The 56,136-nt window shown below is 67.8% G+C and carries 52 protein-coding genes (1 of these 52 only partly in view); 27 read left to right on the forward strand and 25 right to left on the reverse strand.

Annotated features, from left to right (window positions below; genetic code table 11):
• Positions 1-71: 71 nt before the first annotated feature.
• The 11 genes from gspF to gspG form a co-directional block, all read right to left on the reverse strand.
• Positions 72-1,304, reverse strand: coding sequence for a type II secretion system inner membrane protein GspF (gene gspF / locus GTO19_RS06520; protein WP_291019386.1), 1,233 nt, complete (start codon positions 1,302-1,304; stop codon positions 72-74).
• A 10-nt stretch (positions 1,305-1,314) separates the two neighbouring features.
• Positions 1,315-2,757: a type II secretion system ATPase GspE gene (gene gspE / locus GTO19_RS06525; protein WP_291019389.1), complete on the reverse strand. Its 1,443-nt coding sequence runs from the start codon at positions 2,755-2,757 to the stop codon at positions 1,315-1,317.
• A gap of 10 nt (positions 2,758-2,767) precedes the next feature.
• Positions 2,768-5,035, reverse strand: a complete 2,268-nt coding sequence (gene gspD / locus GTO19_RS06530; protein ID WP_291019392.1) for a type II secretion system secretin GspD — start codon at positions 5,033-5,035, stop codon at positions 2,768-2,770.
• 23 nt (positions 5,036-5,058) lie between these two features.
• The gene (gspN, locus tag GTO19_RS06535) at positions 5,059-5,853 is read right to left on the reverse strand and encodes a type II secretion system protein N (protein ID WP_291019395.1); all 795 of its coding nucleotides are present in this window, start codon (positions 5,851-5,853) and stop codon (positions 5,059-5,061) included.
• 2 nt (positions 5,854-5,855) lie between these two features.
• Positions 5,856-6,386: a type II secretion system protein GspM gene (gspM, locus tag GTO19_RS06540; protein ID WP_291019397.1), complete on the reverse strand. Its 531-nt coding sequence runs from the start codon at positions 6,384-6,386 to the stop codon at positions 5,856-5,858.
• A 2-nt stretch (positions 6,387-6,388) separates the two neighbouring features.
• On the reverse strand, positions 6,389-7,672 hold the full coding sequence (gspL, locus tag GTO19_RS06545) for a type II secretion system protein GspL (protein WP_291019399.1): 1,284 nt from the start codon (positions 7,670-7,672) through the stop codon (positions 6,389-6,391).
• Positions 7,673-7,807: 135 nt separating this feature from the next.
• Positions 7,808-8,806 carry a type II secretion system minor pseudopilin GspK gene (gene gspK, locus GTO19_RS06550; protein ID WP_291019401.1) on the reverse strand — a complete coding sequence of 333 codons (999 nt, stop codon included), beginning with the start codon at positions 8,804-8,806 and terminating at the stop codon, positions 7,808-7,810.
• Positions 8,803-9,525, reverse strand: a complete 723-nt coding sequence (locus GTO19_RS06555) for a type II secretion system protein J (protein ID WP_291019403.1) — start codon at positions 9,523-9,525, stop codon at positions 8,803-8,805. Before GTO19_RS06555 ends, gspK begins: the two co-directional genes overlap by 4 nt.
• A 2-nt stretch (positions 9,526-9,527) precedes the next feature.
• Complete coding sequence (gspI, locus tag GTO19_RS06560; RefSeq protein ID WP_291019406.1) at positions 9,528-9,896, reverse strand: type II secretion system minor pseudopilin GspI; 369 nt, start codon at positions 9,894-9,896, stop codon at positions 9,528-9,530.
• On the reverse strand, positions 9,893-10,357 hold the full coding sequence (locus GTO19_RS06565) for a prepilin-type N-terminal cleavage/methylation domain-containing protein (RefSeq protein WP_291019409.1): 465 nt from the start codon (positions 10,355-10,357) through the stop codon (positions 9,893-9,895). Before GTO19_RS06565 ends, gspI begins: the two co-directional genes overlap by 4 nt.
• Positions 10,358-10,389: 32 nt before the next feature.
• Positions 10,390-10,842 carry a type II secretion system major pseudopilin GspG gene (gene gspG / locus GTO19_RS06570; RefSeq protein WP_291019412.1) on the reverse strand — a complete coding sequence of 151 codons (453 nt, stop codon included), beginning with the start codon at positions 10,840-10,842 and terminating at the stop codon, positions 10,390-10,392.
• A 62-nt stretch (positions 10,843-10,904) separates the two neighbouring features.
• Here gspG and GTO19_RS06575 point away from each other — a divergent pair, with 62 nt between their 5' ends.
• From GTO19_RS06575 to GTO19_RS06585, 3 genes are all read left to right on the forward strand, one after another.
• On the forward strand, positions 10,905-11,420 hold the full coding sequence (locus tag GTO19_RS06575) for a type II secretion system protein N (protein ID WP_291019415.1): 516 nt from the start codon (positions 10,905-10,907) through the stop codon (positions 11,418-11,420).
• Positions 11,421-11,439: 19 nt separating this feature from the next.
• Complete coding sequence (locus tag GTO19_RS06580; RefSeq protein WP_291019418.1) at positions 11,440-13,362, forward strand: DUF294 nucleotidyltransferase-like domain-containing protein; 1,923 nt, start codon at positions 11,440-11,442, stop codon at positions 13,360-13,362.
• A 128-nt stretch (positions 13,363-13,490) separates the two neighbouring features.
• Positions 13,491-14,075: a 3'-5' exonuclease gene (locus GTO19_RS06585; RefSeq protein ID WP_291019421.1), complete on the forward strand. Its 585-nt coding sequence runs from the start codon at positions 13,491-13,493 to the stop codon at positions 14,073-14,075.
• A 26-nt stretch (positions 14,076-14,101) separates the two neighbouring features.
• On the opposite strand, the gene GTO19_RS06590 is transcribed toward GTO19_RS06585, so the two are convergent.
• Both GTO19_RS06590 and ilvA read right to left on the reverse strand, forming a co-directional pair.
• The gene (locus GTO19_RS06590) at positions 14,102-15,208 is read right to left on the reverse strand and encodes a nicotinate-nucleotide--dimethylbenzimidazole phosphoribosyltransferase (RefSeq protein ID WP_291019424.1); all 1,107 of its coding nucleotides are present in this window, start codon (positions 15,206-15,208) and stop codon (positions 14,102-14,104) included.
• A gap of 7 nt (positions 15,209-15,215) precedes the next feature.
• Positions 15,216-16,781: a threonine ammonia-lyase, biosynthetic gene (gene ilvA, locus GTO19_RS06595; RefSeq protein WP_291019426.1), complete on the reverse strand. Its 1,566-nt coding sequence runs from the start codon at positions 16,779-16,781 to the stop codon at positions 15,216-15,218.
• Positions 16,782-16,990: 209 nt separating this feature from the next.
• On the opposite strand from ilvA, the gene GTO19_RS06600 reads away from it, so the two are divergent.
• Positions 16,991-17,440: an OsmC family protein gene (locus GTO19_RS06600; RefSeq protein WP_291019428.1), complete on the forward strand. Its 450-nt coding sequence runs from the start codon at positions 16,991-16,993 to the stop codon at positions 17,438-17,440.
• Positions 17,441-17,447: 7 nt separating this feature from the next.
• Here the strand turns inward: GTO19_RS06600 and coq7 are convergent, their stop codons facing one another.
• The gene (gene coq7 / locus GTO19_RS06605; protein WP_291019429.1) at positions 17,448-18,110 is read right to left on the reverse strand and encodes a 2-polyprenyl-3-methyl-6-methoxy-1,4-benzoquinone monooxygenase; all 663 of its coding nucleotides are present in this window, start codon (positions 18,108-18,110) and stop codon (positions 17,448-17,450) included.
• A gap of 231 nt (positions 18,111-18,341) precedes the next feature.
• Here coq7 and GTO19_RS06610 point away from each other — a divergent pair, with 231 nt between their 5' ends.
• On the forward strand, positions 18,342-19,373 hold the full coding sequence (locus tag GTO19_RS06610) for a porin (RefSeq protein ID WP_291019430.1): 1,032 nt from the start codon (positions 18,342-18,344) through the stop codon (positions 19,371-19,373).
• A 282-nt stretch (positions 19,374-19,655) separates the two neighbouring features.
• Positions 19,656-20,714 carry a porin gene (locus GTO19_RS06615; RefSeq protein WP_291019432.1) on the forward strand — a complete coding sequence of 353 codons (1,059 nt, stop codon included), beginning with the start codon at positions 19,656-19,658 and terminating at the stop codon, positions 20,712-20,714.
• Positions 20,715-20,803: 89 nt separating this feature from the next.
• On the opposite strand, the gene GTO19_RS06620 is transcribed toward GTO19_RS06615, so the two are convergent.
• Positions 20,804-21,106, reverse strand: coding sequence for a DUF655 domain-containing protein (locus GTO19_RS06620; protein ID WP_291019434.1), 303 nt, complete (start codon positions 21,104-21,106; stop codon positions 20,804-20,806).
• Positions 21,107-21,392: 286 nt separating this feature from the next.
• On the opposite strand from GTO19_RS06620, the gene GTO19_RS06625 reads away from it, so the two are divergent.
• The 7 genes from GTO19_RS06625 (at position 21,393) to GTO19_RS06655 (ending at position 29,882) form a co-directional block, all read left to right on the forward strand.
• A complete protein-coding gene (locus tag GTO19_RS06625; protein WP_291019511.1) occupies positions 21,393-22,964 on the forward strand; it encodes an ABC transporter substrate-binding protein in 1,572 nt (523 codons plus the stop codon).
• Between the two features lie 63 nt (positions 22,965-23,027).
• The gene (locus GTO19_RS06630; protein ID WP_291019437.1) at positions 23,028-24,008 is read left to right on the forward strand and encodes an ABC transporter permease; all 981 of its coding nucleotides are present in this window, start codon (positions 23,028-23,030) and stop codon (positions 24,006-24,008) included.
• Between the two features lies 1 nt (position 24,009).
• Positions 24,010-25,296 (forward strand): M20 aminoacylase family protein, encoded by a 1,287-nt coding sequence (locus GTO19_RS06635; RefSeq protein WP_291019440.1) that lies wholly within the window; start codon positions 24,010-24,012, stop codon positions 25,294-25,296.
• Positions 25,293-26,867 carry an ABC transporter substrate-binding protein gene (locus GTO19_RS06640; RefSeq protein ID WP_291019443.1) on the forward strand — a complete coding sequence of 525 codons (1,575 nt, stop codon included), beginning with the start codon at positions 25,293-25,295 and terminating at the stop codon, positions 26,865-26,867. The genes GTO19_RS06635 and GTO19_RS06640 overlap by 4 nt, the downstream gene beginning before the upstream one ends.
• 119 nt (positions 26,868-26,986) lie before the next feature.
• Positions 26,987-27,898 carry an ABC transporter permease gene (locus GTO19_RS06645; protein WP_291019444.1) on the forward strand — a complete coding sequence of 304 codons (912 nt, stop codon included), beginning with the start codon at positions 26,987-26,989 and terminating at the stop codon, positions 27,896-27,898.
• 2 nt (positions 27,899-27,900) lie between these two features.
• Positions 27,901-28,869, forward strand: a complete 969-nt coding sequence (locus GTO19_RS06650) for an ABC transporter ATP-binding protein (protein WP_291019446.1) — start codon at positions 27,901-27,903, stop codon at positions 28,867-28,869.
• Positions 28,866-29,882 carry an ABC transporter ATP-binding protein gene (locus GTO19_RS06655; RefSeq protein ID WP_291019448.1) on the forward strand — a complete coding sequence of 339 codons (1,017 nt, stop codon included), beginning with the start codon at positions 28,866-28,868 and terminating at the stop codon, positions 29,880-29,882. Before GTO19_RS06650 ends, GTO19_RS06655 begins: the two co-directional genes overlap by 4 nt.
• A gap of 7 nt (positions 29,883-29,889) precedes the next feature.
• On the opposite strand, the gene GTO19_RS06660 is transcribed toward GTO19_RS06655, so the two are convergent.
• Positions 29,890-30,738 carry a MurR/RpiR family transcriptional regulator gene (locus tag GTO19_RS06660; RefSeq protein ID WP_291019450.1) on the reverse strand — a complete coding sequence of 283 codons (849 nt, stop codon included), beginning with the start codon at positions 30,736-30,738 and terminating at the stop codon, positions 29,890-29,892.
• 63 nt (positions 30,739-30,801) lie between these two features.
• On the opposite strand from GTO19_RS06660, the gene tal reads away from it, so the two are divergent.
• A complete protein-coding gene (gene tal, locus GTO19_RS06665; protein ID WP_291019453.1) occupies positions 30,802-31,743 on the forward strand; it encodes a transaldolase in 942 nt (313 codons plus the stop codon).
• Between the two features lie 191 nt (positions 31,744-31,934).
• On the opposite strand, the gene groL is transcribed toward tal, so the two are convergent.
• The 5 genes from groL to metK form a co-directional block, all read right to left on the reverse strand.
• Positions 31,935-33,581 carry a chaperonin GroEL gene (gene groL, locus GTO19_RS06670; RefSeq protein ID WP_291019455.1) on the reverse strand — a complete coding sequence of 549 codons (1,647 nt, stop codon included), beginning with the start codon at positions 33,579-33,581 and terminating at the stop codon, positions 31,935-31,937.
• Positions 33,582-33,614: 33 nt separating this feature from the next.
• On the reverse strand, positions 33,615-33,905 hold the full coding sequence (gene groES, locus GTO19_RS06675) for a co-chaperone GroES (RefSeq protein ID WP_291019457.1): 291 nt from the start codon (positions 33,903-33,905) through the stop codon (positions 33,615-33,617).
• Positions 33,906-34,058: 153 nt separating this feature from the next.
• On the reverse strand, positions 34,059-34,820 hold the full coding sequence (locus tag GTO19_RS06680) for an SDR family oxidoreductase (protein ID WP_291019459.1): 762 nt from the start codon (positions 34,818-34,820) through the stop codon (positions 34,059-34,061).
• A gap of 43 nt (positions 34,821-34,863) precedes the next feature.
• Positions 34,864-36,888: a PAS domain-containing protein gene (locus GTO19_RS06685; protein WP_291019462.1), complete on the reverse strand. Its 2,025-nt coding sequence runs from the start codon at positions 36,886-36,888 to the stop codon at positions 34,864-34,866.
• A 178-nt stretch (positions 36,889-37,066) separates the two neighbouring features.
• The gene (gene metK, locus GTO19_RS06690; RefSeq protein ID WP_291019465.1) at positions 37,067-38,251 is read right to left on the reverse strand and encodes a methionine adenosyltransferase; all 1,185 of its coding nucleotides are present in this window, start codon (positions 38,249-38,251) and stop codon (positions 37,067-37,069) included.
• A 149-nt stretch (positions 38,252-38,400) separates the two neighbouring features.
• Between metK and GTO19_RS06695 the strand changes: the two genes are divergently transcribed.
• Positions 38,401-39,231, forward strand: a complete 831-nt coding sequence (locus tag GTO19_RS06695; RefSeq protein ID WP_291019468.1) for a lysophospholipid acyltransferase family protein — start codon at positions 38,401-38,403, stop codon at positions 39,229-39,231.
• Positions 39,231-40,154 carry a lipid A biosynthesis acyltransferase gene (locus tag GTO19_RS06700; protein ID WP_291019471.1) on the forward strand — a complete coding sequence of 308 codons (924 nt, stop codon included), beginning with the start codon at positions 39,231-39,233 and terminating at the stop codon, positions 40,152-40,154. Before GTO19_RS06695 ends, GTO19_RS06700 begins: the two co-directional genes overlap by 1 nt.
• 22 nt (positions 40,155-40,176) lie before the next feature.
• Here the strand turns inward: GTO19_RS06700 and yihA are convergent, their stop codons facing one another.
• Complete coding sequence (gene yihA / locus GTO19_RS06705) at positions 40,177-40,899, reverse strand: ribosome biogenesis GTP-binding protein YihA/YsxC (protein WP_291019475.1); 723 nt, start codon at positions 40,897-40,899, stop codon at positions 40,177-40,179.
• Between the two features lie 100 nt (positions 40,900-40,999).
• Between yihA and GTO19_RS06710 the strand changes: the two genes are divergently transcribed.
• The 5 genes from GTO19_RS06710 (at position 41,000) to GTO19_RS06730 (ending at position 47,098) form a co-directional block, all read left to right on the forward strand.
• Positions 41,000-41,614 carry a c-type cytochrome gene (locus GTO19_RS06710; protein WP_291019478.1) on the forward strand — a complete coding sequence of 205 codons (615 nt, stop codon included), beginning with the start codon at positions 41,000-41,002 and terminating at the stop codon, positions 41,612-41,614.
• 180 nt (positions 41,615-41,794) lie between these two features.
• Positions 41,795-43,963 (forward strand): cytochrome c biogenesis protein ResB, encoded by a 2,169-nt coding sequence (locus tag GTO19_RS06715; protein WP_291019481.1) that lies wholly within the window; start codon positions 41,795-41,797, stop codon positions 43,961-43,963.
• A 4-nt stretch (positions 43,964-43,967) separates the two neighbouring features.
• Positions 43,968-45,335 carry a c-type cytochrome biogenesis protein CcsB gene (gene ccsB, locus GTO19_RS06720; protein ID WP_291019482.1) on the forward strand — a complete coding sequence of 456 codons (1,368 nt, stop codon included), beginning with the start codon at positions 43,968-43,970 and terminating at the stop codon, positions 45,333-45,335.
• Between the two features lie 94 nt (positions 45,336-45,429).
• The gene (gene msrP, locus GTO19_RS06725; protein WP_291019483.1) at positions 45,430-46,416 is read left to right on the forward strand and encodes a protein-methionine-sulfoxide reductase catalytic subunit MsrP; all 987 of its coding nucleotides are present in this window, start codon (positions 45,430-45,432) and stop codon (positions 46,414-46,416) included.
• Positions 46,417-46,456: 40 nt separating this feature from the next.
• The gene (locus tag GTO19_RS06730) at positions 46,457-47,098 is read left to right on the forward strand and encodes a sulfite oxidase heme-binding subunit YedZ (RefSeq protein WP_291019484.1); all 642 of its coding nucleotides are present in this window, start codon (positions 46,457-46,459) and stop codon (positions 47,096-47,098) included.
• On the opposite strand, the gene lysA is transcribed toward GTO19_RS06730, so the two are convergent.
• Positions 47,068-48,333: a diaminopimelate decarboxylase gene (gene lysA / locus GTO19_RS06735; RefSeq protein ID WP_291019485.1), complete on the reverse strand. Its 1,266-nt coding sequence runs from the start codon at positions 48,331-48,333 to the stop codon at positions 47,068-47,070. The genes GTO19_RS06730 and lysA overlap by 31 nt on opposite strands.
• Positions 48,296-48,619, reverse strand: coding sequence for a lipoprotein (locus tag GTO19_RS22385; RefSeq protein ID WP_363302958.1), 324 nt, complete (start codon positions 48,617-48,619; stop codon positions 48,296-48,298). Before GTO19_RS22385 ends, lysA begins: the two co-directional genes overlap by 38 nt.
• On the opposite strand from GTO19_RS22385, the gene cyaY reads away from it, so the two are divergent.
• Positions 48,501-48,830 carry an iron donor protein CyaY gene (gene cyaY / locus GTO19_RS06740; protein ID WP_291019513.1) on the forward strand — a complete coding sequence of 110 codons (330 nt, stop codon included), beginning with the start codon at positions 48,501-48,503 and terminating at the stop codon, positions 48,828-48,830. The genes GTO19_RS22385 and cyaY overlap by 119 nt on opposite strands.
• On the opposite strand, the gene GTO19_RS06745 is transcribed toward cyaY, so the two are convergent.
• Entirely contained in the window at positions 48,820-51,267 is a 2,448-nt protein-coding gene (locus GTO19_RS06745; RefSeq protein ID WP_291019486.1) for a penicillin-binding protein 1A, read from the reverse strand. The two genes, cyaY and GTO19_RS06745, sit on opposite strands and share 11 nt — an antisense overlap.
• 239 nt (positions 51,268-51,506) lie before the next feature.
• Here GTO19_RS06745 and GTO19_RS06750 point away from each other — a divergent pair, with 239 nt between their 5' ends.
• The 5 genes in view from GTO19_RS06750 to pilQ are tightly spaced (at most 29 nt apart) and all read left to right on the forward strand, a layout consistent with a single transcriptional unit that may run on beyond the window.
• On the forward strand, positions 51,507-52,586 hold the full coding sequence (locus GTO19_RS06750) for a pilus assembly protein PilM (RefSeq protein ID WP_291019489.1): 1,080 nt from the start codon (positions 51,507-51,509) through the stop codon (positions 52,584-52,586).
• The gene (locus GTO19_RS06755; RefSeq protein ID WP_291019491.1) at positions 52,583-53,200 is read left to right on the forward strand and encodes a PilN domain-containing protein; all 618 of its coding nucleotides are present in this window, start codon (positions 52,583-52,585) and stop codon (positions 53,198-53,200) included. The genes GTO19_RS06750 and GTO19_RS06755 overlap by 4 nt, the downstream gene beginning before the upstream one ends.
• Before the next feature lie 14 nt (positions 53,201-53,214).
• Positions 53,215-53,886, forward strand: coding sequence for a type 4a pilus biogenesis protein PilO (locus GTO19_RS06760; RefSeq protein ID WP_291019492.1), 672 nt, complete (start codon positions 53,215-53,217; stop codon positions 53,884-53,886).
• 29 nt (positions 53,887-53,915) lie between these two features.
• Complete coding sequence (locus GTO19_RS06765; protein WP_291019494.1) at positions 53,916-54,425, forward strand: pilus assembly protein PilP; 510 nt, start codon at positions 53,916-53,918, stop codon at positions 54,423-54,425.
• Positions 54,422-56,136: the 5' portion of a type IV pilus secretin PilQ gene (gene pilQ, locus GTO19_RS06770; protein ID WP_291019497.1), read on the forward strand. Its footprint extends 415 nt past the window's final position; the window shows 1,715 of its 2,130 coding nt (coding positions 1-1,715); the start codon lies at positions 54,422-54,424; its stop codon lies beyond the right edge, outside the window. The genes GTO19_RS06765 and pilQ overlap by 4 nt, the downstream gene beginning before the upstream one ends.

Below are 56,136 nucleotides of genomic sequence, written 5' to 3' on the forward strand. Positions count from 1 at the left end.
CCCCAAGGGCGGTCTGCACCCCCTCGGGGGGCAGCGAATACACGAAGTGATGAGCGTGGGGGCCCATAGGTTCAGGTCACCAATTGATTGAGCTGAATGATCGGGAGCAGCACCGCCAGCACGATGAGCATGACGATCAGGCCCATGCCGACGATGAGCAGGGGCTCCAGCACCGTGGCCAGGGACATGGCGCGGCGCTGCACCTCGGCGCCCAGTTGGTCGGCCGCGCGCTGCAGCATCTGCGGCAACTGGCCGGTCTGCTCGCCCAGGCGGGCGAACATGCTCAGCAGCGGCGGAAAGCGCTTCTTGGCCGCCAGGGCCGAGGCCAGCGGCGCGCCCTCGCGCACGCGCACCAGGGCGTCGAGCGCGTCTTCGCGCAGGGCGCGGTTGTTCAGGGTTTCGGCGGCCGTCTGCAGCGCGCGCAGGATGGGCACGCCCGAGCCCGCGAGCATGGCCAGCGTGCCGGCGAAGCGCGTGGCGTTGAAGCCGCGCGCCAGACGGCCCAGCACGGGCAGGCGCAGCACGGCGGCGTCCATGCGCAGGCGCATGGCTTCCTGCCGGCGCGCGAACACCAGGCCGATGATGGCCAGCACGAGCACGGCCAGCACATACCAGCCCCATTCGCGCACGAAGGCGCTGATGCCCATCATGATCACCGTGAGCGTGGGCAAGGCGCGTTCGCTGCCCTCGAACACGCCCGCCACCTGCGGCACCACGTAGCTCACCAGGAACACCACGATGACGATGGCCACGAGCGTGACGATGGCCGGGTACAGGGCCGCGGCGATGAGTTTGTTGCGCAGGGCCTCGCGCCCTTCCAGGTCGTCGGCCAGGCGCTCGAGCACGGTGCCGAGCTGGCCGCTTTGCTCCCCGGCGGCCACCACGGCGCTGTAGCTGGTGGAGAACTCGCGCGGGAACTGCGACAGCGCGCGGGCGAAGGCCGAGCCGGCATTGACCTCGCTGCGCAAGGTGGCGACGAGGTTGCGCAGCTTGTCGTTCTCGGCCTCGTCGGCCAGGGCGCTGAGGGCGCGCTCCAGCGGCATGCCGGCGGCCACCAGACCGGCGAGCTGGCGGGTCCACACGCCCAGGGCGGTGTTGCTGAACACGCGCCCGCCCCAGAGCGTGACGTTGAGGCCTTTGCCGCCGCCACCACTTTGCGCGGCCTGCGCCGCGGGCTCCACTGCCAGCGGCACCAGCGAGCGGGCGCGCAGCATGCCGCGCGCGGCGCGCGCGGTGTCGGCGTCGATCACGCCCTTGTGCGTGTCGCCGTTGGCGTCGACGGCTTCGAAGGTGTAGGCGGGCATGCGCGAACCGCTATTCGCGGGTAACCGACATCACTTCTTCGACCGAAGTCACGCCCGTTTCGATCAGGCGCTGGCCGTCCTCGCGCATGGTGCGCATGCCGGCCTTCTCGGCGGCGGCGAACAGGCGGCTTTCGGCGGCGCGCTGGTGCACCAGCGCGCGGATCTGGTCGTCGGCCACCATGAGTTCGTAGATGCCGGTGCGGCCCTTGTAGCCGCTGTGGCTGCAGTGCTCGCAGCCCACGGGGTGCCAGCGGCCCTGCGCGTCCTGGCGACGGCAGTGCACGCAGAGCTTGCGCACCAGGCGCTGCGCCAGCACGCCCAGCAGCGAGCTGCTGAGCAGGAAGGGCTCCACGCCCATGTCGATGAGGCGGGTGACGGCGCTGGGCGCGTCGTTGGTGTGCAGCGTGGACAGCACCAGGTGGCCGGTGAGCGAGGCCTGGATGGCGATCTGCGCGGTCTCGAGGTCGCGGATCTCGCCGATCATGATGACGTCCGGGTCCTGCCGCAGGATGGCGCGCAGGGCCTTGGCGAAGGTGAGCTCGATCTTGGGGTTGACCTGCGTCTGGCCGATGCCGGGCAGCTCGTACTCGATCGGGTCCTCGACCGTCATGATGTTCTGGCGCCCGGCGTCCAGGCGCTGCAGGCCGGCGTAGAGCGTGGTCGTCTTGCCCGAGCCGGTGGGGCCGGTGACGAGGATGATCCCGTGCGGCTGCGTGATGAGGCGCAGGAAGCGCGCCAGCACGTCGCCCTGCATGCCCACGGACTCCAGGTCGAGCTTGCTCTCGCTCTTGTCCAGCAAGCGGAGCACGGCGCGCTCGCCGTGCGCGCTGGGCAGGGTGGAGACGCGCACGTCCACCGCGCGCGTGCCGATGCGCAGGCTGATGCGGCCATCCTGCGGCAGGCGCTTTTCGGAGATGTCGAGCTCCGCCATGATCTTCAGGCGCGAGATCAGCGCCGCGTGCAGGGCGCGGTTGGGCTGCACCACCTCGCGCAGCGTGCCGTCCACGCGGAAGCGCACGCTGGAGTGGCGCTCGAAGGGCTCGATGTGGATGTCGCTGGCGCCGTCGCGCGCGGCCTGCGTGAGCAGGGCGTTGAGCATGCGGATGATGGGCGCGTCGTCGGCCGTCTCCAGCAGGTCCTCGATCGCCGGCAGCTCCTGCATCATGCGGCTCAGGTCCGCGTCGCTCTGCACCTCGCTCACCACGGCGGCGGCGCTGCCCTCGCCCTGCGAGTAGGCCGAGCTGATGCGCTGGCGCAGCAACTCGCCGTCTTCCCATTGCAGATCGAGCAGCGGGTGCGTGCGAAGGATTTCAGACAGCGCGGACAGGCGTTTGGCCTGGGCCTGGGCGTCGGGCGCGGGTGTGCGGCTGCCCACCAGGGTGAGCCGGCCCGCGTCTTCCTCGAGCAGCCAGTGGTGCTCGCGCGCGAAGGCGTAGGGCAGCGGGTACTTCATGGGCGCGGCCTCACTGGGTGGGCGCGGGCGCGGGCGCCGGTGCCGGCGCGGCGGCCGGCGGCGTGGCCGGTGGTGTGGCCGGCGGCGTGGCCGGTGGTGTGGCGGCAGGCACGGTGTTCGGCGAACCCTCGGGCGCGCCGAGCGGCGTGGGGCGCGGCGCCTGGCGCACGTAGGGCAGGGCCTGGGGGCCCAGCACCGGGGTCTCGTTGATCTTCAATACGCTGCTGGGCGTGGGCTGCAGTTCGCGCTGGATCGCGCGCATCTGCTCGTAGCGGTCGAGCGCGAGGTTGGCGGTGTCGCGCTCGTCGCGCAGCACCACAGGGCGCAGGAAGACCATCAGGTTGGTCTTGCGGCGGCTGCGCGTCTCGCTGCGGAACAGGCCGCCGAGCACGGGCACGTCGCCCAGGCCGGGCACCTTGTCCTGGTTCTGGGCGTACTCGTCCTGCAGCAGGCCGCCGAGCACCACGATGGCGCCGTCGTTGACGAGCACGGTGCTTTCGATGCTGCGCAGGTTGGTGATGAGGCCGGTGCTGGAATTGACCGAGGCCGGCGCCACGCTGCTCACCTCCTGGTAGATGGTCAGCTTGATGGTGCCGTTCTCGCTGATCTGCGGCTTCACGCGCAGGGTGATGCCCACGTCCTTGCGCTCGATGGTCTGGAACGGGTTGACCGAGCCGTTGTTGCCGCCGCCGGTGTTGGTGAACTGGCCGGTCACGAAGGGCACGTTCTGGCCGATGACGATCTTGGCCTCTTCGTTGTCCAGGGTGAGCAGGTTGGGGGTGGACAGGATGTTGCCGGCCCCGTTTTCCTGCAGGAAGCGCGCAAGGAAGCCCAGCACGTAGACGCCGTTGGTGCGGCGCGCGAGGCCGATGTTGAGGCCGGCGGCCGGCGCTGTCTCACCCTGGGCCAGGCTGAAGATGTTGCGCCCGCCTTCGCCGAAGTTGGTGCCGAGCAGGCCGATGACGCGGTCGCCCGAGCTGCCGGAAGCGCCTTGCCACTGGATGCCGAACTCGGCGGCCTTGTCGTCGTTGACCTCGGCGATGAGGCTTTCCACGTAGACCTGGGCGCGGCGCGAGTCGAGCTGGTCGATGACGGCGCGCAATTGGCGGTAGAGCGGTTCGGGCGCGGTGATGATGAGCGAGTTGGTCGCCGGGTCGGCCTGGATCATGCCGCCCGTGGAGGGCTGGGCGCTGGCCGCCACCGGGGTGCTGGCGGCGCTGCCCATGCCGCCACCTGTGCTGTTGCCGGTGAGGTTGATGGCCGAGGTGCTGGCGCGCGAGAGGGAGCCACCGTTGGCCGTGCCCCCCCCGCCACCGCCCAGCGAGCCCGTGCCACCCGACTCACCCGCGGCGATAGCCGCGCGCAGCGTGGTGGCCAGCGAGGCGGCGTCCGCGTTCTTCAGGTAGACCACGTGGATGTTGCCGCTGGCCACGGCGGCCGAGGGCTGGTCGAGCCGCACCACCAGCGACTTCACCAGGGCCAGGCGCGCCGGGTTGGCCGCGCGCAGCACCAGGGCGTTGCTGCGCGGCTCGGCCACGATGGTGGTGCGGAAGGAGGCGTCGCCCGCGCCGGCACCGCCGGCCGCGCCGCCCGTGGCGCTGGGGTCGATCAGGCGCTGGATCAGCGGCACGATGTCGGCCGCCACGGCGTGCTGCAGGGGAATGATCTCGATGTCGCTGGCGCCGGGCACGTCGAGCGCGGCGACGATGCGGCCGATGCGCTGCAGGTTTTCGGCGTAGTCGGTGATGACCAGCGAGTTGTTGCCCGGGTTGACGTTGATGGTGTTGTTGGGCGGGATCAGCGGACGCAGCACCGGCACCAGGTTGTTCGCGTTCTCGTGGTTGAGGCGGAAGATCTGGGTGACCACGGTGTTGGACGCGGGCAGCGCCGACACGGCGCCCGCGCTCACCACGTTGCCCTGCAGCTTGGCGTCGGCCTCGGGCACGATCTTGTAGAGGCCGCCGGTGTCCACCAGCGCGAAGCCCTGCAGCCGCAGCGCGGCGGCGAACTGATTCAGCGCGGCGGCCGGCGCCACGGGGCGGTCGGTGGAGAGGTTGATGGTGCCGCGCACGCGCGGGTCGACCACGACGCTGCGCCCGGTGATGGTGGCCATGGTGCGCGCCACGGCCTCGATCTCGGCGCCCACGAAGTTGAGCGTGACGGGCTCGGACGGCCGGTTCTGCGCGGTGGCCGTGGGCGCGCCGGTCAGGCTCAGCGCCAGCGCGCAGGCCAGCGCGAGTGCGCTGCGGCGGCCGGCCAGGGGGGAGAAGGCAAACATGATGGCGATCCTACGTCGAAGCCTCACCCGATGGTGATGACCGAACGGTCGCCTTGGCGGCGACCCACGATGTTGAGCAGGTTGGCGAGGGCCTCTTCATTGCCCGGCGCGGCCCGGGCGTCGCCGGCGAAGCGCAGGCGCCCGCCGATCCATTGCCCGTTGCCCTGCAGCAGCAGGGCCCCGCTGAGGGTCTGCACGTCCAGGCGGGCGGTGTCGCCATCGGCCTCGGCGCGCAGCGAGGCGCGGTAGCTGCCCAGGGGGCGGATGCTGGACATGCGCGAGGCGACGTCGAGCGCGTCGATGTCCAGCCCGCCCTGCAGGCGCGCGCGACCGCTGGACAGCGCCACGCGTAAGCCGTCGCTGCGCAAGGCGAGCGTGCCCTGCAGGCGCAAGGTGTTCCAGGGCGTGCCGAGCCCGGCGAGCAGTTCGGCCGGCCAGCGGCTGTCGAAGCTGGCGATGTCGAGGGCGGTTTCGCTCAGGCCGGGGCGCAGGTGCAGGTTCAGCGGCTGCGGGGTGCAGCACGGGGCCTGCAAGGCCAGGGCCAGGGCGGGGCCGCCGTCGTGCCAGGCCGGGCGCAGGCGCCAGCGCAGGCCCTGGGGCAGGGCGCTGCGGGTGCGGCTGCCCTCGCCGCCGGTGAGCAGCAGGTCGGCCTGGCCGGTCCAGACGCTGCCGCGCGCGTTGACGAGTTGCACCTGCCCGCCGCTGGCCTGGCCGAGCGCGGCGGCTAGCCAGCGGGCCGGCGCGAACAGGATGAGGGCCAGCAGCAGGCCCAGCACGGCAGCGACGAAGGCCAGGCGGCGCACGGTGGTGATGGACATGCTCAGTTGCCCGCGAGCGGTGGCCCGCTCAAGACCAGCGTGCCGCTCCAGGTGGTGCCCGGGCCGTCGCGGTTGAGTTGCGATTCGAGCGGCAGCAGCCGCGCGTTCACGCGCACCTGCTGCAGCCAGCCGGCCAGGGCCACGGCTTCGGTCTGGCGCAGCGTGAGGGTGGCGCGGTCGGCCAGCACGGCGATCTGACCGGTGCCGCCGAGTGCGCCCGTGGCGGCTTCCAGCGCACGCAAGGCCTCGTCGCGTCCCGGTGGTTGGCCGGTCGAGCCGGCGCGCAGGCCCTCGGTGGTCTGCGCGAGTTGCTGCATGCGCGCCAGTTGCGCGTCCAGCGCGGCGTGGCGGGCGGGGGCGCCGCGCAAGGTCTGCCAGGCCGGGGCGATGGCGAGCCACCACAGCAGGGCCAGGCCCACGATCAGCGCGGCGATCAGCACCAGGCGGCGTTCGCGCTCGGCCAGGGCGCCGTACCAGGCGGCCATGCCGGCGCGGGCGCGCTGCAATGAGGAGGGGGCGCGGTCGGCGGCCATGGTCAGGGTTGCGGTGCCTGCAGCACCAGTTCGTTGCCGTCGAATTGCGCGCGCCAACCGCCGCCCTGAAGGGCTTGCTGCAGGGCGCGCACCTGTTCTTCACCGGCGCGCCAGCCGGACAGGCGCAGCGCGCCGTTCTCGTAGGCGATGCGGGTGGGGGAGAGCGGCTCGCTGCCGGACGCGCGGTCCACCGCGGCCAGCAGGGTTTCCAGGTCGCCGGCGGCGAGCTGGCCGCTGGCCTGCTGCAGCTGCGCCACCTCGCGCTGCATCTGCGCGGGCGCGTCGAGCACCAGCTGCACCTGGGGGAAGGTGGTGGTGAGTGTGGTGCGCACCGCGTCCTGCTTGGCCTGCAGGCTCTGGCGTTCCTGCCAGGCCACCAGGTTCAGGCCGATGAGTTGCGCCACGAGCAGGGCCACCAGGCCCCAGCGCGCCGCGCGCCACTGCGGCCCGCTGCGGAACTGGCGCCAGGCGCGCCGCCAGCGTTGGCCGCGCCGCGCGCCCGAGGACAGGCTGAGGTCGAACTGGGCAAGGTTCCAGTCGGTCTGGCCGGCGCGCAGCAGCCACTGGGCCGGCGGCACGGGGTCGAAGGGGCGCTGCATGACGCGCTCGGCGAGTTCGCTCACCAGCGGGTCGGCCAGCCAGACGTCCAGGGCGTCGGTGGCGCGCAGCTCGTTGGCGTTGGTGCCGGGCAGCAGGGCGTCCAGCGGCAGGGCCTGGTCTTCGCGCAGGGGTACGCAGCTCACGCCCAGCAGGCTGGCGCTGGCCAGCCAGACCTGGTCGCCGTCGATGTGGGCCCAGTGCAACTGGCCCGGCGAGTCCATGGCGAAGCTGCGCGTGGCCCCCGCGGCGCCGGGCACCCGGGCCGCCACCAGGGGCCACATGAGCGGGGCGATGCGCGCGACCGGGCGGCCGGCGGATTCGAGCGCGCGCAGCCAGTCGCGCAGGCGGTCCTTGTCGGTGCTGGCGACCCACACGGTCTGGCCGGGGCGCCCGCCCGGTTCCAGTGCGTGGTGCAGGGTGCCCACGTCGCTGAGCACCTGGTCTTCGAGCATGCCGTCGAGCGCCGCGCGCAGGCGCGGGCCGCTCACGCGCGGCAGGCTGAGGCGGTGCCAGGAGAGGGCGCGCGGCGGCAGGGCCAGCACCAGCTCTTCGTCGCGCGGCAGCAGCGAAATGGCGGATTCGCCGTCCTCGGCCGGGTACTGGCCGTCTGTGCTGCGCACCCAGCGCATGAGCGTGGCTGCGGCCGAGGGCGTGGCCTGGTGGTCGATGGGCGTGACGATGAGCACGGACGGGGATTTCAGCAGATGGGACCGGCCATTCTAGAGAGGGTGCATGGCAAAACCACGCTTCAAGTACTCCAGGGCGTTGTGCTGTGGCTTCAATGGGGGCGGCGGCCGTGCCTGGCGGCGCTTGCAGAGGCCTCAGCGGCGCGTGAAGCGCTCGCGCCAGACGATGCGCACGTCCAGGGCCTGGCGCACCACCAGCGAGCGCTCTTCGATGATGGTGTCGTCCAGCCGCAGGCGGCCGCGCACCTCGAAGTAGGCGCTGCGCACACCGTGGTACTGGTCGCTCAGGGTGACGGGGCCTTCGGGCAGCAGGCGCTGGGCTTCGGCGATGGCGCGAAACGGCTTGCGCTCGCGCGCGGTGACGAGTTGGCGCGCCTGGGCGAGGTCCAGCCCCGGCAGCGAGGCGGCGATGGCCTCGGGGCTGGCGGTGTTGAGGTTGAGCGTGGTGCGCTGCGGCAGCACGGTGAGGTGGGGCTCCAGCCGCGCCAGGCTCTCGGGCGACAGGCCCAGCCAGGCCAGGTGCGACAGCTTGGCCGGCAGCAGCGCGGTGCGCGAGGGCAGGGGGTCGCTGAGCGCGAGCCGGGTGCTGGCCAGCAGCTCGTTCACGGCGGCGTCGAGTTCGCTGACCGGCAGGCCCAGCAGTTCGTAGAGGCGGCGCAGGATGTCCAGGTCGGGTTCGGAGATCTCCACCTGGCGCGTGCCCGGGCCCTGCCCCGGGCCCGTCCCCTGTCCCGTGGTCTGGCGCACCGCGTTGTTGAAGTTCAGGCGCGACTGCAGGTCGCTCATCTCGCCGGAGAGGAAGGCCTCGAGCGCGCTGTCGGCGTTGTTGTCGCGGTCGGCCGCGAGAAAGCTGGACAGGCGTGCCTCCTCCAGGGGCAGCGCCCAGGGCTCGCCCAGGTGGTCGGGGTTGCCATTGGTCTGGTTGCCGCGCGCGTCCTCGCGCAGGATGAGCCGGGCCCAGTCGAGCGCGCCGGCCAGGATCCAGGCGGCCTGGGCGCGCTGGCGCTCGGCGCGCTCGATCTCCAGTGCCCGCCATTGCTGCCACAGCGCGCTGGCGGCCAGCGCGGCCACCAGGGTGACGGTGAGCATCGCCAGCAGCAGGGCGGCGCCGCGCTGGCGCTTGTTGGCGTTCACGGGGCGGCTTCCAGTGTGGGGCGCACCCAGTCGCGCTGCAGCACGCCCTGCAGGGCCGCGCCGGACGCCGGCAGCTCCAGCAGCACGCGCACGCCGTTGGGCAGGTTCAGATTGGGCGCGTAGGCGTCGCCGCCGGACGGTGGCTGGTTGTCGGCCGCGGATTGCGGGTTGGTCCAGGCCTCGCCGCGGTGGTAGTAGAGCTGCCAGCCCAGCGCCGGCACCAGGGCGATGGCGCTGTCGGCCGTGGGGGCGGTGAGCGCGTTGGCGGGGTTGCCGCCATCGCCGGGCGGGGTCATGCGGCCGCTGGACCATTCGGCCGCGCGCTGCCAGGCGCGGGCCAGTTCGTCGCGCTGTCGCAGCGGGCCCGACTGCCAGCGCGACCAGCGCGGGCCCTCGGGCGTGTTCAGCATGGCCCAGGCCACGACGCGGATGCCGCGGCTGTCCAGCCCGGTTTCCATCGGGTCTCGCCGCGTGAGGCGCAGCAACTGGCCGTTGAAATCGATCGGCGCGATCTCGCGTGTGTCGATCATGGCGTCGAGGTCGGCCGTCCACTGCCCCAGTGCGGCCTGCAGGCGCCGCAGGTCGTCGGCGCGGGTCTGGGTGATGGACTGCGTGCGGCTCATGCCGTCGATGGCGCGCCAGGCCAGGATGGCGATCGTGGACAGGATGGCCAGCGCCACCAGCAGCTCGATCAGCGTGAAGCCGCGCGCCCTTGCCATGCTCAGTACCGGCCCTGGACGGTGGAGAGGGTCAGCAGCCGCACGCCCGAGGCGTCGTTGCCGCGGATGACCGTGGCGTCGACCCGGCGGAAATTGGGGTTGGGCGTGGGCAGCACCGACACGCGCACGCGCAGGGCGCGGCCGGCCTGTTCGCACACGGCGTCGGTGTCACCGGTGCCCGGCAGCTGGCGCTGCAGACGCAGGGCGGTGAGCGCGTTTTCGGCGCACAGGGTCGCCAGCCATTGCTCGGTCTGGCGCTCGGCGGTGCGCGTGAGCGCGCTGCTGGCCTGCAGACCGGTGGTGAGCGTGAGCGCCACCACGCCCAGGGCGACGAGCACCTCGATCAGGGTGAAGCCGCGGAGGCGTTTCATGGGGTGTCCGTGGCCACGCGGAAGGGGCCCAGGCCGTCGGTGGCCAGCACCAGGCGGCGGTCGCCCAGGCCGAGGGCGATGCGCTGGGCGGGGATGAGGGGCTCGGGCCCCAGCACCAGAGCGGTGGCGCCGGGTGGCTGCAGCACCAGGGCGGCGGTGTCGGCGTTCAGCCACTGGTGCGCGCCCTCGGAGGGCGTGGGCCCGTCGCCGGCGCGCGCGCGCGGCAGGCCGATGAATTCGAAGCCTTGGGGCCGCACGCGCCAGACCACGGGAAGGCCGCTGGTGAGCGACTGCGCGCGCGCCGATTCGAGCATGGCCGACAGGCGCAGCGCCTCGCGCTCGAGCCGGGTGCCGCTGTCGTCGCGCAGGGCGAAGGTGACGGCCGCGGTGGCCATGGCGATGATGGCCACGACCACCATCAGTTCAAGGAGGGTGAAGCCCCTGGAGTGGCCGCGCGGCATGGTGGTGGCGGGCCGAGGGCGGGCCGGCCGGCTTATTGCCAGCTGCCGACGTCGGCGTTGGCGCCTTCGCCGCCGGCCTGGCCGTCGGCGCCCAGCGAGAGGACGTCGATCTCGCCGTGCACGCCGGGGTTGAGGTACTGGTAAGGCCGGCCCCAGGGATCGTTGGGCAGCTTGTCGAGGTAGCGGCGCCAGTTGGGTGGTATGGCGCCCACCGTGGGCTTGTTGACCAGCGCGCCCAGGCCCTGCTCGGTGCTGGGGTAGCGCTGGTTGTCCAGGCGGTAGAGCTTGAGCGCCTGCATCAGGTTGTTCACGTCGGTGCGCGCGGCGGTCACGCGCGCGTCGTCGGTGCGGTCGAGCACGTTGGGCACGATGAGCGCGGCCAGCACGCCGATGATGACCAGCACCACCATCAGTTCGATGAGGGTGAAGCCGCGCCGCAGCGCGCGCCGGGCGGGCGCGAAGGGGGGGAGGAGGGGGCGTGTCAAAGGGGTCTCCGGCACCGTGTCTTCAGGGCCCCGCGAAGGGGTCGGTCGATCATAATGCGCGCATGAGTCGACCATCCACTTTCGGGCACTCGGTCTTCCTCGGCGAAGGCGCGGCGGCGTCCGGCGGCGCACCCCGGCGCGCTCCGGGGGTGCTGGCGGTGCTCCTGTGGCTGGCCGCCGGGCTCAGCGTGGGTTACTGGGTGTTGCAGACCCTGGGGCGTTCGCCACTCACGCCAGTGGCCGCGCCGGCCGTGGTGCCGCCGGTGCCCGATGTGGCGTCGGTGGCGCGGGTGCTGGGCGCCGTGCAGGTCGCCACGGTGGATGCGCCGGCCAGTGCACCTGCGCCGCTGTCCTCTCGCTTCCAGTTGCTGGGCGTGGTGGCGGCGGGCGGGGTGGACGGCGCCGCCCTGATCGCCATCGATGGCCAACCGCCCAAGCCCTACCGCGTGGGCGCGGAGCTGGAAAGCGGTGTGGTGCTGGAGTCGGTTCAGCGCCGCTCGGTGCGCCTCGCGGTGTCGGGTGGCGGCCAGCAGGGCTTCGAGCTCACGCTGCCCGAGGTACCGGGCGAGTCGTCCTGAGGCCATTGGCGTCTCGGCCATGGCCCAGCGCGGCGCCACGACAACAGAGCCGACGATACCGGACGCTCTGCGCCCTTCGGGCAGCCTGCTGGTCAACCTGAGCGACGAGCTGCGGCGCCACCCCCCGTTCGACGAGATGGACCCGGCGCACGTGAGCGCCTTCGTGGCGGCCTCGCGGCAGGCCTATTACGCGCCCGGGGAGGCGGTGGTGCGCCCGGAGGACGGGCCGGTGCGCGAGCTGTTCTTCATCCGCCGCGGCGCGGTCACCGGCAAGCGCGGGCTGTCCGAGGTCTCGGGTGGCGCCTTCCAGTACGAGGCCGGTGATCTGTTCCCCATCAGCGCCGTGCTGGCCCAGCGTGCGCCAACCACGCTGTACCACGCCACCGAAGACACCTTCGTGCTGGTGATCAGCGCCGAGGACATGCGCGACCTGGCCCAGCGCAGCCCGCCCTTTGGCGATTTCCTCAACCGGCGCATCCTGAAGTTCCTGGAGCTCTCACGCGCGGCGCTGCAAGTGGCGTATTCCTCGCAGGCGCTGGCCGAGCAATCGCTGGAGACGCCGCTGGCCGAACTGGTCGGCCACAAGGCCCCGGTGAGCTGCGCGCCGCACACGCCGCTGCGCGAGGCGCTCGGTCAGATGCACGAGCGGCGCATCGGCTCGATGCTGGTGGTGGATGCCTCGGGGGCGCCGACAGGCATCCTCACGCGCTCCGACGTGCTGGGCCGCGTGGCCCTGCCGCAGGTGCCGCTGGACGCGCCGGTGTCGGCCGTGATGGTGCAACCCGTGCACAGCCTGCCGCATGACGCCACCGCGCAGGACGCGGCGCTGGCCATGTCCACGCACGGCATCCGCCATGTGCCGGTGACGCGCGCAGGGCGCCTCGTGGGCATCGTGTCCGAGCGTGACCTGTTCGCGCTGCAGCGGCTCAGCCTCAAGCAGGTGAGCTCCGGCATCCGCAACGCCTCCAGCGTGGACACGCTGCGCGTGGTGGCGCACGACATCCGGCGCTTCGCGCGCACCCTGCTGGGCCAGGGCGTTCAGGCCCGCCAGCTCACGGCGCTGATCAGCCACCTCAACGACGCGCTCACCACGCGGCTGATCGAACTGCTGGCCGAGCGGCATGGCCTCTCGCTCGCGGGTGCGTGCTGGCTCGCGCTGGGCTCCGAGGGGCGCAGCGAGCAGACCATCGCCACCGACCAGGACAACGCCCTGATCCGCCCCGAGGGCAGCGATCCGGCGCGCTACCTGGCCTTTGCGCGTGAGGTGAACCAGGCACTGGACGACTGCGGCTACCCGCTGTGCAAGGGGGGCGTGATGGCCGGCAACCCCGAGCTGTGCCTGACGCTCCCGCAATGGCGCGAGCGCTTTGCTCACTGGATCGAGCACGGCTCGCCGAAAGACCTGCTCAACGCCAGCATCTTTTTCGACTTTCGCCCGTTGGCGGGCGACGAAGGCCTGGCGCAGGCGCTGCGCGATGAGGTGATGGAGCACGCGCGCACCACGCCGCGCTTCCTGAAGCAGCTCGCGCTCAACGGCCTGGAGCACGAGGCGCCGCTGAACTGGCTGGGCAACATCGACACGGCCACGGTGGGTGGCCACGACACGCTCGACATCAAGCTGCAGGGCACGGCGATCTTCGTGGACGTGGCCCGCCTGTACGCGCTGGCGCACGGCGTGCCGGCCACCAACACACGCGAGCGCCTGCAGGCCGTGGGGCCGCTGCTGGGCGTGCCGGCGCACGAGGCCGAGGCCTGGATCGGCGGTTTCGACTACCTGCAATTGTTGCGGCTGCACGCCCAGCTCGACGGCACCACGGTGGGCGACAACCCGAACCGCATCGCTGTGGACACGCTCAACGACATCGACCGCCGCATCCTGAAGGAAACGCTGCGCGTGCTGCGCGCGCTGCAGCAGCGGCTCAAGCTGGATTACGACCGATGAGCGCCGCCGGGCCGTTTCCAAGGCGCTTGGGCCCCCAGCGTGCAGCACGCAGGCTTGTTCGGTTCGACTGGTGGTCGGGCTGGTTCGGCCGTGCGCTCGCGCCGGCACAGGCGGCTACCGAGCGCTGGGTGGTGCTGGACGTGGAGACCAGCGGCCTGGACGTGGCGCGCGACCGCCTGCTGGCGATCGCCGCCATCGGGCTGCGCGTGGACTGGGCGCGCGGTCGCCTGGACGTGTGCCTGGGCGACAGCTTCGAGGTGGTGCTGCGCCAGGAGCAGGCCTCCAGCCGCGACAACATCCTGCTGCACGGCATCGGCGTGCAGAGCCAGCGCGAAGGCCTGGACCCGACCGAGGCGTTGCGGGCCTTCGAGGCCTTCGTCGGCGAGGCGCCGCTGCTGGCCTTTCACAGCGCCTTCGACGAGGCGCTGATCGGGCGCCATGTGCGCCAGCTTCTCGGTCACCGGCTGGCCAACCCCTGGGTGGACATCGAGCACCTGTGCGCCGCCACGCACCCGCGGGTGCGCGCGCGTTCGCTGGACGAATGGATGGCGCACTTCGGCATCACCTGCCCCAAGCGCCACCAGGCGGCGGCCGACACCCTGGCCGAGTGCGAGCTGTTGCAGAGCGTGTGGCCCGCGGTGGCCAAGGAGTGCCGGAGCTGGCGCCAGGTGCGGCGGCTGGCGGCGAGTCGCCGCTGGCTGGCGGCACACTAGGTCGGCGCGCCAGGCCGGCTCGCCGCTCAGGTTTCCAGCAGGCTCTGCGTGGCCAGCAGCAGCGGCCAGGCCAGCAGCGCGCCCGTCCCCTGATTGATGTGCAGGTCCAGATCGAGCAGGGGCATGGCCTGCAGGTGGATCAGCATGAGCCGGTGCGCGGTGGCCGGCGAGCGCTGGGCGTAGACGAGATAGTCCGCCACGGCCGGGCTCAGGCCGCGCGCCACCAGCGCCGCGGCGCCGGCCACGAAGCCATCGACGAGCACCACCCGCCGCTCGCTGGCCGCCTGCAGCATGGCGCCGGCCATCATCGCGATCTCGAACCCGCCGAAGGCCGCCAGCGCGTGGATGGGCGAGACCGCCTGCGCGTGCCGCTGGGCGGCGGCGGTGAGCTTGTCCAGGCGCTGGAAGTGCACGGTGTCGTCAAAGGCCGAGCCGGGGCCGTCGTCGCGCGGCAGGGCGTCCACCATGGGCACGCCGCACAGGCGCGAGAGCAGCAGCGCGGCGCTGGCGGGGTTGGCCACGCCCACTTCGCCCAGGGCCAGCACGGTGCCCGGCAGGTGGCGCACCACGTCCATGCCCGCGTGCAGGGCCGCCACCGTCTGCTTGAGCGACATGGCCGGACCCAGCAGGCAGTTGCGCGTGCCATAGGCGATCTTGCGCGGCTGCAGCGTGGCCGGCGCACGGCCGCGGGGGGGCGGTGGCGGGGTGATCGGCGTGGCCATGCCGGCGTCCACCACCGTCACCTCGAAGCCGTGCTGGCGGGCCAGGGTGTTCGCCGGCGCGCGGCCCGTCAGCAACTGGGTAACCAACTCGGCGGTGGTGGACTGCGGCAGGTCGCTCATGCCCTCCACGGCCAGGCCATGGTCGGCGGCGAACACCACCAGTTGCGGCGCGTCGAACACCAGCAGGTCGAACGGCAGGGCGCTGCTGTGCTGGATGCGCGCGAGCTGACCCGCCAGCCACTGCAACTGGCCCAGGGCGTTGGCGGGCTGGCCCTCGGGCTGCAGGCGGCGGTGCAGGGCGTGCTCCAGCATGGCGTCGGCCGTGCTGGCGATGGCGGGCAGCTTCAGGCCCTCGACAGGCGCGAACGGGCGCGGCGCATTGATCGGCGTGAGGGCGGGATCTCGCGCCATGGTGCCCTCAGCTGCGCAGGAACAGCCGGTAGGCCGGGTTCTGCGTTTCCTCGACGTAGGGATAGCCGAGCGTATCGAGGAACTTGGCGAAGGCCTTGTCGTCCTTGGCCGGCACCTGCAGGCCCACCAGGATGCGGCCGTAGTCGGCACCCTGGTTGCGGTAGTGGAACAGGCTGATGTTCCAGGTGGGGCGCATCAGGCTCAGGAACTTGAGCAGGGCGCCCGGCCGTTCGGGGAAGATGAATCGCATCAGGCGCTCGTCCTGGGCGTGCATCGAGTGCCCGCCGACGAGGTGGCGCAGGTGCTCCTTGGCGAGTTCGTCGTGGGTGAGGTCCAGCGTCTCGAAACCATGGCGCACGAGTTGCTGGGCGATCTTGGTGGACTCGCCTTTGCCCGCCGTGGTGAGGCCCACGAACACGTGCGCCTGGGCGCTGTCGTGCATGCGGTAGTTGAACTCGGTCACGTTGCGCGCCGAGCCAGGCAGCGAGCCGATGACCTCGCAGAAGCGGCGGAAGCTGCCGCGCTCTTCGGGCATCGTCACGGCGAACAGCGCCTCGCGCTCCTCGCCCACCTCGGCTCGCTCGGCCACGAAGCGCAGGCGGTCGAAGTTCATGTTCGCGCCGCACAGGATGGCCGCGTAGGTCTGGCCTTTGGTCTTGTGCGTGGCCACGTACTGCTTGATCGCGGCCACCGCCATCGCGCCCGAGGGTTCGACGATGCTGCGCGTGTCGACGAACACATCCTTGATGGCGGCACAGACGGCGTCGGTGTCGACCGCGATGAACTCGTCGACCAGCTCGCGCGCGATGCGGAAGGTTTCCTCGCCCACCAGCTTGACCGCCGTGCCGTCGGCGAACAGGCCGACGTCGGGCAGGGTCACACGCTCTTTTCCATTGACCGAACGCATCATGGCGTCCGAGTCGGTCATCTGCACGCCGATGACCTTGATCTCGGGTCGCACGGCCTTGATGTAGTTGGCCACGCCACTGACCAGGCCGCCGCCGCCGATGGCGACGAACACCGCGTCGAGCTGGCTCGAGCCCAGGCTCTGCAGCTGGCGCAGGATCTCCATCGCGATCGTGCCCTGGCCAGCGATCACATCCGGATCGTCGAAGGGGTGGACGAATGTGAGTCCCTGCTTCTTTTGCAGGCCCACGGCGTGGTTGTAGGCGTCGGTGTAGCTGTCGCCGTGCAGCACCACCTCGCCCCCGAAGCCCCGCACCGCGTCGATCTTCAACTGCGGGGTGGTCACCGGCATCACGATCACCGCGCGAATGCCCAGCTTGCGCGCGCTGAGCGCCACGCCCTGGGCGTGATTGCCCGCCGACGCGCAAATGACGCCCTTGGCCAGTTGCTCAGGGCTCAGGTGCGCGATCTTGTTGTAGGCCCCACGCAGCTTGAAGCTGAAAACGGGCTGCTGGTCTTCCCGCTTGAGCAGCACGGTGTTGTGCAGGCGCCTGGACAGCGCGCGCGCGGGCTCAAGGCTCGACTCCACCGCCACGTCGTACACCCGGGCTGTCAGGATCTTCTTGAGGTAGTCGGCGGGCGTCAGGTGAGGGGAGGCGGCTTTCATCACGTCGCATTATCGGCGGCGAAAAAAAACCCGGACCAACGTAGCTGGTCCGGGTTTGAATCCACCCGTGGAGGGTAGAGGAGACAACCGTAAATACAATGACGCAAGTATATCGCCGGATTGCTGCGATGCAACAACCCGGCCTCTCTTGCCCCCATTTTTAGAGCAAAGCCCTTAGAAACTGCGGGCTTTGTCACGGAGAAGCTCCCATGGAATGCACCGTTACCTGGACCGGCGCCAGCGGCACCCGCTCGGCAATGGGGTTCGTGGCTGAAACCGGCAGTGGACATGTGCTCGCCATGGATGGCGCGCCCGATGCCAACAAGCCCGAGAACGGCGGGGCCAATCTGGCGCCGCGCCCCATGGAGACCGTGCTGGCCGGCACGGGAGGGTGCACCGCTTATGACGTGGTCCTGATCCTGAAGCGTGGCCGGCACGACGTGCGCGGCTGTTCGGTCAAGCTCACGAGCGAACGGGCGCCGGTCGACCCCAAGGTGTTCACCAAGATCCACATGCACTTCACCGTCACGGGCAAAGGCATTCCCGCCAGTGCGGTCGAGCGGGCGATCGCCATGAGCCACGAAAAGTATTGCTCGGCCAGCATCATGCTGGCCAAGACGGCCGAGATCACGACCAGCTTCGACCTGCTCGAAGCCTGAGTCCGGGTCAGATCCGATGGGCCACGGTCGTCATGACCTTGGCCGCCAACCGCATCAGCCCTTTCACCGGCACAGGCAGTTCGACCGCGCCGGCCTGCTGGGCGAGGCGTGCATGACGCGCCTCGTCGAGCTTCATCTGCGCCACGACGGCCCGCGAGGCATGGTCCTCGGCCGGCAGCCGGTCCAGGTGGCTGGCCAGGTGGGCCTCCACCTGCCGCTCGGTTTCGACCACAAAGCCCAGGCTCGGGCCTTGGCCCAGCCGGCCCGCCATCAAGCCCAGTCCGAAGGCGCCCGCATACCAGAGCGGGTTGAGCAGCGAAGGCCGGCTGCCCAACTCGTCGAGGCGCGCTTTGGTCCAGGCCAGGTGATCGGTTTCCTCCCGACCGGCGTCCTCCAATTGGCGGGCCAGGGCCTCGTTGGGCGCCTTGCCGCGCGGCCCGGGCCAGCGGGCGGCCAGGGCCTGAGCGGTGTACAGGGCCTGGGCGCACACCTCGCCGACGTGGTTCACGCGCATCAATGCACCAGAAAGGTGCCGTTCCTCGGGGCTCAGCGCACCATCGTCGTGACGTTCGGGAACGGTGGGGCAGGCCTGGCTGGCCCGCGGTGCGGCGAACAGGGTGCGAAGGGCCGAATCGGCCGCGCCCACCAGGGCGTCACTGAAAGGGTTCATGGCGTTCTCTCGATCGAAACGTCGGCCTATGGTGCCACGCCGCAAGACTAGGGGTAAGCCCTGGGAATCGTGGCAAGGCTGCAACATCAGCACCACCCTGGGGCGAGTTGCGGCCGACAAACATGGCGGTTGCAAGTCGTTTCTGATGCAATGCCTCCAGCTTCCTCAATGGAGGTCGGCTCGGGGGCACAGACTTCCGGCCTCTTAACCCAAACCTTGGAGAATTCCTCGATGAAAAAGACCCTGATCGCTCTGGCTGCCGTGGCAGCCTCCAGCGCAGCACTGGCCCAGTCGTCGGTGACCCTGTTCGGTATCGTTGACGTCAACGTCCGCAACGTGAAACAAGGCGGCGTGAGCCAGTCCTCGCTGAGCCAGGACGGCACCGCTTCGAGCCGCATCGGCTTCCGCGGCGTGGAAGATCTGGGTGGCGGCATGAGCGCCAGCTTCTGGCTCGAAGGTGCTCTGGATCCCGACACGGGCAACTCCGGCGGCCTGACGTTCCAGCGTCGTAGCACCGTGAGCCTGTCGGGCGGTTTTGGTGAAGTCCGCCTTGGCCGTGACTACACCCCGACCTTCTGGAACCACACCGTGTATGACCCGTTCGGCACGAACGGCGTCGGCAGCTCGCTCAACACCTTCACCGCTGCAGGCAGCGGTTCGGGTACCAACGTGCGTGCAGACAACGCGATTTCCTACTTCACGCCCAACCTGAGCGGCTTCCAAGGCCAGTTCCAGTACGCCTTCAAGGAAGTCCAGACTGACAATGCCCCGAACGAATACGCCGGCCTGCGCCTCGTGTACGCCTCGGGTCCTCTGAGCGTGGCCCTGGCCACTGCCTCGGAAGGCTCCACCGCGACCAACGTGAACTCGTTCAAGCGTACCAACCTTGGCGCGTCGTACGACTTTGGCTTCATCAAGCCGATGATCCAGTACACGATCGGCAAGTTCGAGACCAACGGTGGCGTCGACAACGAAGTCAAGCACCTGCTGGTCGGTCTGACCGCCCCCGTGGGTCCTGGCCTGATCAAGGCGTCGTACGTGCGTTCGAGCTATGACAACACCGCCGGCGACGCGAACCAGTTCGCCATCGGCTACGAGTATGGCCTGAGCAAGCGCACCGCCCTCTACGCCAACTACGCCCGCATCTCCAACAAGACCGGTGCCTCCTTCAGCGTGAGCGCCGAAGCCGGCGCCACCGGCGCCGCCGTGACGCCGGGCGACAGCTCGCGTGGTTTCGAAGTGGGTATCCGTCACTCCTTCTGATGTATCGCGGGCTTGGCCCGCTAGCATCTGAAGCCAAAAGCCACCGCCTACGCGGTGGCTTTTTCATTGGCCCTCGGTCCGTGCTCATGCACTCGCACCTGGCGCACAGATTGCTTTGAGACGGCCGTGGCTGGTGTGTTGCGCAGTTGCTACGAAATGCCCCTCATGCGTGTAAAAGCCTAGGTGGTAACCCGGAAACCCAATGCGCGCTCGCTACCATCTGCTCAGTTTCAGTCGTGTGAAACGCTTCCAAACCGTTCCAAAGGAAAAGGAAACTCCCCCATGAAGAAAAGTCTGATCGCTCTCGCTGTGCTGGGCACCTGCGGCGCCGCGATGGCTCAATCGAGCGTGACGCTCTACGGTATGGCCGACGTGTGGGTTGGCCGCACCAAGGCCGAAGCCACCATCGGTGGCGTGTCGGCTTCCGCCAGCGAGTCCGTGCTCGAGAGCGGCGGCTTCAACACCAGCCGTCTGGGTTTCAAGGGTTCTGAGGACCTGGGTGGTGGTCTGAAGGCCAACTTCAATCTGGAAGCCGCTCTGGCGATGGACACCGGTACTTCCGGTGGCCTGCGCTTCGACCGTCAGTCGTGGGTCGGCCTGTCGGGCGGCTTCGGTGAAATCCAGCTGGGCAAGCCCTGGACGCCGTACGACGACACGCGCGCGATGGCCAACGACACGTTCAATGCCAACTTCGCTGCTTCGTGGACCACCTGGCTCTTCTACGAAGACAACCCGAACAACACCATCCGCTACAACACGCCCAACTTTGGCGGCTTCTCGGGCGCCTTTGCCTACTCGCTGGGTGAAGACCGTGCCAGCTCGCCGAACAACAGCGCCAGCAACCTGGTGTCGTTGAGCGTGAACTACGCGAACGGCCCCATCGTCGCCGGCTTCGCTCACCAGAGCCAGAAAGTCGAAGGCCTGAACGGTCTCGACAGCACCGGCATCCTGACGAACCTGGCAACCACCGGCAAGACCACCTACAACCTGCTCAATGGTTCTTACGACTTCGGCATGTTGAAGCTCGTCGGTGGCCTGAACCAGGTCAAGGTTGAGCCGGACGGCTTCGCTGAAGTCAAGGCCAACGAGTGGAACCTCGGCGTTGACGTGCCCGTGGGCGCCGGTTTCGACATCGGCGTGGGCGTGGCCCGCTCCAAGACCGAGAGTGGCGGCGTGGATCAGACCACCACCACCGGCTTCAGTGTTGGTGCCAAGTACACGCTGTCCAAGCGCACCTTCCTGTACGCAGCGTTCAATCGCACCAAGACCGAGTTCGAAGCGCTCCCTGGTGACGAAGTCAAGGGCACCCTCTTCGGCCTGGGCATCCAGCACAACTTCTGATCTTCTGATCTCAGAACGAGCGCTGCTCAACAAAAAGCCGCCCGGCATGCCGGGCGGCTTTTTTCATTGGGCCTGCCGCAAGCCTGCGCTTACTGCTTGGGCTTGGTATCTGCGGGTGCGTTGGTCGCTTTGAATGCCTCGCCATTGACCGTCAGGCCTTCTTGCGACAGCTTCGCGGCGCGCTTGTCGCCAATGCCAGGCACGCGCTCGATCAGGTCGCCCCAGCTCTTGAATGGTGCGGCCTTGCGCTGTTCAAGGATCTTGCTGGTGGTGCTGGGGCCAATGCCCTTGATGCTGTCGAGATCAGCCTCGGAGGCCTTGTTGACATCGACGGCGGCGAAGCCTGTGGCGGCCAGCAGAGAGAACAGCGCAGCGACGAGAAACTTCTTCATGGTGATGAACCTTCCTGTGTGGAAATGATTTGAAAGACCTATCTTTTTTTCGATAGGCGAGACGAATATAGCCATAAAGAATTATTTGTAATGACGAACGAATGATGTTTTGCTTTGAGTCCGGAAATGGCGTGCAGGGGTCGTGACTGCGTCGGGATGCGTGGCATCCGGGGGAAGCGAATACCCGGTACGGGTAAGTCCCGTCGCTGGTGCAGGAACGCTTGTTGCATAGTCGCGGCACCTTCATTTATTTCAGGTGTCAACGATGAAATCGTTCTCCGTGCCCATGCAGGCGGTCGTGCTGGGAGCAGCCTTGGCTGTCACGACCGGTGGCCTTCAAGCCAAGACCTTCAAGTGGACGAGTGCCAGTGACATCCCGACCTGGGACATCCATTCCCAGAACAACGCCTTGGCCAACGGCATCCATGCCTCGGTCTATGAGTCGCTGGTGTACTACAACAGCCGCACCTTCAAGCCCGAGCCGCTGCTGGCCACGGGCTGGAATCAGGTGTCGCCGACGCAGTTGCGCCTGACGCTGCGCACCGGCGTGAAATTCCACGACGGTTCAGACTTCACGGCCGATGACGCGGTGTTCTCGCTCCAGCGCGCGATGGCGCCGACCTCGAACTTCACCCCGTACATCCAGGGCATCGACCGCATCGTCAAGGTCAACAACAACACGATCGACATCTTCACCAAGGGCCCCAATCCGGTGCTGGTGAACCAGCTCACCGAGCTGCGCATGATGAGCAAGGCCTGGGCGGAGAAGAACAACTCCGTCGCGCCCAAGGACATCAAGACGCAGGACGAGAACTTCGCGCACCGCAATGCGATGGGCACCGGTCCCTTCGTTTTGAAGGAGTGGTCGCAGGATCAAAAAATGGTGCTCGCGCGCAACCCCAACTGGTGGGGCAAGGGCGGTGCAGAGACCAATGTCACCGAGATCGTCTACACGCCGGTGAAGGCCACGGCCACGCGCATGGCCGCGCTGCTGTCGGGTGAGGTCGATTTCGTGCTCGACCCCAGTCCGCAGGACCTGCCGCGCCTGCGCCAGGACGGCAACCTCAAGGTCATGGACGGTGTCGAGAACCGCACCATCTTCTTTGGCATGGACCAGCACCGCGATGAACTGGTCGGCAGCAACGTCAAAGGCAAGAACCCGCTGAAGGACGTGCGCGTGCGCAAGGCGCTGTACCAGGCGATCGACATGAACGCGATCGCGCGCGTCACGCTGCGCGGCCTGGGCCAGCCCACCGGCGCGATCATCGCGCCGCAAGTGACGGGCTGGACGGAGGGTGTGCACAAGCGCTACCCGTTCGACGTGGCAGCCGCGCAGCAGCTGCTCGCGGACGCCGGCTACAAGGACGGCTTCGAGGTCGACTTCGCCTGCCCGAACAACCGCTACATCAACGACGAGGCCATCTGCCAGGCCGTGACGGCCATGTGGGCGCGCGTCGGCGTCAAGGCCAAGCTGCGCACGCTGCCCCTGTCCACCTACTTCCCGATGATCCAGCGCTACGAGGCCAGCATCTACATGCTCGGCTGGGGTGTGCCCACCTTCGACGCGATGTACAGCCTGCAGTCGCTGGTGCGCAGCGTGGGCCAGGGCGGCGACGGCAACTACAACGTGGGCCGCTACAGCAACCCCAAGATGGACCAGATCATCGATCGCGCGAAGGTCGAGACCGACCTGCTGATCCGCAACCGCCTGCTGACCGAGGCGCTGGAGCTGTCGAACACCGACGTGTCGCACCTGCCGCTGCACAACCAGATCATTCCCTGGGCGATGAAGAAGAACATCAACGTGGTTCACCGCGCCGACAACCGCCTGGATTGGCGGCTCATCACGGTAAACTGACCCAGGTATTGACCAAAGAGGGTCGCCTCCGCCCGGGCGCGACCCTCTCTTGCTTTTTCATCGATGTTCGCCTTCATTCTCCGACGTCTCGCTCAGGCGGTGATCGTCATGGTCAGCGTGGCGCTGATCGCATTCATGCTGTTCCAGTACGTCGGGGATCCGGTGGTGTTCCTGCTCGGTCAGGACGCCACACCGGAACAGGTGCGGGCCCTGCGCGCCGACCTGGGACTCGATCAGCCCTTCTTCGTGCAGTTCTGGCACTTCCTGGTCAACGCCGCGCAGGGTGAATTCGGCCTGAGCCTGCGCCAGGGTGCCAAGGTCTCGCGCCTGATTGCCGAGCGCTTCCCGGCGACGCTGGAGCTGTCCATGGTGGCTGCGGTGCTCGCGCTGCTGGTCGGCATTCCCATGGGTGTGTACGCGGCGCTCAAACGCGGCACCTTCCTCAGCCAGGTCTTCATGACGATCTCGCTGTTGGGTGTGTCCTTGCCCACTTTCCTGATCGGCATCCTGCTGATTCTGGTGTTCGCGGTGCACCTGGGCTGGTTCCCCAGCTTCGGCCGCGGCGATGTGGTCAACCTGGGCTGGTGGAGCACAGGGCTGCTCACCACGAAGGGCTGGATCCACATCACGCTGCCGGCCGTCACGCTGGCGATCTTCCAGCTCACGCTGATCATGCGGCTGGTGCGCGCCGAGATGCTGGAGGTGCTGCGCACCGACTACATCAAGTTCGCGCGCGCCCGCGGCCTCACCAACCGCGCCGTTCACTTCGGCCATGCGCTCAAGAACACGCTGGTGCCGGTGATCACCATCACCGGCCTGCAGCTCGGTCGCATCATCGCCTTCGCGATCATCACCGAGACGGTGTTCCAGTGGCCGGGCATGGGGCTGCTGTTCATCCAGGCCGTGACCTTCGCGGACATCCCCGTCATGGCCGCCTACCTGTGCCTGATCGCGCTGATCTTCGTGGTGATCAACCTGATCGTCGATCTGTTGTACTTTGCGGTCGATCCACGCCTGCGAGTGGAAAAGTCCGGAGGACACTGACATGGTCAACAAGTCACGCTACAAGGCCCATGGCGCGGCGTTCGCGCACATTGCCGCCTTTCACCCCGAACTCACCGCTCTGCGGCGCGACCTGCACGCCCACCCAGAACTCGGCTTCGAAGAGGTCTACACCAGCAAGCGCGTGGTGGAGTCGCTCAAGGTCTGCGGCGTGGACGAGATCCACACCGGCATCGGCAAGACCGGCGTGGTGGCCATCATCCGTGGCCGCCAGAGTGGCAGCGGCCGCATGATCGGCCTGCGCGCCGACATGGATGCGCTGCCCATGACCGAGCACAACGACTTCGCCTGGAAGTCGGCCAAGCCCGGGATGATGCACGGCTGTGGGCACGACGGGCACACCGCCATGCTGGTGGGCGCCGCGCGTTACCTGGCCGAAACGCGCCACTTCGATGGCACGGCCGTGCTCATCTTCCAGCCCGGCGAGGAAGGCTTCGCCGGCGCCAAGGCCATGATCGAGGATGGCCTGTTCGACCGCTTCCCCGTGCAATCGGTCTTCGCGATGCACAACTGGCCGCAGATGCGCCCGGGCATGGTGGGCGTGAACCCCGGCCCGATGATGGCCTCGGCCGACCGGATCACGATCGAGATCACCGGCAAGGGCGGCCACGGCGCGCACCCCTACGCCGCGGTCGACCCGGTGCTGGTGGCGGCCCACATCATCACGGCCGTGCAGAGCATCGTCTCGCGCAACGTGCGCGCGATCGACAGCGCCGTCATCAGCCTGTGTGCCATGCAGGCCGGGGACCCGGGTGCCTTCAGCGTCATTCCCGGCACCGCGCGCCTCATCGGCACGGTGCGCACCTTCAACCCCGAGGTGCAGGCCATGGTGGAAAAGCGCCTGCACGAAGTGTGTTCCGGCGTGGCGCTGGGCCTGGGGGCCTCGGCCCACCTGAACTACGAGCGCATCTACCCGGCCACCATCAACACGCGCGACGAAGCCCGCTTCGCCGTGGAAGTGGCGCAAAAGCTCGTGGGCCATGACCACGTGGACCGCAACATGGACCCGAGCATGGGCGCGGAGGACTTCTCCTTCATGCTGCAGGTCAAGCCTGGTGCTTACCTGCGCCTGGGCCAGGGCGCCGACAACGGGCAGGGCGCCTGCTTCCTGCACAACAGCCGCTACGACTTCAACGACGAGGTGCTGCCGCTGGGCGCGGCCCTGCACGCCAGCCTCATCGAGCAAGGCATGCCGCTGGCCGACCAGGCCGCAGCGCCCCGCCAGAACTCCGCCACACCTTTACCCACCCCCGCAAGGAGCGAAGCATGAAACTCAAGCAATCCTCGGCCGCCCTGCTCGTGGCCGCCGCCTTGGCGACCGGTGCCGCCAGCGCCCAGACCGTGCGCATCGGCAACCAGGGCGACGCTTTGTCGATGGACCCGCATTCGCTCAACGAATCGCTGCAGCTCACCGTGACGGGCAACGTCTACGAGCCCCTGGTGGCACGCGACCGCAACCTCAAGCTGGTGCCCGGCCTGGCCACGAGCTGGAAGCAGACCTCGCCCACCGTCTGGCGCTTCGAGCTGCGCAAGGGTGTTGAATTCCACGACGGCACGCCCTTCACCGCCGACGACGTGCTGTTCACCTTCGCGCGCGCCGCGGGCGAAGGGTCTGACATGAAGAGTTACGTGAACGACGTGAAGGACGTGCGCAAGGTCGATTCGCACACCGTCGACGTCGAAACCAAGGGGCCGTTCCCCATCCTGCCCGACGTGCTCTCGCTGCTCTACGTCATGAGCAAGAAGTGGTGCGAGGACAACCAGGCCACACGCCCGGTGGACCGGCGCAAGGGCATCGAGAACGCCGCCTCGTTCCGCGCCAACGGCACCGGCCCGTTCCGCCTGCGTGAGCGCCAGCCCAACGTGAGGACGACCTTCCAGCGCAACGGCAACTACTGGGGCAAGATCGAGGGCAACGTGAGCACGGTGGAGTACACGCCCATCGGCAACGATTCCACGCGCGTGGCCGCGCTGCTGTCGGGCCAGGTCGACGTCATCGAGCCCGTGCCGCTGCAGGACGTGGCGCGCATCAACAGCAGTGGCAAGTCCAAGGTCATGCAGGGCCCCGAGTTGCGCACCATCTTCCTGGGCATGGACCAGAAGCGGGACGAATTGCTGTACTCCAACGTGAAAGGCAAGAACCCCTTCAAGGACAAGCGCGTGCGCCAGGCCTTCTACCAGGCCATCGACATCCAGGGCATCCAGCGCACGGTGATGCGCGGTGCGTCGGCGCCCACGGCGCTGATGGTCGGCCCTGGCATCAACGGCTTCGATGCCAGCCTGAACACCCGCCTGCCCTACGACCCCGAAGCCTCGAAGAAGCTGCTGGCCGAGGCCGGTTACCCGAATGGCTTCGAAGTAGCCATGAACTGCCCGAACGACCGCTACGTCAATGACGGCAACATCTGCCAGGCCGTGGCCGCCAACCTGGCGCGCGTGGGCGTCAAGATCAACCTCCAGGCCGAGACCAAGGGCACCTACTTCCCCAAGATCCTGCGCCGCGACACCAGCTTCTACATGCTGGGCTGGACGCCAGGCACCTACGACTCGCACAACGCGCTCAACGCGTTGATGCGCTGCGTGGACGACTCGGGCTCCGGCCAGTTCAACCTGGGTTCGTACTGCAACCCCAAGGTGGATGAGCTGACCAAGCAGATCCAGTCCGAAACCGACAAGGCCAAGCGCGACGCCATGATCCGCGAAGCCTTCAAGCTCCATTCCGATGACATCGGCCACCTGCCGCTGCACCAGCAGGCCCTGGCCTGGGGCGTGGCCAACAACGTCACGCTGGCCCAGCTCGCGGACAACTTCATGCCGTTCCGCTACATGTCGGTGAAGTAGAGGTACCCCCTGCGCCGCCTGCGGCGTCTTCCCCCCAGGGGGACGCCAGCAGCGGACCGGCGGAGCCGGATCCGCGCTGGCCCTGGGCCCAGCTTCACTTCAATCGCCAGGATGTTTCCTTGATTGCCCTCATTCGCCGCGCGCTTGACAGCGATGTCGGCTACAGCTTTCGCACCTCGCCCACGGCCATCGTGGCGGCGGTGATCGCCTTCGTCTGTGTGGTCTGCGCGCTCTTTGCCAACTGGATCGCGCCACACAATCCCTTTGATCTCGCCACGCTGGACCTGATGAACGCGCGCCTGCCGCCCGTGTGGCAGGAAGGTGGCAACCCCGCCTTCGTGCTGGGCACGGACGACCAGGGCCGCGACATCCTCTCCGCGCTCATGTACGGCGCGCGCATCTCGCTCGCCGTGGGCCTGGCCTCGGTGGTGCTGTCGGTGCTCATCGGCGTCACGCTGGGCCTGCTGGCTGGCTTCCTTGGGGGCTGGATCGATGCCTTCCTCATGCGCCTGTGCGACGTGATGCTGTCGTTCCCGCCCATCCTGATCGCGCTGCTGATTGCCGGCGTGGGGCGTGCGCTGTTCCCCAATGCGCATGAGACGCTCGCCTTCGGCGTGCTCATCATCTCCATCACCCTGGCCGGCTGGGTGCAGTACGCGCGCACCGTGCGCGGCTCCACGCTGGTGGAGAGGAGCAAGGAATACGTGCAGGCCGCGCGCGTCACCGGCGTGGCGCCACTGCGCATCATGGGCCGCCACGTGCTGCCCAACGTCATGGGCCCGGTGCTGGTGCTGGCCACCATTCAGGTCGCCACGGCCATCATCACCGAGGCCACGCTGTCCTTCCTGGGCGTGGGCGCGCCGCCCACCTCGCCCTCGCTGGGCACGCTCATCCGCGTGGGCAACGACTACCTCTTCTCCGGCGAGTGGTGGATCACCATCTTCCCCGGCCTCATGCTCATCCTCATCGCGCTCAGCGTGAACCTGCTGGGAGACTGGCTGCGCGACGCCCTCAACCCAAGGCTGCGCTGACCATGAGCCTGCTGCAAGTCAAGAACCTCGTCGTCGAATTCCCCACGCGCCGCGGCACCCTGCGCGCGCTCGACGACATCTCCTTCGACATCGCGCCCGGCGAGATCCTGGGCGTGGTCGGCGAGTCCGGCGCCGGCAAGTCGCTCACGGGCGCCGCCATCATCGGCCTGCTGGAGCCGCCCGGGCGCATCGCCTCCGGGCAGGTGTTGCTCGAAGGCCAGCGCATCGACAACCTGCCACACGAGAAGATGCGCCGCATCCGCGGACGCAAGATCGGCGCGATCTTCCAGGACCCGCTGACCTCGCTGAACCCGCTCTACTCGGTGGGCCGCCAGCTGACCGAGACCATCATCACCCACCTGCCGGTGAGCGCGGCCGAAGCGCGCGAACGCGCGATCCAGTTGCTGCGCGACACCGGCATCCCGGCGGCCGAGCAGCGCATCGACCACTACCCGCACCAGTTCAGCGGCGGCATGCGCCAGCGCGTGGTCATCGCGCTGGCGCTGGCGGCCGAGCCCCAGCTCATCGTCGCCGACGAGCCCACCACCGCGCTGGACGTGTCCATCCAGGCGCAGATCATCACGCTGCTCAAGCGCCTCTGCAAACAGCGCGGCGCGGCCGTCATGCTGATCACGCACGACATGGGCGTGATCGCCGAGACCTGCGACCGCGTGGCCGTGATGTACGCCGGGCGCATCGCCGAGATCGGCCCCGTGCACGAGGTGATCAACCACCCGGCCCACCCTTACACCCGTGGCCTGATGGCCTGCATCCCCGACATGACGCAAGAGCGCGAGCGCCTGCACCAGATCGACGGCGCCATGCCGCGCCTCAACGCGATCCCCAAAGGTTGCGCCTACAACCCGCGCTGCGAGCGCGTGTTCGACCGCTGTTACGTGGATCGCCCCGAGCTCATGGACGCCGGCGCCACGCGCGCGGCCTGCTGGCTGCAACAGGGAGCCGCTGCATGAGCGCCGTGTTGCAACAGGACGCCGCGCCCCTGGTGCGCGCCACCGACCTGGCCAAGACCTTCGACGTCTCGCCGCCCTGGCTCAACCGCGTGCTCGAACGCAAGCCGCGCCAGTTGCTGCGTGCGGTGGACGGCGTGAGCTTCGACATCCCGCGCGGCCAAACCTTGGCGCTGGTGGGCGAGTCGGGCTGTGGCAAGAGCACCGTGGCGCGGCTGCTGGTGGGCCTGTACGAGCCCACGCGTGGCGGCTTCCAGTTCGACCAGCAGGACGCCCACGCGGCCTTCAAGACACCCGCCGGGCGGGTGCTGCGCCGGCGCATCCAGATGATCTTCCAGGACCCGTACGCGAGCCTGAACCCGCGCTGGCGCGTGGAGGACATCATCGCCGAGCCCTTGCGCGAGCACGAGATCGAAACCGATCCCCTGAAGCTGCGCGAGCGCGTGGAAGACCTGCTGCGCTCGGTGGGGCTGAGCCCGCACGACAGCCTGAAGTACCCGCACCAGTTCAGCGGCGGTCAGCGCCAGCGCATCTCCATCGCGCGCGCCCTGGCCACGCAGCCGGACTTCCTCGTCTGCGACGAACCGACCAGCGCGCTGGACGTGTCGGTGCAGGCGCAAGTGCTCAACATCATGAAGGACCTGCAGCGCCAGCGCGGGCTGACCTACCTGTTCATCAGCCACAACCTGGCCGTGGTGCGCCACGTGAGCGACCAGGTGGGTGTGATGTACCTGGGCCGGCTGGTGGAACTGGCGCCCAAGCGAACCCTGTTCGAAAGCCCGCGCCATCCCTACACGCGCATGCTGCTCGATGCGATCCCGAAGATGCACGACACCGGCAAGGCGCGAACGCCGGTGCAAGGCGAGGTGCCCAACCCCTTGAACCCCCCGAGCGGCTGCGCCTTCAATCCGCGCTGCCCGCACGCCAACGACCGCTGCCGCAACGAGCGCCCCGCGCTGCTGGACATCGGCGGCATCCGCATCGCCTGCCACGCGGTGGAGGAAGGGCGGATCTGAGCGAGGCTCAGGCGTACCGCTTGTTGCGCAGGTTGTTCTTCATCTCGCGCAACAGCGGCTGCAGTTTCGTGCCGCCGATGCGCAGCGCCAGGCAGGTGGCCATGATGTCGATCACCATCAGGTGCATCAGCCGCGAGGTCATGGGGCTGTAGCGGTCGTAGCCTTCGGGGTGGTCGGCAGCCAGGTGGATGTGGCCGGCCTGCGCCAGCGGCGAGCCGCTGGTGGTGATGGTGATGACCGTGGCGCCGTGGCGGCGCGCGATGTCGGCCGCGTCCATCAGGTCGCGCGTGCGGCCCGAATTCGACACGATCACCAGGCAGTCGCCCGCGCTCAACAGCGACGCACCCATCACCTGCATGTGGCCGTCGCTGTAGGCCACCGCGTTGATGCCCAGGCGGAAGAACTTGTGCTGAGCGTCCTGCGCCACGATGCCCGAGTTGCCGGCGCCATAGAACTCGATACGGCCCTTGCCCTTCCACGTCGCCATGAGCGCGTCCACCGCGCGCTCGATCGCGTGGTGCGAGGCGTCGTTGCGGTACTTGAGGAAGGCCGCCACCGTGTTGTCGATGAGCTTGACCATCACGTCGCCGGTCTTGTCGTCGGCGTCCACGCTGCGGTGGATGAAGGGCACGCCCTCGCTCACCGTGCCAGCCAGCTTGAGCTTGAAGTCCGACAGGCCGTCGTAGCCCATGCTGCGGCAGAAACGCACCACGGTGGGCTTGCTCACGTGGGCGCGCTCGGCGAGCTCGCTCACGGGCAGGCTCGCAAAGCTGCGGGGGTCTTGCAGCACCAGCTTGGCCACGCGCTGTTCGGCCGGGGCGAGCGAGGGCAGCGAGGCCTTGATGCGGTCGAGCATGGCGTGTTACCCAATGGTCCGAAGGGTTGAAATTTTATTACCACCGCGGGCGATAATCCGCCCATGAACCAGCTCGACGCCCTCAAACAGTTCACCACCGTGGTCGCCGACACCGGCGACTTCAGGCAACTGGCGGCCTACGCTCCCCGGGACGCCACCACCAACCCTTCGCTCATCCTCAAGGCGGTGCAGAAGTCCGACTACGCGCCGCTGCTGGCCGAGGCAATCGCGCGGCACGGGGCGACCGACAAGGTGGAGTTGATGAACCGGCTGCTGGTGCGCTTCGGCGTCGAGATCCTGAAGCTCATTCCCGGGCGCGTGTCCACCGAGGTCGACGCGCGCCTGAGCTTCGACACCGAGGCCACGCTGGAACGCGCGCGCCGGCTGATCGCCCTGTACCGGGCCGAGGGCGTGGACAGCGACCGCGTGCTGATCAAGATCGCGGCCACCTGGGAGGGCATCCGCGCGGCCGAGCAACTCGAGCGCGAGGGCATCCACTGCAACCTCACGCTGCTGTTCTCCTTCCCCCAGGCCGTGGCCTGCGGCCAGGCGGGTGTGCGACTCATCTCACCCTTCGTGGGCCGCATCTACGACTGGTACAAGAAGCAGGCCGGCGCGCAGTGGGACGAATCGGCCAACGCTGGCGCGAACGATCCGGGCGTGCGCTCGGTGCGCCGCATCTTCGAGTTCTACAAGCGCCATGGCATCGCCACCGAGGTCATGGGCGCGAGCTTCCGCAACGTCGGGCAGATCACCGCGCTCGCGGGCTGCGACTTGCTCACCATCAGCCCCGAACTGCTCGCGCAACTCGCCGCGAGCGAGGCACCACTGACGCGCGCGCTCGACACCGAGTCGGCGAAGCGCCTCGACATCGCACCGGTGCGCTACGACGAGGCGGGTTTCCGCTACGCGCTGAACGAGGACGCGATGGCCACCGAGAAGCTCGCCGAGGGCATCCGCGCCTTCGCGGCCGATACCGTCAAGCTGGAAGCGCTGATGGTCTGAGCGCCGACAGGCAGGCGCCCAAAAGAAAAACCCCGCGATCACTCGCGGGGTTTTTCTTTGCAGCTGTAGGAGCGCCAACAACGCTCCAACGACGCCGCCAGAGGCGCCAGGCCAAGGCGCAAGGGCGCAGACAGTGGCAGCGCCACGGCAAGCCCTTGCAACGCCGGCATGGCGTCTCTGGCAAGGAGCAATTACATGCCCATGCCGCCCATGCCGCCCATGTCTCCCATGCCGCCACCCGGCATGGCCGGCGCGTCGTCCTTCGGGGACTCGGCGACCATGGCTTCGGTCGTCAGCATCAGGCTGGCCACCGAAGCGGCGTTCTGCAGCGCGGTGCGGGTCACCTTGGTGGGGTCCAGGATGCCCATCTCGATCATGTCGCCGTAGGTGTCGTTGGCGGCGTTGAAGCCGTAGTTGCCCTTGCCGGCCAGGACGGCATTGACCACCACGCTCGGCTCGCCACCGGCGTTGGCCACGATTTCGCGCAGGGGCGCTTCGATCGCTTTCAGCACCAGCTTGATGCCGGCGTCCTGGTCGGGGTTGTCGCCCTGGATGGCGCCAGCGGCCTGACGGGCGCGCAGCAGGGCCACGCCGCCACCGGCCACGATGCCTTCTTCCACCGCAGCGCGCGTGGCGTGCAGGGCGTCTTCCACGCGGGCCTTCTTCTCTTTCATCTCGACCTCGGTGGCGGCGCCAACCTTGATCACGGCCACGCCACCGGCCAGCTTGGCCAGGCGCTCTTGCAGCTTCTCGCGGTCGTAGTCGCTGGTCGCTTCCTCGATCTGCACGCGCACTTGCTTCACGCGGGCTTCGATGTCGGCGGCGGCGCCGGCGCCGTCGATGATGGTGGTGTTTTCCTTGCCCACTTCGATGCGCTTGGCCTGGCCCAGGTCGGCCAGGGTCACCTTCTCGAGCGTCAGACCCACTTCCTCAGCGATGACCTTGCCGCCGGTGAGGATGGCGATGTCTTCCAGCATGGCCTTGCGGCGATCGCCAAAGCCAGGTGCCTTCACAGCCACCACTTTCAGGATGCCGCGGATGGTGTTGACCACCAGGGTGGCCAGGGCTTCGCCCTCGACGTCTTCGGCAATGATCAGCAGCGGACGGCCGGCCTTGGCGACTTGCTCCAGCGTGGGCAGCAGGTCGCGGATGTTGCTGATCTTCTTGTCGAACAGCAGCACGAAGGGGTTTTCCAGCAGGGCGGACTGCTTCTCGGGGTTGTTGATGAAGTAGGGCGAGAGGTAGCCGCGGTCGAACTGCATGCCCTCGACAACGTCGAGTTCGTTCTCCAGGCTCTTGCCGTCTTCGACGGTGATCACGCCTTCCTTGCCGACCTTGTCCATGGCGTCGGCAATGATCTTGCCGATCGACTCGTCGGCGTTGGCGGAGATGGTGCCGACCTGGGCGATTTCCTTGCTCGTGGTGGTGGCCTTGGAGGCCTTCTTGAGCTCGGTGACCAGGGCCTCGACGGCCTTGTCGATGCCGCGCTTGAGGTCCATGGGGTTCATGCCGGCGGCCACGGACTTCATGCCTTCGCGCACGATGGCCTGGGCCAGCACGGTGGCGGTGGTGGTGCCGTCACCGGCGACGTCGGTGGTCTTGGAAGCGACTTCCTTGACCATCTGCGCGCCCATGTTCTGGAGCTTGTCTTTCAGTTCGATCTCTTTCGCGACCGAGACACCGTCCTTGGTGACGGTGGGGGCGCCGAACGAACGCTCGAGCACCACGTTGCGGCCCTTGGGGCCCAGGGTCACTTTCACCGCGTTGGCCAGGATGTTCACACCCTCGACCATGCGGGCGCGCGCTTCGCCGCCGAAAACCACGTCTTTTGCTGCCATGTCTGGCTCCTTCTACAAATCAGGGGGAGGGGATTACTTCACGACGACCGCAAACAGGTCGTCTTCCTTCATGACGAGCAGCTCGTCGCCGTCGACCTTGACGGTCTGGCCGCTGTACTTGCCGAACAGGACGCGGTCGCCGACCTTGACGGTCAGTGCCCTGATCTCGCCCTTGTCGTTGGTCTTGCCCGGGCCCACGGCCAGGACTTCGCCCTGGTCGGGTTTCTCGGCAGCGGCATCGGGGATGACGATGCCCGAGGCGGTTTTGGTTTCGCTGTCCACGCGCTTGACGATCACGCGGTCGCCGAGAGGCTGAAGTTTCATTGCATCTCCTGAATGGAAAAGAGGGCTAGGGGAAAAAAGGGGGCCCTGGCGCTGAGCCGGGGCACGGGCGCGGATGTTAGCACTCAGCGCCAGCGAGTGCTAATGATGGAGACAGGCGCCGGGATTTTCAAGGCGGCGCCACACGGGCACCGCTCAAAAATGCGCCAGATAGCCCCCGTCCACCGCCACCACCTGCCCGGTGACGTAGCTGGCCGCGTCCGAGGCCAGGAAGACCGCGGCGGCGGCGATTTCCTCGGGCCGGCCCCAGCGGCCGACGGAGGTGCGCCGCTGCAGCCAGTCGGCCACGCCGGGGTCGTCCACCATGGCCGCATTGGTTTCGGTGGCGAAGTAACCCGGCGCGATGGCATTGGCCGTGATGCCGTGCGGCCCCAGTTCGGCCGCCAGCGCGCGGGTCATGGCCTCCAGGCCGCCTTTGCTGGTGGTGTAGGCCGCGTCGCCCGCGCGCGCCAGCGGGCCGGCGATGGAGGTGATGTTGATCAGGCGGCCGTGGCCCTGGCGCCGCATGGGCTCGCTGGCTTCGCGGCAGAGGTGCCAGGCGGCCACCAGGTTGGATTCCAGCATCTCGCGCAGGGCCTGCGCGGGCAGGGCCTGCAGCGGCTCGCGGCGGCGCTGGCCCACGGCGTTGACCACGATGTCGAGCCGGCCGTCCACGGCCAGCACGCGCGCGATGGCCGCGCGGGTGGCGGCGTGGTCGGTCACGTCGAAGGGCAGGGGCCGGGCGTGGCCGATGGTCTCGGCCACGGATTGCAGGGCGGCTTCGTCGCGGCCACCGAGCCAGACGCGCGCGCCGTGCGCCGCCAGGGCCTGGGCGATGGCCCGGCCCAGTCCCCGCGCGGCGCCGGTGACGAGGGCGGTGCGCGCACCGAGATCGAACAGGGTGGCGGGGGACGGCATGGCCAGGGATTATCCCGGCCGTGCGCGACGGACGCTGCAGCGCTCAGGCCGCCAGCGCAGCCATGGCCGAGGCGGTGAACTCGGGTGCGTGTTCCTGGCCGTCGAAGGGCAGGGTGAAGTAGAAGGTGCAGCCGCGGCCCGGCGCCGTTTCGCACCAGATGCGGCCTTCGTGACGCTCGATGATGCGCTGCGTCAGCGCCAGGCCGGTCCCATTGCCCTCGAAGTCCATCGAGTGGTGCTGGCGCTGGAACATGACGAACAGGTTGTGCGCCTTTTCCAGGTCGAAGCCCGCGCCGTTGTCGCTGACGTAGAACATGTGTCCGCCCACCGGGTTGACCTTGCAGCCCACCTCGATGCGCGCCTTGGGGTGCTTGCGCGTGTACTTCACGGCGTTGTCGAGCAGGTTGCCCCAGGCCTGGGCCAGCAGCATGGCATCACCGCGCACCATGGGCAGATCGGGGTCGATCACCCACTCGATCTGACGTTGCGAGTTCTCCTGGCGCAGGTGCGCCACCACACCGTGCAGCAGCGGGCTCAGCGGCACGGGCTGCGACTCGATGGACACGCGGCCCAGCCGCGCGTACTCCAGCAATCCCTCGATCATCTGGCTCATGCGCTTGGTCGATTTGCCGATCGACTGCAGGCACTGCTGGACCATGGGGTCGTCGGATTCGCCGAGCTGCTCGTTGAGCAGGCCGGTGAAGCTCGAGATGTGGCGCAGCGGCGCGCGCAGGTCGTGCGAGACCATGTGCGAGAAGACGTCGAGGTCCTTGTTCGCGGCCACGAGTTGGCGCGTGCGCTCGGCCACGCGCTTCTCCAGTTCGCGGTTGAGGTCGTTCATGACGTCCTCGAGGTTTTTGGCCGCAGTCATGTCGCGCGTGATGCATGAGAGCCCGCGCAGTTCGCCCCGCTCGTTGCGCAGCGCGGTCACCACGGAGTGCGCCCAGAAGCGCGAGCCGTCCTCTCGCAGCCGCCAGCCGCGCGATTCCCACTGGCCGTGCGACTTGGCCAGGCGCAGCACCTGGGCGGGATCGACCTCATCCTCGCCGGCGTTGTCGCTGCTCATCAGCGTCGCGAAGCTTTGGCCGAGGATCTGCGGGCGCGCGTGGCCATGCAGGCGTTGCGCGCTCTCGGTCCATTCGGTGATGCGGCCGCCATCGTCGACGAAATAGATGCAGTAGTCCTGCAGCGCGTCCACCATCAGGCGGTAGCGCTGTTCGCTTTCGTACAGCTCGGTGGTGCGCTCCTGCACGCGCTCTTCCAGGTCGCGGTTGGCGTTGAGCACCAGTTCCTCGGTGCGGCGGCGCTCGCTGATGTCGTGCAGTTCGATGAACAGGCCTTTGACCTCGTCCCCCTGCTGGTCGGGGATGTAGTGGATCTCGAAGTAGCAGCGCTGGCCCGCGGCGTCCAGGCGCTCGGCCTCGAAGGTCTGGCGCTGGCCACTGAGGGCGGCCGCGACGCGCGGCAGGATTTCGGGCAGAACGTCGGGGCGGACCACCTCGCTCAGGTGCGAACCCACCATCTGTTCCGGCCGCTTGCCGTAGCGCGCCGCGTGCGCCAGGTTGGCGAAGCGGCACACCAGGTCCTTGTCGTAGTAGGCCAGGCGCGCGGGGATGCGGTCGGTCACGCCGCGCAGCAGGGTTTCGGTGGGCGATGCGGCGGTGGCCGTCACCGCCACGGGTTCGGGTGCGGGTACCACCAGGCTGCTGCTGTGCAGGAAGTGGCCGTCGGCATCGAGCACGGCCGAGGAGGTCAGGCGCGCACGGAACACGCTGCCATCGGCGCGGCGCAGGCTCAGGTCGAGCGTCTGGGGTTCACCGGTCTGGCGCAGCAGGTCCAGGTGCAGGCGCACCTGCTGCTGGCTGCCGTGGTCGGCGGGCTCGAACACGCCCGGCAGGGCGTGGGCCGGTGCGTCGGCGTGGCCGAGCCAGCGCAGCAGCGTGCCGTTGGCGCGCAGGCATTGCAGCTCGGCATCCAGAGCCAGCAGCCCGCAAGGTGCATGGTCGAACAGGCCAGGCGCACTGGCGCTCTCGCAGACAGGTCCGGTGAGGGGCAGGTCGATCTCCATGGGGGCTCCGTACGGTTCGGGCAAACAGCCGGCAAAAGGGCTCTTGCGGTGGATATCGGACGCCGAACGGAAAAATTCAGCCAGCCCGCCGAGCAATAGCGGGGTGTTTCCAGCGCATTTCTGCACGAAAAAGCCCCGCGGGCTCTCGCCGGCGGGGCTGGGCGTGGAGTGTTTCGACTTACTTCAGACCCGCGGCGGCACGCAGCGCCTGCGCCTTGTCCGTCTTTTCCCAGCTGAACTCGGGCTCTTCGCGGCCGAAGTGGCCATAAGCCGCGGTCTTGCCGTAGATGGGGCGCAGCAGGTCCAGCATCTGGATGATGCCTTTCGGGCGCAGGTCGAAGTGCTCCTGCACGAGCTTGGCGATCTGCTCGTCGGGGATCACGCCGGTGCCCTCGGTGTAGACCGTGATGTTCATGGGCCGTGCCACGCCGATGGCGTAGGCGACCTGGATCTGGCACTGGCGCGCCAGGCCGGCCGCGACGATGTTCTTGGCCACGTAGCGCGCCGCATAGGCGGCCGAGCGGTCGACCTTGGACGGGTCCTTGCCCGAGAACGCGCCGCCGCCGTGCGGGCCGGCGCCGCCGTAGGTGTCCACGATGATCTTGCGCCCCGTCAGGCCGCAGTCGCCCTGCGGGCCGCCGATGACGAAGCGGCCGGTGGGGTTGATCAGGTACTTGGTGTCCTTGAGCCACTCCTTGGGCAGCACCGGCTTGATGATCTCCTCGATGATGGCTTCGTTGAAGCTGGCCTTCATCTTGGTGGGCGTCTCGCTCTGGTCGGGCGAGTGCTGGGTGGAGAGCACCACGGTGTCGATGCTGTGCGGCTTGCCGTCGACGTAGCGCATGGTCACCTGGCTCTTGGCATCGGGGCGCAGGAAGGGCAGGCGGCCGTCCTTTCGCAGCTGGGCCTGGCGTTCCACGAGGCGGTGCGCGTAGTAGATGGGCGCCGGCATGAGCTCGGGCGTCTCGTCGCAGGCGTAGCCGAACATCATGCCCTGGTCGCCGGCGCCGGTGTTCAGGTGGTCGTCGGAGGCGTGGTCCACGCCCTGGGCGATGTCGTTGGACTGCTTGTCGTAGCAGACCATGACCGCGCAGCCCTTGTAGTCGATGCCGTACTCGGTGTTGTCGTAGCCGATGCGCTTGATGGTGTCGCGCGCGACCTGGATGTAGTCGACGTGGGCGTTGGTGGTGATCTCGCCGGCCAGCACCACGAGTCCGGTGTTGGTCAGGGTTTCCGCGGCCACGCGGCTGCGCGGGTCCTGTTCGAAGATCGCATCGAGGATGGCGTCGGAAATCTGGTCCGCCACCTTGTCGGGGTGGCCTTCGGACACGGATTCGGACGTGAAGAGGAAATCGCTCGCCATTTAAACTCCTGAGGTTTGTCGGATCGGCGTTGCCGGTCTGTCAGAAGTCGGCGAACGCTTTAGCGGTATTTGTGAATCGCCCCGCAATCAGTTCATCAACTCGGCGATCCGGCGATTCTAGTGCAGCCGGCCGCGCTGGCAGCCCCACCTTGGCCACGCTGATCCGTCTTTTCTTCACACTCGGCAGCCGTTTGCCGCTGCCCCTGTTGCACGGCGCGGGGGTGTTGCTGGGCTGGCTGAGCTTCTTGCTGTCGCCGCGCTACCGGCGCCGCCTGCTGGCCAATGCGCGGCAGGCGCACATGCCAGCCGGTGTGGCTTGGCGATCGGTGGCCGAAGCGGGCAAGCTCGTGACCGAACTGCCCCGCTTGTGGCTGGGTGCGCCGGTGCCGGTGCGCTGGGAAGGTGCCGAGCACATCGAGACCGCCATGGCCGCCGGGCGGGGGCTGCTGTTCCTCACGCCGCACCTGGGCTGTTTCGAGATCACCGCCCAGGCCTACGCCGCGCGCTTCGGCGCCCGGCGCCCCATGACCGTGCTGTTTCGCCCCTCCCGCCAGCCCTGGCTGCGCGAGCTGGTGGACCACTCTCGCGAGCGGCCCGGCCTGCGCACGGCGCCCACCACCCTTTCGGGCGTGCGCCAACTGGTGCAGGCGCTGAAGTCGGGCGAAGCCGTCGGCCTGCTGCCCGATCAGGTGCCGCCCAAGGGCCTGGGCGCCTGGGCGCCGTTCTTCGGGCGCGATGCCTACACCATGACCCTGTCGGCCCGGTTGGCGCGCTCGGCCGACACCCAGGTGCTGCTGAGCTGGGGCGAGCGCCTGCCCCGGGGACAAGGCTACGTGGTGCACGTGCGGCCCCTGGCCGAGCCGCTGCCGGCCGATCCCCTCGCGGCCGCGCGTGCCGTCAACGCGGCCATGGAATCCCTGGTGCGAGAATCGCCCGCCCAGTACCTGTGGTCCTACGACCGCTACAAGCAGCCGCGCTGATGCCGTCTTCCCCCCCGTCCCCCGCGCACGACACCGCGCCGCAGGCCAGCCTGAGCAACCGGCTGGGATTGGGCGTCATGCGCCTGCTGGCCCGCTTGCCCCTGTCTTGGGTGCGCGCCCTGGGCTGGGCGCTGGGCAGCGTGCTGCACGCGGTGGCCACGCGGCGGCGGAGGATCGCGCGCACCAACTGGGCCGCCTGCTTTCCCGATCACTCGGAGGCCGAGCGCGACGCCGCCATCCGGCGCCACTTTGTCTATTTCGCCCAGGCCTGGCTGGACCGCAGCTGGCTCTGGGAGGCGCCAGGTCACGTGGTCAAGCGCCGCCTGCTGCTGCGTGGAGACCTGGGCGTGCTGGAGGGGCAGGCGCCCACCGTGATATTCGCGCCGCATTTCGTGGGCATGGACGCGGGTTGGACGGCATTGACCGCGCACCTTTCGCGCCGCTTCTGCGGCCTGTACGCCGAGCAGCTCAACGCCGACGTGGACCGCTGGATGGCTGAAGGACGCCAGCGCTTTGGCAACCCGCACGTGGTGGGCAAGCGCCAGGGTTTGCGCGCCCTGGCCACCGCCCTGCGCGAGGGCTTGCCGCTGTACTTGCTGCCCGACATGGACCATGGCGATCGCGACGCGGTCTTCGTGCCCTTTTTCGGTGTGCCGGCGGCCACGCTCACCTCGCTGCCGCGCCTGGCGCGACTGGGCGGCGCGCAGGTGGTGCCGGTGACGGCGCGACTGGTGCCCGATGGCTATGAGGTCACGGTGCACTCGCCCTGGGCGGATTACCCGACGGGGGACGTCACCGCCGACACCGCCGAGATGAACCGCCGGCTGGAGGCCTTCATCGCCGACATGCCCGAGCAGTACTACTGGGTGCACAAGCGCTTCAAGACGCGTCCGCCAGGCGCGCCGCCGTTCTACCTGTTCTAGCGGGGGGGAGCCCCTCAGGCCCTCAGTCCAGCGCGTCGGGCTCGGGTTCGCCGGGATCGAGGCCCTTGCCTTTTTCGTCGCCACCATCTGCGTCCGGCTCATGGCTCCAGCGCCACAGCAGCGTGGCCACCTCGTCCAGCCCTTGCTTCTTCAGTGCCGAGAACAGCCGCGCTTCGCCTCCGGCCGATTGAAGCTTGGCGATCGCCAGTGCCTTGTTGGCTTCGGTGCGGGTGAGCTTGTCGGCCTTGGTGAGCAGCAGCAGGAACTTCAGCCCCTGCTCCACGCGCGGGCGAATGGCTTCCAGCAAGGTCTCGTCGAGTTCGGTCAGGCCCAGGCGCGGATCCACGAGCAGCACCACGGCCGCCAGGTTGGGCCGCGTGAGCAGGTAATTGGCCATCACCCGCTGCCAGCGCAGCTTGGCCTCGCGTGGCACGGCGGCGTAGCCGTAGCCGGGCAGGTCGGCCAGCACCGCGTCGGTGACCCCCTGTTTGCCCAGCGAAAACAGGTTGATGGCCTGCGTGCGCCCGGGCGTCTTGGAAGCGAAGGCCAGGCGTTTTTGCTGGGTGAGGGTGTTGATCGCGGTGGATTTGCCCGCGTTGGAGCGCCCGACGAAGGCGATCTCTGGCACCTCCAGGGCCGGCAAATGCTCCAGCTGCGGCGCGGTGGTGAGGAAGCGGGCGGTGTGCAGCCAGCCGTGTGCCAGGCGCGGGTCTTGGCCGGGGTCGGCAGTAGGGTCGTGGGTCATTGGGAACCAGGTTGGGGGTGCATTGTAAAATCCGCGGGTTTTGTCCAGCCGAACACCGATTCGGCCCCCACGTACCCGTCGACCGCAACGACAGCCCGACATGAAATTGCATGCCACCTTCCTGGTCGCCGCCGCGGCCGCCGTCCTGTCCCTGAGCGCGAACGCGCAGTCGGCCAAGCCCGACCTGGCCAAGGGCGCCGCCACCTACGGCGCCGTGTGCGTGGCCTGCCACGCCGCCGATGGCAACTCGACCACGCCGGCCAACCCCAAGCTGGCGCAGCAGCACCCCGAATACCTCGTCAAGCAACTGCAGGAATACAAGTCCGGCAAGCGCAAGAACGCCATCATGCAAGGCATGGCGGCCTCTCTGTCCGACGACGACATGCGCAACATCGCGTACTGGCTGGCCTCGCAGAAAGCCAAGGAAGGCTTTGCCTCCGACGCCGACCTGGTGAAGCTGGGCGAGCGCATCTACCGCGGCGGACTGGCCGACCGGGGCATCGCCGCCTGCGCGGGTTGCCACAGCCCCAACGGCGCGGGCATTCCCTCGCAGTTCCCGCACCTCGCGGGTCAGCACGCCGAATACACCGACACGCAGTTGCGCCTCTTCCGCGATGGCACGCGCACCAACAGCGCCCAGATGCGGGACATCGCTTCCAAGATGACCGACCGTGAAATCAAGGCGGTGTCCGACTACATCGCCGGCCTGCGCTGAGCGCTGCGTGGCCCGGGCTGCGCCCTTTGGCCTGCGTGGGATATAAGCGCGGAATGATGTTTGAGATCACAATCCGGGCCGTCCCTCGGTGAATGTTTGAACCGCCGGCCATGAAAGCCATCTGATCAGGGCGCTGTCCGCAAGGGACGCGCCCTTTTTTCCGCTCCCACGCTTGCCGCCATGACCGTCTCCACCCAAGGCCTGGAACTGCGCTCCGCCTCTCGGCGCCTGAGTGACTGGGTCGAGTTGCTGTCCTCGATGCGCTTTGCCGTGTCGCTGCTGACGGTGATCTGCATCGCCTCGGTCATCGGCACGGTGGTGAAGCAGAACGAGCCCTTCAACAACTACGTCAACCAGTTCGGGCCGTTCTGGGCCGACGTGTTCGCGGCGGCGAACCTGTACACCGTCTACAGCGCCTGGTGGTTCCTGCTGATCCTGGCCTTCCTGGTGATCAGCACCAGCCTGTGCATCGCGCGCAACACACCCAAGATCCTGGTCGACCTCAAGGCCTACAAGGAAAACATTCGCGAGCAAAGTCTCAAGGCCTTCCCGCACAAGGCGCAGGCCGAGCTGTCGGAAGCGCCCGAAATCGCCGCGAACCGGATGGGCCAAGTCCTGCTCGGTGCGGGCTGGAAGGTCAAGCTGCAGTCGCGCGAGACGCCGCAGGGCACGGGCTGGATGGTGGCCGCCAAGACCGGCGCGGCCAACAAGTGGGGCTACATCGCGGCGCACAGCGCCATCGTGCTGGTGTGCGTGGGCGGCTTGCTCGACGGCGACCTGATGGTGCGTGCCCAGACCTGGTTCAACGGCAAGCAGATCTACGAAGGCGGCGGCCTGATCGCCGACGTGCCGGCGCAGCACCGGCTGTCCACCAGCAACCCCACCTTCCGCGGCAACCTGCTCGTTACCGAGGGCACCGCCTCCAGCACGGCCATCCTCACGCAGCCCGGCGGCGTGCTGCTGCAGGAGCTGCCGTTCTCGGTGGAGCTCAAGAAGTTCATCGTCGAGTACTACGACACCGGCATGCCGCGCCTCTTCGCCAGCGAGATCGTGATCCACGACCGCGAGACCGGCGAGAGCAAGGAGGCGCGCGTGGAGGTGAACCACCCGGCCTTCCACCGTGGCGTCGCCATCTACCAATCGAGCTTCGACGACGGCGGCTCGCGGGTGAGGCTCAAGGCGGTGCCGATCAACGGCCATGCGCAGCCGTTCGAGGTGGAAGGCAACATCGGCGGCTCCACCGAGCTCAGCAACGGCGATGAGAAGCTTGGGCTGGAATTCACCAGCCTGCGCGTCATCAACGTGGAGAACTTCTCTGCCACCGGGGGCGGCGCCGACGTGCGCAAGGTCGACCTGCGCGAGTCCATCGAAAGCCGCCTGGGCGCCGCGCACAAGACCGTGACCGAGAAGACCCTGCGCAACGTGGGCCCAAGCGTGACCTACAAGCTGCGCGACGCGGCGGGACAGGCCGTGGAGTACCACAACTACATGCTGCCGGTGGAGCTGGATGGCCAGCGCGTGTACCTGCTGGGCTTGCGCGACACACCGCAGGAAAGCTTCCGCTACCTGCGCGTGCCGGCCGACGAGAACGACAGCCTGGACGGCTTCGTGCGGCTGCGCGCCGCGCTCGACGACCCGGCCATGCGCGCCGAGGCCGTGCGCCGCTACGCCGCGCAGTCGGTGGAGCCCGGGCGCGCCGACCTGGAGCAGGCCCTGGTGGCGTCGGCCTCGCGGGCACTGGCGCTGTTCGCGGGCGCGGAACGCGTGACTGCCACGACCGCAGTCGCCGATGCCCCCAACCGCGTGAATGACGCGGCCGGATCGAAGGGCGCCGCCGGCGGCGACCCCAAGGGCGGCTTGCAAGCCGTGGCCGCCTTCCTGCAGGCCAATGTGCCCGACGCCGAGCGCGAGCGCGCCGGCGACGTGCTGGTGCGCATCCTCAACGGCACCCTGTTCGAACTGCTGCAACTCAGCCGCGAGAAGGCCGGGCTGGCGCCGCTGCCGCGCGACGAGCCCGCCCAGCGCTTCATGACCCAGGCCGTGATCAGCCTGTCCGACACCTTCTTCTACCCTGCACCCCTGACCTTCCAGCTCGCGGATTTCACGCACGTGCAGGCCAGCGTGTTCCAGGTGGCGCGTGCGCCGGGCAAGACCGTCGTCTACCTCGGCTGCCTGTTGCTCATCATTGGTGTCTTTGCCATGCTCTACGTCCGCGAGCGCCGCCTGTGGGTCTGGCTGGCGCCGGCCGGGCAGGGCGCGCAGGCCAGCATGGCCCTGTCCACCAACCGCAAGACGCTGGACGCCGACCGCGAATTCGACCAGCTCAAGACCCGTTTGCTCTCCAGGTGACCGCATGAACACCACCACCGCTTCCCAGACCATCGAGCTCAAGAAGACCAAGGCGGGCGCCGATTCGGTCCCTGGCTATTTCGCGCGCCGTGACCGCTGGGACTGGCTGTTCGCCGCGCTGGTGCTGGCCGGCGGCCTGCTGGCCTTCCAGCGCTACGGCGGCGCCATGGACATCTACGAGAAGTGGATCCTCGCAGGCGCGGTGCCCAGCCTGGTGTGCCTGGGGTGGTTCTGGCGCCCGCTGCGCCTGTTGTCGGTGGTGGTCGCGGCTTTCGCGCTGCTGGCCATCTGGCTCTATCAGGCGCCCGGCGGTGGGGCCGACCTGGCGCGCGGCGACCAGGTCTTCCTGCTCAAGTACTTCATCTCCAGCCAGTCGGCCATCCTGTGGATGAGCGTGCTGTTCTTCATGAGCACGGCCTTCTACTGGCTGGGCATGTTCACCCGCGCGGGCGACAGCTTCGAGGCCCTGGGCTCGCGTCTGGCCTGGGTGGCGGTGGGCCTGGCGCTCATCGGTTCGTTGGTGCGCTGGTACGAAAGCCACCAGATCGGTCCCGGCATCGGCCACATCCCGGTCAGCAACCTGTATGAGGTCTTCGTTCTGTTCTGCTGGCTGACGGCGGCCTTCTACCTGTACTACGAAGACCAGTACGCCACGCGCCGCATGGGCGCCTTCGCCATGCTCATCGTGAGCGCGGCCGTGGGCTTCCTGCTCTGGTACACGGTGGTGCGCGAAGCGCACGAGATCCAGCCCCTGGTGCCCGCGCTGCAGAGCTGGTGGATGAAGCTGCATGTGCCCGCCAACTTCATCGGCTACGGCACCTTCGCCATCGCGGCCATGCTGGCCTTTGCCTACCTCATCAAACAGAGCGCGGGCGAGACGCGCTGGTACAAGCTGGCGCCGCTGTGGGTGCTGGGTGTGGTGTTGTGCTTCGAGCCGCTGGTGTTTCGCCAAGGCGCCACCGACAAGGGCGGTGTCTACTGGTTCATCTACTTCGGCGTGTCGGCGCTCATCGTGGGCGGCATCCTGTCGGTGCGTGGTCGCATCGCGGCGCGCCTGCCCGCCTTCGAGGTGCTGGACGACGTGATGTACAAGGCCATCGCGGTCGGCTTCGCCTTCTTCACCATCGCCACCGTGCTGGGCGCCCTGTGGGCCGCCGAGGCCTGGGGTGGCTACTGGAGCTGGGACCCGAAGGAAACCTGGGCGCTGATCGTCTGGCTGAACTACGCGGCCTGGCTGCACATGCGCTTGATGAAAGGCCTGCGCGGCACCGTGGCCGCCTGGTGGGCGCTGGTCGGCCTGGCCATCACCACTTTCGCCTTCCTGGGCGTCAACATGTTCCTCTCGGGTTTGCACAGCTACGGCGAACTCTGATTCCGGAACCGCGTAAGGTTTCGGCGGATCACACGACTGACAGTTCGGCGGGCGCGGCATCCCTCGCGCCGGCGCTCTTTCGGGGAACACGGCCATGATCATCCGAACCGACCGGGACGGTTTCGTCCACCCGCGCAGCAGCGACATCACCTCGCGCGGCGCCTACCTGCAGCGCCGGCAGTGGCTGGCCGGCCTGGCCGCCGCGGGCGTGGCCTGGGCCTCGCGCGATGCCTGGGCACAGTCTGCCCAGCGGCCCGGCAAGCTGGCGCCGCTGCAGGGCAAGGTGTCCACGGTGGCCGGCGCCGCCACGATGGAAAAGCCCACCAGCTACGAGGACGCCACCAGCTACAACAACTTCTACGAGTTCGGCACCGACAAGAGCGACCCGGTGGCCTACGCCGGCAAGCTGAAACCGCGGCCCTGGACGGTAGAGGTCGAAGGCCTGGTGAACAAGCCTGGCCGCTTCGACATCGACGCGCTGCTCAAGCTGGCGCCGATGGAAGAGCGCATCTACCGCCTGCGCTGCGTCGAGGGCTGGTCCATGGTGATTCCCTGGCAGGGCTATTCGCTGGCCGAGCTCATCAAACGCGTGGAACCGCAGGGCAGCGCCAAGTACGTGGAGTTCGTGACCCTGGCCGACCGGCAGCAGATGCCCGGTCTGCGCTCCAATGTGCTCGACTGGCCGTACGTGGAAGGTCTGCGCCTGGACGAGGCGCAGCACCCGCTGGCGTTGCTGGCCTTCGGCATGTACGGCGAGGTGCTGCCCAACCAGAACGGCGCGCCCGTGCGCCTGGTGGTGCCGTGGAAGTACGGATTCAAAAGCGGCAAGTCCATCGTGAAGATCCGCTTCGTCGAGCAAATGCCCCGCACCTCGTGGAACCTGGCCGCGCCCCAAGAGTACGGCTTCTTCTCCAACGTCAACCCCAAGGTGGCGCACCCGCGCTGGAGCCAGGCCACCGAGCGGCGCATCGGCGAGGGCAGCGGCCTGTTCGCCAAGCGCCGTGAAACCCAGATGTTCAACGGCTACGAGGCGCAGGTGGGCCAGCTCTACGCAGGCATGGACCTGCGCAAGTTCTACTGAACACGATGAGTCCGCACGCTCCGCCGCTGCGCCGAATCCGATGAGCCGAGCCGTGGTCCAGCGGGCCTTGTTGCACCCGCTGGCCAAACCCCTGGTGTTCACGGTGTGGCTGCTGCCCTTCGCCTGGCTGGTGTGGGCGGCGGTGGCGGACCGCCTGGGCGCGAACCCCGCCGAGGCGCTGATCCGTTCCTTGGGCGACTGGACCTTGCGCGCCCTGGTGCTGGTGTTGCTGGTGACACCGCTTCGCGTGGCGCTGGGTTGGCCCGCGCTGGCGCGCTTTCGGCGCATGCTGGGTGTGTTCGTCTTCTTCTACGCCACGCTGCACTGGCTGGCCTACGTCTGGTTCGACATGGGCTTCGACTGGGCCGAGGTGGTCGCCGACATTCCCAAGCGCCCCTTCATCCTGGTGGGCACACTGGCCTGGCTGATGCTGCTGGCGCTGGCCGCGACCTCGTTCAACCGCGCCATTCGCGCGCTGGGGGCGGCGCGCTGGCAGCGCCTGCACCGGCTGGTGTACGCGGTGGCCGGTCTCGCGGTGCTGCACTTCTTCTGGATGCGCGCGGGCAAGAACGACTTCAATGAAGTGGCCGTGTACGCGGCCATCCTGGCCACGCTGCTGGGCTGGCGCGCCTGGCGGCGCTGGCGGGCGCCTCAGGGCAGGGGCGTTTCCAGCCGCATCTGATCGGCGGCCGTTTCGCGCTGTCGGATCACCGTGACCTGGTCGCCATCCACCAGGAACTCGGCCGCGCGCCCGCGCGTGTTGTAGTTGCTGGCCATGCTCATGCAGTAGGCACCGGCGGACAGCACGGCGAGCACGTCGCCTGGCTCCACGGCCAGTTCGCGGTCGCGGCCCAGCCAATCGCCGCTTTCGCAGACCGGGCCGACCACATCCCAGGTGAGCGAAGCGGCGTCGGCGCGCGGGCGAACCGGTTCGATGCGGTGGTAGGCCTGGTACATCGCGGGGCGCGGCAGGTCGTTCATGGCCGCGTCCACGATCAGGAAGTTCTTGTGCTCGCCGGGCTTCTGGTAGAGCACCTCGGTGAGGCACACGCCCGCGTTGCCCACGATGGAGCGGCCCGGTTCGATCATGATCTGGCGGTCGCCGAAGCCGCGGGCGTCCAGTCGCTGCAGCAGCGTCGCCCAGAGTTCGTCGGCGGCGGGCGGCGCGTCGCCGTGGTAGTCGATGCCAAGGCCACCGCCGAAGTCGATGTGCTTGAGGCGCAGGCCGGTGCGCTCGATGGCCTCCACCAGGTCGAGCACGCGCTCGAGCGCGTCCAGGTAGGGCCCGGCCTGCGTGATCTGCGAACCGATGTGGCAGTCGATGCCAACCACATCCAGGCCCGGGCTCGCCGCGGCCTGGCGGTAGGTGTCCAGCACCTCGTCGTGCGCGATACCGAACTTGTTGTCTTTCAGCCCGGTGGAGATATAGGGGTGTGTTTGCGCATCCACGTCGGGGTTGACGCGGAGGCTCACGCGGGCGCGCAGGCCAGCGGCGCGTGCGACTTCGTCGAGCACGGCCAGCTCGGCGCGGCTCTCCACGTTGAAGCAGCCGATGCCGGCCTCCAGCGCGCGGCGCATCTCGGCGCGCGTCTTGCCCACGCCCGAGAAGATGATGCGTTCGGGTGCGCAGCCGGCCGCGAGCGCGCGCTCCAGCTCGCCGCCCGAGACGATGTCCAGCCCACAGCCTGCGCGCACCAGCGTTTGCAGAATGGCCAGCGACGAATTGGCCTTCATGGCGTAGCAGATGAGGTGCGGGCGCCCCGCGAGGCCCCGCTGATACGCGCCCAGGGCCTGCAGCATGGAGGCCTTGCTGTACACGAAGAGCGGCGTGCCATGGGCCCGGGCCAGGGCGTCAAGGCTCACGCCCTCGAGGTGCAATTCACCGTGGCGTTGCGTCAGGTAGGCGGGCAGGGGCATTGGCGGGCTTGGGTGTGGACTCGGGGGTCTTGGCGGGCGGCAGGTACAGCGGGCCTCGCTGTCCGCACGCCACCAGGCCCGACAGCACCAGCGACAAGGCCATGACCCGAGCGGGGCCGGAGCGGGATCCTAGAATGCGCAGCCACCCAAACATCCTGCGCATTGTAATGACCGACCTCGAATACCAGGATCGCGCCGAGGCCCTGCTGCGCGCCATCGAGTTGAACTGCGACCGCATCAACGAAGACACCGACGCCGACATCGACAACCAGCGCGTGGGCGGCATGATCACCCTGACCTTCGCCAACCGCAGCCAGATCGTCATCAACCTGCAGAAGCCCTTGCACGAGGTGTGGATGGCCGCGCGGGCCGGTGGCTTTCACTACAAGCACGACGGACGCGCCTGGATGGACACCAAGGGCAACGGCGAATTCTTTGCGAACCTCTCGCGCTACGCGAGCGAACAGTCGGGTGAAGCGCTGAGCTTCAGTTCCTGAACAGGTCGAGGATGCTGCGCCGGTTCTCCACCGGCGGGAGTGGCGCCGGCACCGGCACACCGTTGGGATCGACTGGCGTGCCACCGGGCGCGCCCGGCCATGGATCCGCCAGGCCCAGGCCGTGCACCCCATTGCCGGGGCCGTACTCTTCGTAGTACCACTCGCCACCGATATTGACCACGCCGGGTGGTGCGCTGTAGGTGGTCACAGGCACATCCTTGAGCATCTCCTGCATGAAGGAAATCCACATCGGCAGCGCCAGACCGCCCCCGGTCTCGCGGCTGCCCAGGTTGCGCGGCGTGTCGTAGCCCACCCAGGCCGCGGCGGCCAGCGTGGGCTGGTAGCCCACGAACCAGGCGTCCACCGCGTCGTTGGTGGTGCCGGTCTTGCCGTACAGATCGGGCCGCTTGAGCGTGGCCTGCGCGCGCGCGGCCGTGCCTGAGCGGGTGATCTCTTGCAGCAGGCTGTTCATGATGAAGGCGTTGCGCGGCTCGATCGCGCGCGGCGCGTTGTCCAGCGTGGTTTGTGGCGCCTCGAACAGGACGCGGCCGCGTGCGTCGGTCACGCGCGTGATCAGCACCGGCGACACGCGATGCCCGCCGTTGGCGAACACCGAATAGGCCGTGACCATCTGCAGCGGCGTCACGGCACCAGCGCCCAGGGCCATGGTGAGGAAGGGGGGATGCTTCTCCGCGTCGAAGCCGAAGCGCGTCACCCAACTCTGCGCGTTCTGCGTGCCCACCAGTTGCAGCACGCGAATGGACACCATGTTCTTCGACTTCGCCAGTGCGCGGCGCACCGACATCGGGCCATCGAACTGTCCGTCGTAGTTCTTCGGCTCCCAGGGCTTGCCACCGGTTTCCGCCGCGGAATAGAACAGCGGTGCGTCATTGACCACTGTCATCGGCGTGAGACCCTTTTCCAGCGCGGCGGAGTAGACGAAGGGCTTGAAGCTCGATCCCGGTTGCCGCCAGGCCTGGGTGGCGTGGTTGAACTTGTTCTTGTTGAAGTCGAAACCGCCAATGATCGCTGCGATGCGGCCGTTGCGCGGATCCAGTGCCACGAAGGCGGATTCGACCTCGGGCAATTGCGTTACGCGCCAGGACTTGTCGCCCACCTTCACGATGCGCACCACCGCGCCCGGGCGCAGCTTGATGTTGGGCCCGGCCTTGTCGGACAGGCCGCTTTGCACCGGCTTGAGGCCTTCACCGGTGATTTCGATCGGCTCGCCATCCTGGCGCATCACCACGACCTTGCGCGCGCTGGCCTCCAGCACCACAGCCGACAGCAGATCGCCGTTGTCGGGACGTTCCGCGAGCGCCTCGTCTATGGCCGCGTCGCGCTCCTGCGGGTCCTGCGGCAGATCGATGAACAGCTCGGGGCCGCGGTAGAACTGCCGGCGTTCATAGTCCAACACGCCCTGACGCACTGCGCGGTACGCGGCCTCCTGCGCGCGAGGATCAATGGTCGTGGACACCACGAGCCCTCGCGTGTAGGCGGCCTCCCCGTACTGCGCCACGATCGCTTGGCGAACCATCTCGGAAGCGAACTCCGCGTGCAGGCTTTCCTCCTGGGCGCCGCGGTACAACTTGATCTCCTGCGCCTTGGCCTGTTCGGCCTGCTCGGGCGTGATGAAGCCGTTCTCCACCATGCGATCGATGATGTACAGCTGCCGCGCGCGAGCGCGCTTGGGATTGCGCACCGGGTTGTAGGCCGACGGCGCCTGCGGCAGGCCCGCCAGCATGGCGGCTTCGGCGATGGTCACGTTCTGCAGCGGTTTGCCGAAGTAGATCTGCGACGCCGAGGCGAAGCCGTAGGCCCGCCGGCCCAGGAAGATCTGGTTCATGTAGATCTCGAGGATCTGCTCCTTGGTGAGCATGTGCTCCAGCTTGAACGTGAGCAGAACCTCGTAGATCTTGCGTGTGTAGCTTTTCTCCGCCGACAGGTAGACGTTGCGCGCCACCTGCATGGTGATGGTGGACGCCCCCTGGCTTTTGGCCTCGCGCAGGTTGGCCAACGCAGCCCGCACCATGCCGCGGTAGTCCACGCCGCTGTGTTCGAAGAAGCGCGCGTCCTCGATGGCCAGCACCGCGTTCTTCATCACATCGGGGATCTGGTCGATCGTCAGCAGGTTGCGTCGCTCTTCGCCGAACTCACCGATGAGTTGCCCGTCCACCGCGAGCACTCGCAGGGGCAATTTGGGACGGTAGTCGGCCAGTCCGGTGACGTCGGGCAGGTTGGGATAGGCCACGGCCAGTGCGATGCCGACGGCCACGAGCAGGGCTGCAACACCCGCCGCCGCCAGTCCGGCTACAGCCACCACCAAGCGACCGATCCAGATGAGTGTGCGAGGGGCCGCAGATACTGCCTTCGCAGTGCCTGCTTGAGGGGACTTGGAATCTTGGGGCATGCGAACTGGAACTGAAACGTCCCGCATTTTAGAAGTCGGTCAGGACGCCGACATTGAATCACCGGAACGGGTTGATGTGGGTTTCGGATCCGGTTTGTCGAAGGGCGTTCAGCCCATCACGCCGAGTCCTCGTCCCGTCGGCTTTTGACAACGTTTCGAATTGTGCGTTTGGCAATAAATCTTTGCCGCTCAATGGGCTTACTGCTAGCATTGAAGTGATTTCTTAAGTCTGGCGTGGTACCGCGCCACGCGATTTGGGGGCCATCTTGATCTCAATGGGATCGCTTTTCAGCCGAGAACCAGCACCCTTGCTGGGCATTGACGTGAGCACGTCGAGCGTCAAGCTCGTGGAACTCAGTCGCAACCGCGCGGGCGAATTCGTGCTGGAGCGGTGTGCCATGGAGCCGCTCGAACGCGGCTGGATCACCGATGGCAACATCGAAAAGTTCGATGAAGTGGCTGACGCCGTGCGGCGCGTGGTCCGAAAGAGCGGCAGCAAGACCAAGAATGTGGCGCTGGCGCTTCCCGCTTCGGCGGTGATCACGAAAAAAATCGTTCTTCCGGGTGGCATGAGCGACAAGGAGCTGGAAGCCCAGGTCGAGTCCGAGGCGAACCAGTACATCCCGTTCTCGCTCGACGAGGTGAGCCTCGACTTCTGCGTGGTGGGGCCTAGCGCCACTTCCGTGGGCGATGTCGAGGTGCTCATCGCGGCCTCTCGCAAGGAAAAGGTGTCCGACCGTCAAGGCCTCGCCGAAGCCGCGGGTCTCAAGCCGGTGGTCATGGACGTCGAATCCTATGCGTCTCGCCTGGCTGCGGGCCGGGTCATCGAGACCCTGCCGAATCAGGGCGTCGATGCGTTGGTGGCCCTGTTCGAGATCGGATCAATGACCACCAGTCTGCAGGTCATACGCAACGACGAGGTGCTCTACGAACGCGACCAGGCTTTCGGCGGCGGTCAGTTGACCCAGCTCATCATTCGTCAGTACGGCTTTTCTCCCGACGAGGCGGAGGCCAAGAAGCGGTCCGGTGACCTGCCTGAGGATTACCAGAGCGCTGTACTCGAGCCTTTCATCGAGAGCATGTCCCAGGAAGTCGGACGTGCCCTGCAGTTCTTCTTCACGAGCACGCCGTACAACAAAATCGATCACATCCTGCTCGCAGGTGGCAGTGCCGCTCTGTTGGGTTTGACCGAGGCGGTGACGCACCAGACCTCGTTCGCCTGCATGTTGATCAATCCGTTCGACGCCATGGAACTGGGGTCCTCGATTCAGGCGCGAAAGATCTCCCGTGAGGCGCCGGCCTACCTGACGTCCACCGGCCTGGCGTTGCGGAGGTTCTACCAATGATCCTCATCAACCTGCTGCCTCACCGCGAGGCAGCGCGCAAGCGCCAGAAGGAACAATTCTTCACGCAGTTGGCGCTCTCGGCCATGTTGGGCGGCATCATTGGTGGCGCCGTTTTCACGTGGTATCAGGGGCAGATTTCCGCGCAGCAGGAACGCAACCTGTTTCTGACGCAGGAGATTGCCAAGCTGGACGCGGAGATCAAGGACATCGCGACCCTGCAGCAGCAGATCGCGTCCTTGCGTGCGCGCCAGACCGCGGTGGAAGACCTGCAGGCTGGGCGAAATCTGCCTGTGTACCTGCTGGAAGAACTCGTCAACCAGCTGCCTGAAGGCGTTTTCCTGCGCACCATGAAGCAGGAAAACATGAGCGTGCTCATGACCGGGACTGCGCAGTCCCAGGAACGCGTGTCCGAACTTTTGCGCAACCTGTCGAACAACAGCCCGGCCTTGACGCGTCCCGAACTGGTGGAAATCGTGTCAGCCAACGCCGCCATCAGCGGTGCTGATGCGCGGCGCGTGGCCAACTTCACCATGCGCGTGACCTTGCGCAAACCAGAGGCAACGCCGGCGGCGCCCGCGAAGCCAGCCGCGGCACCTGCCGCAGGCAAAGTCTGATCCAGGGTGGCGTGATGGCGAAGAAATCGAACATCAACATCGACCTCAAGGGCGTGCAGGACAAGCTGCGCGCCCAGTTCACCGGTCTCGATCCGAACGACCCGTCTTTGTGGCCGGCGCTGCCGCGCAATCTGCTGTTCGTCGCGGTTTGCGTGGGCGTTGTGGCCGCGCTCTGGTTTTTCTGGCTCAAAGGGGTCGACGAGGAGTTGGTCGCGGAGAAGGCTCGGGAAGAGCAACTGCGCACCACCTATCGCAGCAAGCTGGTGCAGGCGGTCAACCTGGACGCTTTGCGCAAGCAATTGGAGCAGGTGCAGCAGTACGTGACGCAGTTGGAAAAGCAACTGCCCAGCAAGGCTGAAATGGACGCCCTGCTCTCCGACATCAACCAGGCGGGCCTTGGCCGCAGCCTGCAGTTCGAATTGTTCCGCCCGGGGCAGATCGTGGTGCGGGAGTACTACGCCGAGTTGCCCATCTCGATTCGCGTCACGGGGACCTACCACGACATCGGGCTTTTCGCCGCAGACATCGCCAATTTGTCCCGCATCGTCACATTGAACAATCTCAGCCTCGCGCCGATCGCCAATCGTGAGGGGTATCTGACGATGGATGGCGTGGCCAAGACCTTCCGGTACCTCGATCCCGAAGAAGTGGCCGCGCAACAGAAAGCGAAAGGGGCGAACAAGTGAGGCGCCTCGTACCGTACTTCCTGTGCACGGTGGCCATCGTTCTTGCTGGCTGCACGTCGTCCGGTCAGGACGAACTCCGGTCCTGGATGCAGGCTGAGCGCAATTCGATCAAACCCTCGGTCCAACCCATTCCCGAGCCCACGCGCTTCGAACCTCAACCCTACAGCGTTGAACGCGAGACACCGCCATTCAGCGCGGAGAAGCTGGCGAGCCTGCTGCGCGGCACGCAAACGGCCACCGCCGCGAACGCTGCGCTGATCGAGCCGGAACTGGCCCGCCGGCGTCAGCCGTTGGAGGCCTTTCCTCTGGACTCCATGACCATGGTCGGCAGCCTTGACCGCTCCGGCCAATTGGTGGCACTCATCAAGGTGGATCGGTTGCTGTACCAGGTCCGTCAGGGCCAATACCTGGGTCAAAACTTTGGGCGCGTGACCCGCATCACCGAGACCGAGATTGCCTTGCGCGAAATCGTTCAAGACCCATCGGGTGAATGGATCGAGCGCCCCACGGCGCTGCAGTTAGTAGAGGACGCTAAATGAACAAGCCAGAACAGGCGACCGCTGGACCAGCGTGGGGGCGGAGGATTGTCAAGGGGGGGCTGGCTCTCGGCCTCGTCTTGTCGGCGTGCTGGGCTCAGGCGCAAACCGCCATCCAGTCGGTGACCGGTGGCATCCAGAGTGGTGCCGAAGTGATCCGGATCAATCTGTCGGAACCCTTGAAGGCGACGCCTTCGAGTTTCTCGGTGCAATCACCGGCGCGTATCGCGCTTGATTTCCCGGGCGTGGCCAACGCCATGGGGCGAAGCACGGTCGACATCAACGAAGGAAACCTGCGCTCCGCCACGGTGATCCAAGCCGGTGACCGGACGCGTGTGGTGATCAACCTCAAGCAACCCGCGCAGTTCCAGACGCGCGTGGAAGGCAGCAGCCTGCTGGTGATCATGGAGCGGCCCGAGGCGGTCACGGCGCAAACCAACCCGCCCACGCACTTTGCCGAGAGCCGCAACCTGGACGTCAGCGCTTTGCGCGACATCGACTTCCGCCGCGGCACAGGCAACACGGGCCGTGTGGTGGTTGAATTGCCAAACAACCAGGTTGGCGTGGACATCCGCCAACAAGGCACCGGGCTGGTCGTGGAGTTCCTGAAGAGCTCTTTGCCCGAAGGCCTGCGTCGGCGACTGGACGTGACCGACTTTGGTACGCCGGTGCAATCGGTGACGACCACGCAGACCGGTGACCGCGTGCGCATGGTGGTGTCGTCAGTGGGCAATTGGGAGCATTCCGCGTACCAGAGCGACAACCAGTTCGTGCTCGAGGTGCGTGAGCAGCGGGTTGATCCGAACAAGCTCAGCCAGGGCCCCGGTTACACGGGCGAGAAGCTGTCCCTGAACTTCCAGAACATCGAGGTCCGCGCCCTGCTGCAGGTCATCGCCGATTTCACGAACTTCAACATCGTGACGTCCGACTCCGTGTCGGGCTCGGTGACCTTGCGCCTGAAGGACGTCCCCTGGGATCAGGCGCTGGACATCATCATGCAGGCCAAGGGCCTGGGCTTGCGCAAGTCGGGCAACGTGCTGTGGATTGCGCCGCGCGATGAAATCGCGGCTCGGGAGAAGCAGGAACTGGAGGCCCGTGCCACGGTGGAAAGCCTGGAGCAGGTGCGCACGCAATCGTTCCAGATGAACTACGCCAAGGCGGCCGACATCGCCACGCAACTGACGGCGGGGACGGGTACCTCCAGTGGTTCGTCGAGCGGTTCTGGCAATGCACGCATCCTGTCCCCTCGAGGCAGCGTGATCGCGGAGCCGCGCACCAACCAGTTGTTCGTCACGGATATCCCCTCGCGCCTCGAACAGGTGCAGGAACTGATCACCAAGCTCGACATTCCGATTCGCCAGGTGCTGATCGAAGCGCGCATCGTGGAAGCCGACGACGACTTCAGCAAGTCCATCGGTGTGCGCCTCGGTGGTGGTGTCCGGGATTTCAGCGCGGGTTCGGCCAACGGCAACCCGGTGCGCGGCAATTTCGGCAGCAACTACTCGGCCGTGACCACCGGCCCAGCGCTCACGTCGTCGCCCTTCGTCAACCTGCCGGCCCTTCCGCCGTCTGGTCAGGCCGCGTCCTACGCGCTGTCGTTGTTCAGCCCCAATGCCTCACGTTTTCTGGCTTTGGAGATCTCGGCCCTCGAATCCGATGGCAAGGGCCGGGTGGTGTCCAGCCCGCGTGTGGTCACGGCCGATCAGGTCAAGGC

The sequence above is a fragment of the Hydrogenophaga sp. genome, assembly GCF_011772445.1.
Lineage (GTDB): Bacteria > Pseudomonadota > Gammaproteobacteria > Burkholderiales > Burkholderiaceae_C > Hydrogenophaga.

Bases quoted from the DNA above. Each gene is read 5' to 3' on its own strand.
- gspF (WP_291019386.1), bottom strand. From the start codon at position 1,304: ATGCCCGCCTACACCTTCGAAGCCGTCGACGCCAACGGCGACACGCAC.
- gspE (WP_291019389.1), bottom strand. From the start codon at position 2,757: ATGAAGTACCCGCTGCCCTACGCCTTCGCGCGCGAGCACCACTGGCTG.
- gspD (WP_291019392.1), bottom strand. From the start codon at position 5,035: ATGTTTGCCTTCTCCCCCCTGGCCGGCCGCCGCAGCGCACTCGCGCTG.
- gspN (WP_291019395.1), bottom strand. From the start codon at position 5,853: ATGTCCATCACCACCGTGCGCCGCCTGGCCTTCGTCGCTGCCGTGCTG.
- gspM (WP_291019397.1), bottom strand. From the start codon at position 6,386: ATGGCCGCCGACCGCGCCCCCTCCTCATTGCAGCGCGCCCGCGCCGGC.
- GTO19_RS06555 (WP_291019403.1), bottom strand. From the start codon at position 9,525: ATGGCAAGGGCGCGCGGCTTCACGCTGATCGAGCTGCTGGTGGCGCTG.
- gspI (WP_291019406.1), bottom strand. From the start codon at position 9,896: ATGAAACGCCTCCGCGGCTTCACCCTGATCGAGGTGCTCGTCGCCCTG.
- GTO19_RS06565 (WP_291019409.1), bottom strand. From the start codon at position 10,357: ATGCCGCGCGGCCACTCCAGGGGCTTCACCCTCCTTGAACTGATGGTG.
- GTO19_RS06575 (WP_291019415.1), top strand. From the start codon at position 10,905: ATGAGTCGACCATCCACTTTCGGGCACTCGGTCTTCCTCGGCGAAGGC.
- GTO19_RS06580 (WP_291019418.1), top strand. From the start codon at position 11,440: ATGGCCCAGCGCGGCGCCACGACAACAGAGCCGACGATACCGGACGCT.
- GTO19_RS06590 (WP_291019424.1), bottom strand. From the start codon at position 15,208: ATGGCGCGAGATCCCGCCCTCACGCCGATCAATGCGCCGCGCCCGTTC.
- ilvA (WP_291019426.1), bottom strand. From the start codon at position 16,781: ATGAAAGCCGCCTCCCCTCACCTGACGCCCGCCGACTACCTCAAGAAG.
- GTO19_RS06600 (WP_291019428.1), top strand. From the start codon at position 16,991: ATGGAATGCACCGTTACCTGGACCGGCGCCAGCGGCACCCGCTCGGCA.
- coq7 (WP_291019429.1), bottom strand. From the start codon at position 18,110: ATGAACCCTTTCAGTGACGCCCTGGTGGGCGCGGCCGATTCGGCCCTT.
- GTO19_RS06610 (WP_291019430.1), top strand. From the start codon at position 18,342: ATGAAAAAGACCCTGATCGCTCTGGCTGCCGTGGCAGCCTCCAGCGCA.
- GTO19_RS06615 (WP_291019432.1), top strand. From the start codon at position 19,656: ATGAAGAAAAGTCTGATCGCTCTCGCTGTGCTGGGCACCTGCGGCGCC.
- GTO19_RS06620 (WP_291019434.1), bottom strand. From the start codon at position 21,106: ATGAAGAAGTTTCTCGTCGCTGCGCTGTTCTCTCTGCTGGCCGCCACA.
- GTO19_RS06625 (WP_291019511.1), top strand. From the start codon at position 21,393: ATGCAGGCGGTCGTGCTGGGAGCAGCCTTGGCTGTCACGACCGGTGGC.
- GTO19_RS06630 (WP_291019437.1), top strand. From the start codon at position 23,028: ATGTTCGCCTTCATTCTCCGACGTCTCGCTCAGGCGGTGATCGTCATG.
- GTO19_RS06635 (WP_291019440.1), top strand. From the start codon at position 24,010: ATGGTCAACAAGTCACGCTACAAGGCCCATGGCGCGGCGTTCGCGCAC.
- GTO19_RS06640 (WP_291019443.1), top strand. From the start codon at position 25,293: ATGAAACTCAAGCAATCCTCGGCCGCCCTGCTCGTGGCCGCCGCCTTG.
- GTO19_RS06650 (WP_291019446.1), top strand. From the start codon at position 27,901: ATGAGCCTGCTGCAAGTCAAGAACCTCGTCGTCGAATTCCCCACGCGC.
- GTO19_RS06655 (WP_291019448.1), top strand. From the start codon at position 28,866: ATGAGCGCCGTGTTGCAACAGGACGCCGCGCCCCTGGTGCGCGCCACC.
- GTO19_RS06660 (WP_291019450.1), bottom strand. From the start codon at position 30,738: ATGCTCGACCGCATCAAGGCCTCGCTGCCCTCGCTCGCCCCGGCCGAA.
- tal (WP_291019453.1), top strand. From the start codon at position 30,802: ATGAACCAGCTCGACGCCCTCAAACAGTTCACCACCGTGGTCGCCGAC.
- groL (WP_291019455.1), bottom strand. From the start codon at position 33,581: ATGGCAGCAAAAGACGTGGTTTTCGGCGGCGAAGCGCGCGCCCGCATG.
- groES (WP_291019457.1), bottom strand. From the start codon at position 33,905: ATGAAACTTCAGCCTCTCGGCGACCGCGTGATCGTCAAGCGCGTGGAC.
- GTO19_RS06680 (WP_291019459.1), bottom strand. From the start codon at position 34,820: ATGCCGTCCCCCGCCACCCTGTTCGATCTCGGTGCGCGCACCGCCCTC.
- GTO19_RS06685 (WP_291019462.1), bottom strand. From the start codon at position 36,888: ATGGAGATCGACCTGCCCCTCACCGGACCTGTCTGCGAGAGCGCCAGT.
- metK (WP_291019465.1), bottom strand. From the start codon at position 38,251: ATGGCGAGCGATTTCCTCTTCACGTCCGAATCCGTGTCCGAAGGCCAC.
- GTO19_RS06700 (WP_291019471.1), top strand. From the start codon at position 39,231: ATGCCGTCTTCCCCCCCGTCCCCCGCGCACGACACCGCGCCGCAGGCC.
- yihA (WP_291019475.1), bottom strand. From the start codon at position 40,899: ATGACCCACGACCCTACTGCCGACCCCGGCCAAGACCCGCGCCTGGCA.
- GTO19_RS06710 (WP_291019478.1), top strand. From the start codon at position 41,000: ATGAAATTGCATGCCACCTTCCTGGTCGCCGCCGCGGCCGCCGTCCTG.
- GTO19_RS06715 (WP_291019481.1), top strand. From the start codon at position 41,795: ATGACCGTCTCCACCCAAGGCCTGGAACTGCGCTCCGCCTCTCGGCGC.
- ccsB (WP_291019482.1), top strand. From the start codon at position 43,968: ATGAACACCACCACCGCTTCCCAGACCATCGAGCTCAAGAAGACCAAG.
- msrP (WP_291019483.1), top strand. From the start codon at position 45,430: ATGATCATCCGAACCGACCGGGACGGTTTCGTCCACCCGCGCAGCAGC.
- GTO19_RS06730 (WP_291019484.1), top strand. From the start codon at position 46,457: ATGAGCCGAGCCGTGGTCCAGCGGGCCTTGTTGCACCCGCTGGCCAAA.
- lysA (WP_291019485.1), bottom strand. From the start codon at position 48,333: ATGCCCCTGCCCGCCTACCTGACGCAACGCCACGGTGAATTGCACCTC.
- cyaY (WP_291019513.1), top strand. From the start codon at position 48,501: ATGACCGACCTCGAATACCAGGATCGCGCCGAGGCCCTGCTGCGCGCC.
- GTO19_RS22385 (WP_363302958.1), bottom strand. From the start codon at position 48,619: ATGCCGCCCACGCGCTGGTTGTCGATGTCGGCGTCGGTGTCTTCGTTG.
- GTO19_RS06745 (WP_291019486.1), bottom strand. From the start codon at position 51,267: ATGCGGGACGTTTCAGTTCCAGTTCGCATGCCCCAAGATTCCAAGTCC.
- GTO19_RS06755 (WP_291019491.1), top strand. From the start codon at position 52,583: ATGATCCTCATCAACCTGCTGCCTCACCGCGAGGCAGCGCGCAAGCGC.
- GTO19_RS06760 (WP_291019492.1), top strand. From the start codon at position 53,215: ATGGCGAAGAAATCGAACATCAACATCGACCTCAAGGGCGTGCAGGAC.